The following is a 52,195-nucleotide window of genomic DNA, read 5'->3' as shown; positions in this document are numbered from 1 at the left end:
CGGGGAAACCAGCAGCCGCCGCCTCGAACGCCGAGGCGATCTCGAGCAGCCGCCGGTCCTGGCCGTGCGGGGCGACCATCTGGACGCCGACGGGGAGGCCATCGGGGGTCCGGCCGGCGGGGAGGGAGATGGCGGGACAGCCGGTGACGGTGATGAGGTACGCCGAACGCATCCAGTCCAGGTAGGTCTCCATCGGTCGGCCGTCGATCTCCGTGGGGTACTCCTTATCGGCCGGGAACGGCGGCACCTGTGAGGTCGGGAGCAGCAGCAGGTCGTACTCCTCGAAGAACCGGCGCATCGTGTCGCCGAGCGCGGTCCGCTGCTGGTAGGCGCGCGCCACGTCGGCGCCGGTGAGCCGCTCTCCGGCCCGGATGTTGTCGGCGAGCGACGACTTGAAGCTGTCGGGGTGCCGGCGCAGCAGCTCGCCGTACGTCGCCTGGAAGTGCCACGCTCGCAGAGTGCGGAACGTGTCGTCGGCGTCGTGCAGGTCGGGATGGGCGTCGAAGACGGCTGCGCCGTGGTGCACCATCAGCCGGCCGGCGGTCTCGAGCACGGCCGCGACCTGCGGGTCGACGGTCAGGGCGCCGCCGAGGTCGACGGTGTAGCCCACCCGTAGCCCGGCCAGCGTGCCGGCGAGCGGCGCCGCGAACACCGCCCCCGGCTCGCCCAGCGCGAGCGGCACGCGCGGGTCCGGGCCGGCGATCACCGAGAGCAGGAGGGCGACGTCACCAACGGTGCGAGCCATCGGCCCGCTGACCGACGTGGTCTCCCACTGGTTCGCGGCCGGCCAGGTCGGCACCCGTCCGAGCGAGGGCCGCAGGCCGACGACGCCGCAGAAGGACGCCGGGTTGCGCAGGCTACCGCCCATGTCGCTGCCGTCGGCGAGCGGGACCATCCCCGCCGCGAGGGCGCACGCCGCGCCGCCGCTGGAGCCGCCGGCCGAGCGGCTCGCGTCGACCGGGTTCAGCGTCGTGCCGAAGACCCGGTTGAAGGTGTGAGAGCCGGCTGCGAACTCAGGCACGTTCGTCCTTCCGACCAGCACCGCGCCCGCGTGGCGGATCCGCTCGACGACCAGGTCGTCGGTGTCGGGCACGTGCTCTGCGAAGAGCGGCGAGCCGTACGTCGTGCGCCACCCGGCCACCGCGTGGGTGTCCTTGACGGCGAACGGCAGACCGTGCAGCGGTCCGGTCCTACCACGCCGGGCGAGGTGCTCGTCAGCGGCCGCGGCGCCGGCACGCGCCCGCTCCTCGTCGAGCGACACGATGGCGTTCAGCTCGCCGTTGCGCTCGGCGATCCGGGCCAGGTGGAGCTCGAGCAGCTCGCGGGCGGAGATCTCACGCCGTCGTACGGCCTCGGCCTGGGCGCGGGCGGTGGACTCGACCGTGATGCCGGCTCCGTTCACCGGCGGCGGCCGATCAGCACGCCGAACGCCACCAGGGCGGCGCCGACCGCGACACCGGTGAGGAAGTCGCGCTGCGACGACAGTCCGGCAGGTCTGGCGGGTGCGGTGAACACGCCGGGTTGGGTCGCGGCACCCGACTCGGCGGCGACGGCCGGCGCGGGGGCGGTGCCGGTGAGGACGGCATCGACGTTGCCGAAGAACTCCCCCGCCATCCGGCGCGAGACGCTGGTGAGCATCCGCTGACCGACCCCACCGACCATGCCGCCGACGATCGCGTCGGCGTCGTAGGTGATGGTGGTGGCTCCGTCTCCGGACGACGCGAACCGGACGTCGACGGTCGCCCCGATCGTGCCCGGTGCGCCGGCGCCCTCGAGCTTCATCACCAGCGACTCGTGCGGCTTCAGGTCGCTCAGTGCGCACGACCCGCTGTACGTGCCCTTGATGGCGGCGACCCCGGCGGTGACGGTCATGGCGTAGGCGTTCTCCCCGGTCGCCTCGAGCCGCTCGCAGCCCGGGATGGTGCGCACCAGCACCGCCGGGTCGAGCAGCGCGTCCCACGCCTTCTCGACCGGGGCGTGCAGGGTGTTCTCGCCGGTGAACTTCATGCGCTCTCCTCTGGGCCGGACGACTCGTGCTGCCGTCGGAGGTCGTAGAGCTCCGAGGGCGAGATCGGCATGGCGGTGACAGGGATGCCCTCAGCATCCTCGATGGCGGCCGCGAACACGGCGGCGGACGGGATGACGCCGGCTTCGCCGGCCCCCTTGATGCCGAGCGGGTTGAGCGGCGAGGGTGTCTCGAGGTGGTCGATGTCGATCGACGTCGGCACCTCGGTGACGTAGGGCATCAGGAAGTCCATGAAGGACGCGTTGAGCAGCTGACCCGCGTCGTCGTAGACCATCCGCTCGTAGAGGGCGCCACCCACGCCCTGCGCGACACCACCGTGGATCTGGCCCTCGACGATCATCGGGTTGATCAGGTGCCCGCAGTCGTGGACGACGGCGTACTTGAGGATCGAGATCTCCGCGGTCTCCGGGTCGGTCTCCACGATCACGGCGTGCATGCCGGAGGCGAACGTCGAGCGCTCGGGCGAGTAGAAGTCCCTGCCCTCCAGCCCGGGCTCGTCGTCCTCGGCCACCGGGGGCTTGCCCGGGTCGCCCACCGAGAACTGGGTCGCGGCCTTGGAAGCCTCGTCGAACGCGTACCGCAACGGGTTGGAGAGCACCGCGACGGTGCCGAGGTCGATCTGTGACTCCGTGCCCTTGACCCGCACCACGCCATCGACGATCTCGAGGTCGGCCTCGTCGGCCTCCAGCGCCTCCGCCGCGATCCGCAGCGCCTTCTCGCGTGCTCGCAGCGCCGCGAGGTGGATCGCCGAGCCGCTCATGACGGCCGCGCGCGAGGCGAACGTGCCGACGGCGTACGGCATCCGACGGGTGTCGCCGGTGACGACCTCGACCTTCTCGAAGGGGACGCCGAGGGTGTCGGCCACGATCTGCGCGAACGCCGTCTGGTGGCCCTGCCCCTGAGTGGTGAGCCCGGTAGCGACCTTGACCTTGCCGGAGGTCTCGACGTGCACGTGAGCGCCTTCGTACGGGCCTACGCCGGTCCCCTCGACGTAGCAGGCGAGCCCGATCCCGACCCGGCGTCCCTGGGCCGCCATCTCGGCCCGGAACGCGGGGAACTCGTCCCATCCGACGAGCTGCTTGAGCTTCTCCAGCGACGCCGGGTAGTCGCCCGAGTCGTACTCGAGCTCGCGGCCGTCCTGGAAGATCAGCCCCTGGTCGTAGGGGAACTCGTCGGGCTGGATGAAGTTGACCGACCGCACCTCGGTGCGGTCCTTGCCCAGCGCGGCGGCGATCGCGTCCATGGTGCGCTCCATGACGAAGCAGCCCTGCGGGCGACCGGCGCCGCGGTACGGCGTGACCATCACGGTGTTGGTGTAGATGCTCTCGAAGACGACCCGGTAGTTCGCCGGCTTGTACGGGCCGAGCAGCTGGGTCGAGGTGATGATCGGGACGATCAGCCCGTACGGCGTGTACGCCCCGTGGTCGTGCCAGAACTCCACGTTCAGCCCGAGCACCCTGCCCTTGTCGTCGAACCCGACCTCGACGTGGTGCTCCTGGCCGCGCTCGTGCGCGGAGGAGATGAAGTGCTCGCGGCGGTCCTCGGTGAACTTCACGGGGACGCCGAGGGTGCGGGCCGCCAGCGGCACCAGCAGCTCCTCGGGCCAGGGGTGGTTGATCTTCACGCCGAAGCCGCCGCCGACGTCGGGTGTAACCACGTCGACCTGGCCGAGGTCGAGCTCCAGCTTGGCCGCGACGCAGCCACGGACCCCGGTCGAGGTCTGGGTGGAGGTCCACACCGTCAGCCGGCTGGTGTCGGGATCCCACCGCGCGACCGTGCCTCGACCCTCCATCGGCTGGCAGGCGGAGCGCTCGACGGTCAGGTCGAGGGTGAGGGTGTGGGGAGCCGCCGCGATGGCGGCCCGGGCGTCGCCGTTCTCCTGCTCGAGCCGCGCCCCGACGTTGTCGGCCAGGTCGTCGTGGACGCGCGACTGCGCGGCGCGGGCGGCCGGGATGCCGACGACCGGTTCCAGGAACTCGTAGGAGACCTTGATCCGCCCGACGGCGTCCTCGGCGACGTAGCGGTCCTCGGCGACCACGAACGCGATCGCCTCGCCGACGTAGTTGACCTCCTCGGGAGCCAGCGCGTACTGCGTGCGGCCGTGCACCAGCGCGGGGTGCGGGATCAGCAGCGGCAGCGGCTCGGCCATCGGGCCGGTCAGGTCGTCGTGGGTCCACACCAGGTGGACCCCCTCGACGTCCAGCACGTCCGACACGTCGATGTCGGTGATGCGCGCGTGCGCGTGGGGCGAGCGGAGGACGGCGGCGTGGAGCACCCGCTGGCCGACCAGCACGTCGTCGACATACCGGCCCTGGCCGCGCAGGAACCGCTGGTCCTCGACCCGCGGGACCTTGCTGCCGAACAGCTTCGTCGTCATGCGCTGTCCCCGGTGGTTGAGGTGCGAGCGGAGCGAGCCTCGAGGCTCTCGCGCTCGATCTCCGCCCCCCGCAGCACGGCCTTCACGATGTTCTGGTACCCGGTGCACCGGCACAGGTTTCCGGCGATCATGTCGCGTGCCTCGTCCTCGGTGGGATCGGGCGTCTCGCGCAGGCCCGCGGCGATGGTGGTGAGGAAGCCCGGAGTGCAGAAGCCGCACTGCAGCCCGTGGCAGTCGGCGAAGGCCTGCTGCACCGGCGACAGCGAGCCGTCGGCCTCGGTCAGCCCCTCGACGGTCGTGATGTCGACATCGACCGCCGAGACCGCGAGCATCAGGCAGGAGCGCACCGGGCGGCCGTCGACCAGCACGGTGCAGGCGCCGCAGACGCCGTGCTCGCAACCGACGTGGGTGCCGGTCAGCCCGCAGTCGTGGCGCAGCGCGTCGGACAGCAGCCGCCGGGCCGGCACCCGGACCACGTGGGTCGCGCCGTTCACCCGCAGCTGTACGTCGTGCAGCTCGTCGGAGGTCGGATCGGTCACGCCTTCGTCACCCCTGAGCGGTCGAGGGCGTCGCGGGTCGCGGCCCGCAGCACCCGGCGGGTGAGCACACGGGCCAGGTGGGCGCGGTACGCCGCGGTGGCATGGATGTCGTCGGCGGGCTCGAGCTGCTCGAGCGCGCGTTCGACGGCCTCGTCGTCGCTCGAGCCGGACACGTCGACCACCGTAGGGACGTCGTTCACGGAGAGGTAGCCCAACCTTGCCCCAACCCTCCGGTCTCCCTCGACGCGGACGATGGCGGCGACCCCGACGAGGGCGTAGTCACCGTGCCGCCGGGCGATCTCGGCGAATCCGACTCCCTCCCCCGCTGCGAGCGCGGGGAAGAACGCCTCGGTGGCGATCTCGTCCGCGGCCAGCGTCGACTCCAGCGGGCCGGCGAACAGCTCGTCGGCCGGGATGGTGCGCTCGCCCCGCACCGACGCGACGGTGACCGACCCGCCGAGCACGGCGAGCACCACCGGCATCTCGGCGGCCGCGTCGGCGTGCACGATCGAGCCGACCGTCGTACCGCGGTTGCGGATCGTCGCGTGAGCGACGTGGGCGAGCGCCATCGCCAGCAGCGGCTGACTGGCACGCGCCGCCTCGTCGGCGAGCACGTCGGCGTGCCTGGCGAGCGCGCCGACCCGGACCCCGTCCTCGGTGACCGTGACGTGGTCCAGGTCGGGCAGCCCGTTGATGTCGACGAGCATCGCCGGAGATGCCAGCCGCATCGAGAGCAGCGGCACCAGGCTCTGCCCGCCGGCCAGCACCTTGGCTCCCGATGCGCCGGCCAGAGAGTCGAGCGCTTGGTCGAGGGTCTCTGGCCGGCGATAGGCGAACGGGGCTGGCTTCATCGGGTGTCGGGATTCCCCTTCGAGGCGATGTCGTCGACGCCCTCGTCGTAGTCGGGGTGGCTCAGGTGGCGGGTCACCGTACCGGTGCCGTCACCCGCGCGGCCCTTGACCAGGTGGAAGTAGACGATGACCATGATCGTGCCCAGCGCGATCCCGCCGAGCTCGAAGTCGTCGCCGAAGGTCAACGTCACGCCGCCGATACCGGCGATCAGGCCGCCGGCGAGGCCGACCATGTTGATCGGGTTGCCGAAGTCGACGTGGTTCTCGACCCAGATCTTGGCGCCGACCAGGCCGATCATGCCGTACAGCACCACAGTGATGCCGCCGAGGACGCCACCGGGGGTCGCGTTCACGATCGCGCCGAACTTCGGGCACAGACCGAGCAGGATCGCGACCACGGCCGCCACGTAGTAAGCGGCGGTCGAGTAGACCCGGGTGGCTCCCATGACGCCGATGTTCTCGGCGTACGTCGTGGTCGGGGACCCGCCGAAGGAGGATGCCAGCGCGGTCGCGAGGCCGTCGGCGCCGATCGCGCGCCCCATGTAGGGGTCGAGGTCCTCGCCGGTCATCTCGGCGACCGCCTTCACGTGACCGGTGTTCTCGGCGACCAGCGCGATCACGCCGGGCAGCACCAGCAGGATCGCGGTCAGCGAGAACGACGGCCCGTGGACGACGTCGATGCCGTCGGCCAGCTGGCCGCTCGGCAGTCCGATCCAGGACGCGTCGCCGATGCTGTCCCAGGCCCAGAGCCGGTCGTGCTCGAAGGGCTGGGCGACGCCGTTCTCGTCGAGGTTCTGGCCGGGCAAGGCCGTGTTGATCATGCCGAAGATCGCGTCGAAGACCCACGACAGCAGGTAGCCGAAGATCAGCGCGAGGAACACCGCGATCCGGGACCAGAAGCCGGGAAGCAGCACCGCAGCGCAGACCATGAACGTCGCGGTCAGCAGCGCGACCCACTGGTCCTGCGGCCAGTAGATCCCGGCGACCACGGGCGCGAGGTTGAAGCCGATCAGCATGACGACGGCACCGGTCACGGCCGGCGGGAGGAGCCGGTGGATGAGTCGGGAGCCACCGAAGTGGACGATCACTCCGATCGCCGCGAGGACCAGGCCGCCGACCAGGATCGCGCCGGTGACGTACGACGAGTCGTTGCCCTCGTCGAGTGCGCGGATCGCCGCGACGCTGGCGACGAAGGAGGCGCTCGTGCCGAGGTAGCTCGGCACCTTGTTCGACACGATCAGCAGGAAGAGGATCGTGCAGAGGCCGGAGAACATGATGGCGAGGTTGGGGTCGAGCCCCATCACGATCGGGAAGACGAACGTCGCCCCGAACATGGCGACGACGTGCTGGGCGCCGAGGCCCACGGTCTTGCCCCAGGCAAGCCGTTGATGAGGCGCGACGGCCTCTCCGGGTGCGGGATCGACAACGTCCCACTTGAACATCGACATAGACCCTCCTGGCGGCTCGTGTGACCCCGAGGCTCCACAACGTAGTGGCCTCCATCACACACCCTGAACGGCGACAAATGCCGAAGGAACGCCGATCTGGCTGGCACAGGTTGTCGCGCGCCGCTCCTGTCGAGTCGTGCCCCATTCCGGTCGAGTCGTGCCCTACGCGCGTCGAGTCGGTGGGCCTCGCCGGGATCGTCCGCAAGTTCTTCTCAACTCGCGCTCAAGCACGGTCACGGATCGTGGGGCGCGCTGAATCCACACACGTCCCACGAGGAGATCGACCATGAACAAGACACGCATTGCCTCAGCAGCTGTCGCGGCCGCAGCCGCCGTCTCGCTCAGCGCGGCTGCCGCCCAGGCCAGCACCGTGGAGCGGTTCGACCGGAGCGCCTTCGACTCCGCCCCTGTCGTCACCGCCTCCGGCTACGCGATGTCCGCGCCGACCAGGGGTGAGCTCGGCGGCCACCTCGAGCTGTCGGTGCGGGCCGCCGACGGCTCGGTCCCGGCGGCCGGGGCGTGCGAGAACGCTCGGGTCCGCGCCGTCCTCACCGTGTCGCCGGGCGAGGCGTTCACAATCACGACTCGGGGTGAGCTCTGCGGCCACCCCGTGGACGGTTCGCCGACGCTGAACGCGGCGTTCCGCAACCGACACGTGACCTACTCCGGAACGGCGCACCGGCGGGTCAAGGTCCTCCGCGAGGGACTGATCGCGTTCAACCACAGCTTCCTGGGGGCTCAGGGCTCCGTCGGGATGTCGGTCCGCTGGTGAGTGTGGGGGCGGGCTCCGGCCCGCCCTCACCCACTGATCTCGAGGACCCGGAGCGCTACGGCGACGTCGAGCCGCACGTGGGGGTCGGACGACAGTGGGCCGAGCAGCCGCTCGAGCTTCCCGACCCGGTACCGCATCGTGTTGTAGTGGAAGAACTGCAGCCGTGCGGCCTCGGCCACGTTGAAGTTCGTGTCGAGCAGCACCTGCAGGGTCTCGCGCAGGTCGGCGGCCTCGGGCGTGCGCTCCGCGAGCGGACCGAGCACGTCGTGGGCGAACGCGCGCAGCTCGGCCTGGTCGGGCACGAGCGCGATCAGCCGGTGCAGACCCAGCTGGTCGAAGTACGTCGTGGCGCCGGGACCGCTCACGAGCCGACCCACCTCGACCGCCCGGCGCGCCTGGCTGTAGCAGTCCGGCAGGTCGTCCAGCGCCGATGCCGGCCGGCTCACACCCACGGAGAACGACCGCCGGCCACCGCCCTTGTCACCCGCGACCGAGGCGACCGACCGTTCCACGGCATCGGCGCCGGGACGGCCGGCGTCGGTGTCCTTCACCGGGAGCACCGGAAGCACCGCCACCACCTCGGAGGAGAAGTCCACGCACGGGATGCCGGGATCCACCGCCTGGGTGACCTGTCGCCACGCGGCCGAGAACCGCTCCTGGAAGCGACGGCGGTCGTGGCTCGACGGCGGCGGGGTCGCCGGTTCGACCGGGTCGAGCTGCGCGACCACGACCACACCGGGCCGTTCGAGCGACCAGCCGAAGGACGCGACGTGCTCCTCGACGTACGCCGTGTCGCGTGCTCGGCGCGCGAAGAGCTCGCGCAGGAAGTCGCCCTGGTACTTGTTCTCGACGGCGGTGATCGACTCCTCGCGCGTGATCAGCAGCGCTGCCACGGTCGCGCCACGCTCCAGCGCGTGGACGTCGTCCTCGGCGATCCGCCCCTCACGCCGGACGGAGACCAGCCGCGCCAGATCCGTGCCACCCGCGGCCACCCGCAGCGCGCGCACCTCCCCCTGGCCGACGGGTGAGCCGTCCGGGGCGATCCGCTCGACCCGCACCCGCCCCGTCGGGTCGACGAGGTCGTAGTCCGCGAGCACCGCGCGGTCGGCGTCGTCGAGGTGGGCGGCTCGCTCCCGGCCGTCGGTCGAGGTGACGAGCACGCCGCAGCCGAGCACCCGGCCGACCTCCTCGGCGATCCGGGCGAGGTCTCCCCCCTCCAGCACGATATGCGTCAGCGCGGTGTGCAGCGCGTCGACGCGGGCCAGCGCCGCTGCGGCGTCGCGAGCGGTGCCGGTCCTCCGTGATGCGCTCACCAGTTATCACCATGTGCCCCGGATCGGGGCCCGCCTTGGCAGAACCTCACATCGCGCACCGTACCCACGGCTACTAGCGTCGGGAAGCATGATCCCCGTCGCAGCGCCCCGCCGGGTGCGGGAACGGCTGCACGCGGTCCCGGACGGACCGGTCCCGATCCTGCATCGCAGCCCTCAGGCGATCTACGTCGACGTCGGGGGCTGGTGCGTCGGAGTGCTCGCCCCGAGGGCGGCCCAGGTTCCCTGCGGCCTGCGCGCCACCGGCGTGGCGGACCTCGACGATGTGGTGTCGGGCGATCCTGCGGCGTACGTTTCTTGTGGGACCCTTCACGTCGGCAGCTGCGCGCTGCCGGTCGGCCGGATCGTGGAGACGTACGTACCCCGCGTCCGGCGCGAAGTGGTCCTGAAGAAGGCGACCCCGGTCACCGTTCAGGCCACCCCCCCGGCCACGGTGGCCGGGTTCGCTGCCTCGCACCTCGCGGACCGGCGGATCGACGCCGCGACCGCCGACGACCTGCTCGGTCGTGGCGAGGGGCTGACGCCGCTCGGCGACGACGTGCTGGCCGGCTGGCTCGCACTCCACCGCGCAGCCGGGGTCCCGACCCCGGACGTCGAGGAGGTGGTCCGCGGCGCCACCGAGCGAACGACCCTGCTGTCGGCGACCCTGCTCGACTGCGCCCAGCACGGTGAGGTGCTGCCCGAGTACGCCGCCTGGCTGCGCGCGCTGGGCACCGACGAGGAGCCCGCGCGGGTGCGCGCCCTGCACGCCGTCGGCGCCACCTCCGGCGCCGGGCTCCACCTGGGCGCCACCGTCGCCCTCGACTCCCTGCGGGAGGCCGCATGAGCACCGACCACGTGACCATCCGCACGGGCGCGTACGCCGACTCGGTGGCGCTGCTCCAGGTCAGCCGCGACGTGCAGCGCGTGCCCGGCGTGGCCACCGCCCAGGTCGCGATGGCGACCCCGCTCAACGTCGAGGTGCTCACGGGCCTCGGGTTCGCGGTTCCGCCGGGTACGACCCCGAACGACCTGGTCGTCGCGATCCGGCTCGAGGACGGCGGCGACCTCGACCAGGCGATCGCCGCCGTCGACGTCGGGCTCACACCCACGCGGTCCGCCGGCGCGGCGCGCGAGGCCGAGCCTCGTCGTACGACCGGCTCGGCACTCGCGGACAGCCCCGGGCTGGTGCTGGTTTCGGTACCAGGGGCGAGCGCGTTCGTCGAGGCGATGGACGCGCTCGACGCCGGCTGCGACGTCATGGTCTTCAGCGACAACGTGCCGGTCGCGCAGGAGGTGTCGCTCAAGCGCACCGCCGCCGAGCGCGGCCTGCTGGTCATGGGGCCCGACTGCGGGACCGCAGTGGTCGGCGGGGTCGGCCTCGGCTTCGCGAACGCGACCGTGCCCGGGCCCGTGGGCATCGTCGCCGCGTCCGGAACCGGCTGCCAGCAGGTGCTAGCACTGCTCGACCACGCCGGCGTGGGCGTCACCTCCGCCCTCGGCGTTGGCGGACGCGACCTGTCCGCCGATGTGGGCGGCACCTCGACGATCGAGGCTCTGCGGCGCCTCGACGCCGACGACACCGTCGAGCTCGTGCTGGTCGTCTCCAAGCCGCCGGCCCCGGAGGTGGCGGCCCGGATCGAGGAGTTCGCCGCCACGCTGGCGACCCCCGTCGAGCTCGCCCTGCTCGGACCTGGCCAGCCCGACCTGACGGAAGCCGTCGAACGGATACTCGCCGGCCTCGACGTCCAGGTCCCCGACTGGCCGGTCGTCGGCCATGCCGAACCGGGTGGCGGCGGACCGGTCCGCGGCCTCTTCGTCGGCGGCACCACCTGCCAGGAGGCGCAGCTCGTGGTGGAGAGCCTCGATCCGCGCGACCACACGTTCGTCGACTTCGGTGACGACGCCTACACCCAAGGACGGGCCCACCCGATGATCGATCCGACCCTCCGGCTCGAGGAGGTACGACGGGCCGCCTCCGACCCCGGCACCGGTGCCCTGCTCCTCGACGTCGTGCTCGGTCATGGCGCCGAGCCCGACCCGGCCGCGCTGCTCGCCCCGGCGATCACCGACGCCGCCGTACCGGTCGTGGTCACCGTCGTCGGCACACGGCTCGACCCCCAGGACCGTGACCGGCAGGTGCGCGTGCTCGCCGAGGCCGGCGCCGAGGTCCACCTCTCCAACGCCGCGGCGGCGCGTCGAGCGGTCGAGCTGGCGAGGGGCACCCGATGAGGGCCCCTGACCGCGTCGTCGCCGTCGGCGCCGATCTGCTCGCCGAGGCGGTCGCCGGCCAGGCGGTCGAGGTCGAGCGGGTCGACTGGCGCCCCCCGATGGCCGCGACCGAGGCCGACCTGGCGACCGTGGCTGCCGACCCGCGCCGGCACGACGCGAACCGGCAGGCGGTCGAGGCGATGCTCGCCGTCACCGCCCACCTGGTCGATGTCGCTCCCGCGTCGGAGCTGCTGGGGCTCGAGCGCGGTCAGTTCCTGCACGCCGGTCCGCCCATCGGGTGGGACCGGGCCCCCGGTCCGCTGCGTGGTGCGTTGATGGGCGGCGCTGCGCTCGAAGGGCTCGTCGACGACCCCGAGGACGCGGTCCGGCTGTTCGAGTCCGGTGACGGCGTGAGTCTCGAGCCGTGCCACCACCGCGGAGCGGTCGGGCCGATGGCCGGGGTCGTGACGCCGTCGATGTGGATGTTCGTGCTGGAGGACCTCGCGAGCGGCCGTCGTACCTATTGCTCCCTCAACGAGGGGCTCGGCAAGGTGCTCCGGTACGGCGCCTACGGACCCGAGGTGCTCGAGCGGCTGCGCTGGATGGGCGACGTGCTCGGGCCGCTGCTGCAGACGGCCGTGCGCGCGGTGCGGGACGACACCGGGCCGGTGGACGTCACCGGCATCCTCACCCAGATGCTCCAGATGGGCGACGAGGCCCACAACCGCAACCGGGCCGGCACCCTGATGCTGCTGCGCGACCTGGCCCCCGCCCTGGTGTCCCACGGCGACCGGTCCCAGGCCGCCGAGGCGCTCCGTTTCATCGGCGGCAACGACCACTTCTTCCTCAACCTCGCGATGCCGGCGTGCAAGCTCGCCCTCGACGCAGGTCGCGACATCCCGGGGTCGACGATGGTCGTGGCCATGGCACGCAACGGCACCGACTTCGGCATCCAGGTCTCGGGCACCGGTGACGAGTGGTTCACAGGCCCGGCACAGCTCGCCGACGGACTCTTCCTCGGCGACTTCGGGCCGGACGACGCGAACCCCGACATCGGGGACTCGGCGATCACCGAGACCGCGGGCATCGGCGGTTTCGCCATGGCGACCGCGCCGGCGATCGTCCGGTTCGTTGGCGGCACCGTGCCCGACGCACTGGCCACCACCCGCCGGATGGGCGAGATCACGCTCGCGGCCAACCCGCGCTGGTCGGTGCCGGTCCTCGACTTCACCGGCGTCCCGACCGGCATCGACGTGACCCGCGTCTGCCGGACCGGCATCCTGCCCCAGATCAACACCGGCATGGCCGGCAAGCAGGCCGGCGTCGGGCAGGTCGGAGCCGGCCTGGTCACCCCGCCCGCCGAGATCTTCCCGAAGGCGCTGGCAAGACTGGCCGCCCTAGCCCGTTGATTCGTGCCTCAATTGGGGCCCGAATCAACGGCGGAGGGTGGGGCGGAAGAAGGCCGCCCGGAGGTCCACGTTGCCGGAGGGGCGGAGCGGGGTGGCCTCCTCGAGGTAGGCCTGCCGCGCCTCCCCCTGATGGCTCGGCGGCAGCGAGCCGTCGGACCGGACGACGCGCCACCACGGGACCGGGCCGCCATGGGCGGCCATCACCGAGCCCACCTGACGCGGTCCACCGCCACCGAGCACGGCGCCGACGACCTCGGCGATGGCGCCGTACGTCGAGACCCGGCCACGCGGGATCTGCTCGACGCACTGCAGCACCAGCTCGGCGTACTCCTCGGGGTCGATCCGGCTCACCCGGCCGAACCTATCCGGCCGCGGCGGGTCAGAGCAGCGGCGAGAACGGCCGGCGGCCAGGGACCAGGCGAAGCCCCCGGATCCCGGAGTGCTGCCGGGCGAACGCCAGCTCGCGCCTCAGGTTGCCGAGGCCGTTCGATCCGGCCAGCGGCGCCAGCGCCACGGTCGACAGGGTGCCGACCGCGCGGCCGGACGCGTCGAGGAAGCCGCTGCCCGAGTCGCCCGGGATGCCGGGCGTCACTGTGTAGACGTCCGTCCCCCAGCCGCCGTACGTCGCACCGAGCGACAGTCCGGACTTGGGGGACAGCAGCGTGGTGGGTCGCAGGCTGGACTGCCCCCAGGAGTACACCTGCGAGGTCGAGGGTGCGCCGGCCGCGAGGCCGGTCGGGCCACCCCAGAACGGGACGGTCGGGTTGACGCGACGACGGTCGCGCGCGTCGACGCGCACCAGCGCGAAGTCGTTGGCCGCGCAGGCGTTCGCGGCCCTGGTGCCGATCGAGCGCATCGCGCGCCACGAGCTGTACACCAGCCTCCCGTGACCGAGCGTCGTGCCTCTCGTGACCGCGGTGGCTCCGCTGGCGAACCGCACGCGAGTGCCGAGCTTCAGCGACCGCGACCGACAGCCGTCGGTCTCGGTGGCACCGCCGAGGCCGGCACAGTGCGCGGCGTACCCGACGTACCTGCGGCCCCGCCGGTCGGCGAAGACGAAGTTGCCGGTGCATTGAGCGCCCGACGTGAACATCTGGACGCCCGGCCCGATCGCCGAACCGGGAGCCGGCGTCGCGCCCGTCGCCGGAGCGGTGGTCGCAACCAGCGCCAACCCTGCGAGGAGACCGACGAGACCGGGGCCCGCGCTTCTGGTTCGCATGCCGGAGGTCGGCGCCGGATCAGAGGATCGGCGAGAAGGGCTCGGTGCCGGGAACCAGCTGCAGGCCGGCGATCCCGCCGTGCTGCTGCGCGTAGCCGAGCTCGCTGTGGAGGTCGCCCACCCCGTTGGAACCGACCAGCGGCGCAAGTGCCAGCGTCGACAGCGTGCCCAGTGCGTTGCCCTCGGCGTCCAGGAAGGCAGAACCGGAGTCACCGGGAACGCCGGGGGTCACCGTGTAGACAGGGTGCGACCACCCCTCGCCCTCGACGCCGAGGCTGATGCCGGTCTTCGGCGACAGCTGCTCGATCCCGCCGCGGAGGCTGGAGTTGCCGAAGGAGTAGACGCGGTCACCGGTTGCGCTGCCAGCGGTGCTCACAGCCACCGGACCGCCCCAGAACGGGATGCTCGGGTTGACCTTGGACACGTCGTCCGCGTCGACCTTCACCAACGCGAGGTCGTTGTACGCGCAGGTGTTCTCGTCGGACTCGCCCTGCTGCTGCATGGTCAGCCACGAGCTGTAGGCCAGCGTGCCCTCGCCCACCGCGGTGCCCTCGGTGACCAGCGAGCCACCGCGGGTGAACGTCACCCGGGTTCCCAGCGGGAGCGAGGCCGCGTCGCAGCCGTTGGTGTCGGTGGCCTCGCCCGTGCCGGCGCAGTGCGCGGCGTACCCGACGTAGGTGTTGCCTGCCCCGTCACTGAAGACGAAGTTCGCCGTGCACTGAGCGCCGGCTGTGTACATCTGGACGCCCGGCGTGATCTCGGCGGTGTCGGCCGGCGCCCAGGTGGGCACGTCGGCTGCGGTGGCGGGCGCCGTGAGGCTCAGGGCGGCGACGGCGCCGAGGCCGGCGACTGCGGAGACGGTGCCGGCGATCCGGTGGCTGACGGGGGCGAGACGCATGGGTCCTCCTGGTCGTGCCACCGGGTCGCGGCGGCATCGGTCATGTCAGGAGGACCAACGGCCCGCGTCGCACCGGGTTACGCGTTCCCGGTTCGACGCTCCGTCCCGAGGGACGGCACGAGGCTCAGTACGCCGGCTGCGACGGATCGATCTGGTTGACCCAGGCGGACACGCCGCCACCGACGTGCACCGCGTCGGAGTACCCGGCGCCCTTGAGCACCGCGAGCGCCTCGGCGGAGCGGACGCCGGTCTTGCAGTAGAGGACGACCGGCTTGTCCTGCGGGAGCTGCTCGAAGGCGTGACCGTTGAGGATCTCGCCCTTGGGGATCAGCACCGAGTCCGGGATCTTGTTGATCTCGTACTCGTTCGGCTCCCGCACGTCGACCAAGGTGAAGTCCCGGGTGCCGTCCGCGCGCTCCTTGAGCATCTGCTCGAGGTCGGTCACCGAGATCGTGGCGCCCGCGGCCGCGTCGGCGGCCGCGTCGGACACGGCACCGCAGAAGGTGTCGTAGTCGATCAGGTCGGTGACGGTGGGGTTCTCACCGCACAGCGCGCAGTTGGGGTCCTTGCGGACCTTCAGCTTGCGGTACTCCATCTCGAGCGCGTCGTAGATCATCAGCGAGCCCGCGATCGGGTCCCCGATGCCGGTGATCAGCTTGATCGCCTCAGTGCCCTGGATCGCACCGATGCTCGCGCACAGGACGCCGAGCACGCCGCCCTCGGCGCAGCTCGGCACCATGCCCGGCGGCGGCGGCTCGGGGTACAGGCACCGGTAGCACGGCAGGTCGTCACCGAGCATCGGCGCGAACACCGACGCCTGGCCGTCGAACCGGTAGATCGAGCCCCAGACGTACGGGATGCCCAGGAAGTACGCCGCGTCGTTGACCATGTAGCGCGTCGCGAAGTTGTCGGTGCCGTCGATGATCAGGTCGTAGCCGGCGAACACCTGCTTGACGTTGTCGTTGTCGAGCCGTTCGTTGTGGAGCACCACCTCGACGTACGGGTTGACGCCGGTGATGGAGTCACGCGCCGACTCCGCCTTCGGGCGCCCGATGTCGGACTGGCTGTGGATGACCTGCCGCTGCAGGTTCGACTCGTCGACCTCGTCGAACTCCGCAATCCCGATCGTGCCGACGCCGGCCGCCGCGAGGTAGAGCAGCGCCGGGCTGCCCAGCCCGCCGGCTCCGATCACGAGGACCTTGGCGTTCTTGAGCCGCTTCTGCCCTGCCATCCCCACGTCGGGGATGATCAGGTGGCGGCTGTAGCGGCGTACCTCGTCGAGGGTGAGCTCGGCTGCGGGCTCCACGAGGGGGGCGAAGGACACGGCAACTCCTTGGACGGGCCTTGCTGGACGTTGTCGGGGGGTCTGGCCCGACACCGGGACAACGGTTTCCGGTGCGGGGTTCTTCCCTGCTTGGTTCCATGGTGCCCGACCACCCCAGCCGACCACGCCACGCCCGACATCCGGACGTGGTCCACGCCGGTTGCCGCCAGCCGGCGGGATAGGCTCGGCGAGCCCGGTCCGCGGGCCGGTGCAGTGCCTGCGAAGCAGTGAGGAGAACCCCGTGTCCCCAAGCGGAGACACCCCGGTGGGAACGACCCCCCGGGGCTCGCGGCTGCCGCGCAAGGAGCGTCGCGCGCAGCTGCTCGACTCTGCGCTCGAGGTGTTCGTGGCGCAGGGCTACCACGCAGCGGCGATGGACGACATCGCCGAGCGCGCCGGTGTCTCCAAGCCCGTGCTCTACCAGCACTTCCCCGGCAAGCTGGAGCTCTACCTCGCGCTGCTGGACTCCTCGTGCGACGCGATCATCGACAACTGCCGCAAGGCGCTGAACTCCACCCAGGACAACAAGCAGCGGGTGGCCGCGGCGATGGAGGCGTTCTACGAGTACATCGCCGCCCACGACGGAGCCTTCCGCCTCGTCTTCGAGTCCGACCTGACCAACGAGCCCGCGGTCCGGGCGGCGGTCGACCGCGTCACGGCGGAGTGCGCGGCGATGATCGCCGACGTGATCCACGACGACACGGGGCTGCCCGGCGAGGCGTCGCGACTGCTGGCGGTGTCCCTGGTGGGAATGGCCCAGGTCAGCGCACGGTTCTGGCTGACGGACACGGCCGGGATCAGCCAGCCGGAGGCAGTCGCCCTCGTGTCGGGCCTCGCCTGGCGAGGTATCCGCGGGTACCCGCTGACCGACGAGCACTGACCCACCATTCACCACCCCGAATCACGTGGGTCGAAGACCCACCCCGACGTTGAGGAGTTCCCGATGGAGATCAAGATCGGTGTGCAGCAGGCAACCCGCGAGCTGACCCTGGAGAGCGGCGACACCGCCGAGGCGGTCGAGAAGCTCGTGAACGAGGCGCTGTCCGGGGGTCAGGTGCTCGTCCTCACCGACATCAAGGGCCGTCGGGTGCTCGTCCCGTCCGACCGGCTGGCGTACGTCGAGATCGGCGGAGGGGTCAGCGGGCAGGTCGGCTTCCGCTCCTGACGCCAGGACGGGCCCGGTCCGGCCGGGCTATCCTCGACACATGTCGGGGGGCAGAGGGGGGATCGGCGCGCTACGGGCTGTCGTCGGTGGCGTAGTGCTGGTGGCAGCCGGGTGCCAGCTCGTGGGAACCGACGGGAGCGCCCGTCCGCGGCCGGCGGCGGCAGCCGGTGCGGCTGACCACGTCCTCGCGATCTCGGTCGACGGCCTCAACCCCGATGCTCTCACCCAGCTCGGCCACGACGAGCTGCCCAACCTCTGGCGGCTCCTCGACGAGGGGAAGAGCACCCTCAACGCCCGTACGTCGCTCGAGAAGACCGTGACGCTGCCCAACCACACCGGCATGGTGACCGGCCGTCGGGTCGCGGCCGACCGGGGCGGCCATGGCGTCGCGATCAACGATCCCACCACTGCCACGGTTCACGAGCTGGCGGGCCATCACGTGGCCTCGATCTTCGAGGTCGCCCACGAGGCGGGTCTCGACACCGCGGTCTACGCCGGCAAGGACAAGTTCGCCCTCTTCGAGAGCTCCTGGCCGAGCGAGATCGAGACCTTCCTGGTGGAGCCCGACGTCGCCGGCTTGGTCGCGGCCGCCCGTGCCGACCTCGTCGCCGACCAGACCGAGCTGATCTTCCTGCACCTGCGGTCGCCTGACTCCGCCGGCCACGACCACGGCTTCATGGGCTCCGAGTACCTCGACGCGGTGCGCAGCGTCGACGCGGAGATCGGCCGCCTCCTGGACGCCGTGGACGCCCATCCGGAGGTCGCCGACAGCCTCGCGATCGTCCTCACCGCTGACCACGGCGGTCTCGGGGGGAACCACAGCAACCCCACGAGGCTCGAGAACTTCCGGATCCCGTTCGCGGCGTGGGGTGCCGGTACGTCGCCCGGGGACCTGTACGAGCGCAACTCCGACTTCCTCGACCCCGGGACGACTCAGCCGACGTACGGGCCGACGCGCCAGCCTGTCCGCAACGCGAACCTCGCCAACCTGAGCCTCGACCTGCTGGGCCTCGGGCCGGTCCCGGACAGCGGGATCGACCCCGATCAGACCCTCGACGTCGACTGACGACCCGCCGACGGGCCTCGTTGCGCATGGCGCGTCGTCGCGCCATGCTCGAATGACGGGGGTCGAGGAATCTCGACCCCTCTGCGCTGCGGCGCAGTCGAGAAAGGCGGAACCGTGGTCGGAACCATCATCGTCACCCTCATCGGCGGAACGATCATCGGACTGCTGGGCAAGTTCGTCGCGCCTGGCGATCGTGACAACATCCCGCTCTGGCTCACCATCCTCTGCGGCATCGGCGGCATGCTGATCGGCAGCTACCTGTACGCCGCGCTGTTCGACTGCGACGACATGACCAACTGCACCAACGGCGTCGACTGGTGGCGCCACCTGTGGCAGGTCGTCGTGGCCGCGATCCTGGTCGTCGTGGCGGCCGCCGTCACCGGCCGAGCCAAGAAGGCCTGACCCGCACCGAGCTCGGTCGTCGACGCCCGGCCCACGATCCCGTGAGGTCAGGCGTCGAGGCCGAGCTTCGTCATCCGCTCGGCGTGCAGCTCGGTGATCCGGGCGAACATCCGTCCGATCGCCGCCAGGTCCAGCGCAGGCCGGTCCACGCCGCCGGCCAGCAGCGCCGAGAGCGCGTCGCGCTCCCCCGCCACCCGTTGCGCCTGGGTCAGCGCCTCGCCCATCAGCCGGCGACCCCAGAGCGCCAGCCGTCCCGACAGCCGGGGGTTCTCGGCGATCGCCGCCTGCACCCGGTCGATCACGAACGCCGAGTGGCCGGAGTCGGCCAGCGATGCGATCACGACGTCGCGGGTGCGCGGGTCGAGGTACGCCGCGATCTCCCGGTAGAAGTCGGCGGCGAGCCCGTCGCCGACATAGGCCTTGACGAGGCCCTCGTACCAGTCCGAGGGCGCGGTGTGCTCGTGGAACTGGTCGAGCGCGGTCTGGAACGGCGCCATCGCGGCGTAGGGGTCGGCGCCGAGCTCCTCGATCCGCGACTGCAGCAGCTCCACGTGCGCGAACTCGTGGCACGCCATCCTCGCCACCGCCAGCTTGTCGGACAGCGTCGGCGCGAGCTTGGCGTCCTCCGCGAGCCGCTCGAACGCGGAGATCTCGCCGTAGGCGATCGCCGCGAGCAGGTCCACGACCGCCTCGCGGTAGGCGGCGTCCTCGAGGACTCCAACATCCGACGATTCAGGCATGCATGCAGCGTACCGATAGCATGTGTGGCAGGAACGACACCTGCACTCCGCATCGGAGTCGTTCGTCGCCGACCGAAACGGCGACCCGGATGTGCGCGGCTGAGCGTGTGAATCAGCCGCAGGCTGACTGATGCTGACCATGCTCACCGAAAGCGAACAGAACACTGACTACCTTCCGTGAACTCGGGGTGCTCCCCGAGATTTGTGACTCCCTCGAGCGCGCCGGCATCACCACGCCGTTCGCGATCCAGGAGATGACCCTCTCCGTCGCCCTCCTGGGCACCGACCTGATCGGACAGGCCCGGACCGGCACCGGCAAGACGCTGGCGTTCGGCATCCCGGTCCTCCAGCGGTCCGTGGCCCCCAAGGACCCCGACTACAGCGAGCTGCCCCAGGGCAAGCCGCAGGCACTGATCGTCGCGCCGACCCGCGAGCTCGCGCTCCAGGTCTCCGGCGACCTCGCGCTCGCCGGCGCTGATCGTGGCATGCGGGTCCTCACCGTGTACGGCGGCGTCGGCTACGACACCCAGCTCGACGCGCTCAAGGAGGGCGTCGACATCGTCGTCGGCACCCCGGGTCGGCTGATCGACCTCGCTGACCGTCGCGCCCTCGACCTGTCTCACGTGCACGCTCTGGTGCTCGACGAGGCCGACGAGATGCTCGACCTCGGCTTCCTTCCCGACGTCGTCAAGCTGATCTCGAAGACGCCGGAGACCCGCCAGACCATGCTCTTCTCCGCCACCATGCCGGCGGCGATCGTCGCGCTGGCGCGCACCCACATGCGGCACCCCATGAACATCCGCGCGGAGTCGTCGTACGAGAACGCGACGGTCCCGGCCACGGCCCAGTTCATCTACCAGGTCCACGACCTCGACAAGCCCGAGATCATCGGCAAGGTGCTGCAGGCCGAGGCGGCCGGCAAGATGATCGTCTTCACCCGCACCAAACGCCAGGCGCAGCGGGTCGCGGAGGATCTGCAGGAGCGGGGCTTCAAGGCCTCGCCGCTGCATGGCGACATGGCGCAGATCGCACGCGAGAAGGCGCTGACCCGGTTCCGCGAGGACAAGATCCAGGCGCTGGTGTGCACCGACGTCGCCGCTCGTGGGATCGACGTCGCCGGCGTCTCGCACGTGATCAACTACTCCTGCCCCGAGGACGACAAGGCGTACGTGCACCGGATCGGCCGCACCGGGCGCGCCGGCGCGACGGGCACTGCGATCACGTTCGTGGACTGGGCGGACGTGCATCGCTGGAAGATGATCAACAAGACCCTCGACCTGCCGTTCGACGAACCGGTCGAGACCTATTCGACGTCCGAGCACCTCCTGCACGACCAGGGCATCGCACCGGAGACCAAGTCCCGGCTCGTCGCCCCGCCGCCGCCGGAGAAGAAGGAGCGGTCCGACCGCGGTGAGCGTGCCGCCGACCGGCCGGCCCGCAATCGGAACCGGAACCGCAACCGCACGCGGGGCGGCCAGCCCGTGACCGGCGACGGCGAGACCGCCGGCCCCGGGGAGCAGCCTGCCCCGAACGGCGAGCGCTCGCCGGGCGGCGCTACTCCCTCAACGGGCTCCGGGCAGCGCCGCAACCGCCGGCGTCGGCGTACCCGCTCCTCGGGGGCGGCACCCGCCGCCGACTGACTGCGTCGAGGAGGTCGTTGATGGCGCGGACCTGCTTCGTCCACATCGGTGCCAGCAAGACCGGAACGTCGGCGCTCCAGCGGGGGCTGTTCGACTCCGTCGAGCAGCTGGCCGAGCAGAGCGTGGGCGTCCCCTTCGTGGGACGCCGACCGCACGTCGACCGGCTGCTGCGGCCGCTGGGCTGGCGCACGGCCAGGGGCTTCGCCGCGGACCCGAACCCGGCCCGGCTGCGGCCGGCGGGCACCGCACTGAAGCGTACGGCGGGCGAGCGGCTCCTGGTCACCTGCGAGGACATGTGCGAGGCCGACACCCACCGGATCGAGCTGTGGGCTGAGCTGTTCGACGCCCAGGGTCTGCAGCCACGGGTGGTGCTCTCGGTCCGCAACCTGGCGTCGGTGATCCCCTCCGAGTGGCAGCAGTTCCTGAAGCACCGGCTGCCGCTCGCGTACCCCGACTTCCTCGAGCGGGTGCGCGAGCACGACGGGCGATGGGCCGATCACTTCTGGCAGCGCCAGGACGCGATCGCGATCTGTCGCCGCTGGGGCGACGTGATCGGGCTCGACAACATCGACGTCGTCGTCACTCCGCCGCGCTCCCGCGACCCGCACGCGCTCTACGGGCTGTTCGGGCAGGTCATCGGATTCGATCCCGACCGACTGGCGTGGCCCGAGCGCGACGTCAACGCCTCGTGGGGGTACGTCGAGGCCGAGGTGTACCGCCGCGTCAACCTGACCCTGGGCGACCGACTCCCCCACTACGAGAAGGCCTACCAGCCGACGGTGCGCTGGCCCTTCGTGAAGGGCGTGCTGCCACGCCGCGCGAGCGCCCGGATCCCGCTGCCGCCCGAGCACCTGTCGTGGGTCGTCGAGGTGGCCGAGCAGCAGGTTGAGTGGCTCAGCACCCACGTCCGGGTGCACGGCGAGGTGGCGGACCTGGTCCCTGGGGCCGACGCCGCGGCGCCGCTGCCGGAGCTGTCGGAGGCCGACGTGGCCGACGCGGCGGTCGAGACGCTGGCGAACTTCGCGGTGCAGACCTACCGCGAGCTGCGTCGACCGCGGGCCCGATGACTGACGGCGGAGTCAGCCGGTCACGACCACCGGCGTCCCGAGGTCGGCGAAGCGCCACATGACCCTGGCGTCCGACCGCTTCTGCCGGATGCAGCCGTGCGACGTCGCCGTGCCGAGCTCGTCGACCCCCTGGACCTTCTGGCCGTCCTTCACCGGGATGTCGTGGAACCCGATCGCGGCCCCGGTGTCGCCCTGCGTGAAACGGACGAAGTACTTCATGGTCCCCGAGTCGTCGATGCCGATCGCGCTCATGGAGCGGGAGTAGACCTGGAAGGTGCCGGGCTCGAGGTTGTCGTAGACGCTTCCCGACACCAGGTGCGTGTGCCGGACCCGACCGTTCTCGCCGACCAGCCACACGCGCTGCTGCGCCTCGCTGTAGACGACGCGACGACCCGAACCGGAGTCGGCGGGCAGCAGGTCCTCCGCGCGGATCCGTCGCCGCTCGCCCGGGGTCGACGCGTTGCGGATGTCGACTCCGATCGCGGCATCGACCGCCTCGGCCCCGAGCACCTCGACCGAACCGGGTGCGTTGGCCGCGGGCCGCTCGCGCGGCGGAGGCGAGGTGGCCGAGGACGGGAAGAGCCCGAATCCGGCGAGCATCGCGACGGCGGTCACGACGACCGCGGAGGTGGCAGCGCCGATCCGCCCGTAGCGCGGTCGGACGTCGCGGCGGTGCGTCCCCATCGATCAGCCACCCTCCCGCTTCAGGCCAGCCCGCTTCAGCAAGGACGCCGCGACCTCGCGGTAGGCCGCTGCGCCCTTGCTGCTGCGGCTGGTGGCGAGGATCGAGCGGCCGCGGGCCGGCGCCTCGGCGAACTTGATCGTCTTCGGGATGGGCGGCTCGATCACCTCGAGGTCGTAGGTGTCGGAGATCGTCTCGAGCACGGTCCGGGCATGGATGGTGCGTCCGTCGTACAGGGTCGGCAGCACGCCCCAGACCTCGAGTCCGCGGTTGGTGAAGCGGCGGACGTCGTGGACGGTGTCGAGAAGCTGCCCCACCCCGCGGTGCGAGAGGGTCTCGCACTGCAGCGGGATGAGCACGCCGTCAGCGGCCGTCAGCGCCGCCACGGTCAGCACTCCCAGCGAGGGTGGACAGTCGAGCAGCACCCAGTCGTAGTCGAGGTCGTCGGCCAGCTCGAGTGCCGTCTTGACGGCGTGCTCGCGGCCGGTGCGCGTCAACAGGTCGGCCTCCGCGCGGGCCAGCTCGATCGTGGACGGGAGCAGGTCGACGCCCTCGTCGGTCTGCAGGATGACCTCGGTCGGCGAGAGCCCCTTGGTCAGTACGTGGTGGACCGACACCTCCAGGTCCTCGGGGTCGATGCCCAGCGAGAACGTGAGGCACGCCTGCGGGTCCAGGTCGACGAGCAGGACCCGCTCTCCGAGCTCGGCCAGCGCCGCACCGATCGAGGCGACCGAGGTCGTCTTGGCGACGCCGCCCTTCTGGTTGGCGACCGCGAGCGTGATGGTCATGGTGCGTCCCATCATGCCGTAGCGAGTTGCCGGATTCGTGATGGCGACGGTTGGGTTGGGGCATGTCGTCACCCGGAACCGCCCTCGTCACCGGCGCCACCGCCGGGATCGGCCTCGAGTTCGCCCGGCAGCTCGCCGGACGAGGACATGACCTGGTGCTGGTGGCGCGCGACTCCGCGCGCCTCGAGCAGGTGGCCGAGGAGCTGCGCGGCACCGGGCCGAGCGGGCAACGGAACGTCGAGGTGCTCTCAGCCGATCTCGGCGACCGCGACCAGCTGGCGGCGGTCGAGGCCAGGGTCGCCGACCGTGACAAGCCGGTCGACCTCGTCGTGAACAACGCCGGTTTCGGGCTCAAGAGCCGCTTCCTCGACAACGACGTCGAGGACGAGCAGCGGCTGCTCGACGTTCTCGTGGTCGCCGTGATGCGACTCTCGCACGCGGCCCTTCATGCTCAGGCGGAGCGCGGTCGCGGCGGTGTCATCAACGTGTCGAGCGTCGCGGCGTTCCTCCCGCGCGGCACGTATGCCGCCGCGAAGGCGTGGGTCAACCAGTTCGGGAGGTGGGCGGCGGCCGAGTACCGCCCCCGGGGCGTGACCGTGACGACCCTGTGCCCCGGCTTCACCAAGACCGAGTTCCACCAGCGGATGGGTGTACGACGCGGCACCGGCTTCCTGTGGATGGAGCCCGACTTCGTGGTCGGCCGTGCGCTCGCCGACTTCGACCGGGGACGGGTGATCTCCGTCCCCGGCGCGCAGTACCGCGCGATCGTCGGCGCGACCCGGCTGATCCCGTCGCGGGCGCTGCAGACGTACCAGTCGATCGGCCGTCGTTGAGCCGTGGGCTGATGGCCGCCGTTTGGACACAAACGGAGAACCTGTCCGGAAGGGCGGGCAGCTGAGCGCGGTCAGACCGGCCCGGCCACAGTGGGGCCCGCCGACTCGGCCCACGATTGGGCAGATACGGCGGTACGGCACGGCGTGTCGTCGCCGTTTGTGTCCAAACGGCAGCCCCTACACGCCCACCCGTACGGCCGGGGCGCACACCACCCTGCGCCACACACACACTCCTCAGCCCTCCCCGGCCACGAACGCGCGCACCGAGTCCGCGACCAGCTGCACCGCGATGGCCGAGAGCAGCAGGCCGGCGATCCGGGTCACCAGCAGCACGCCGGACTCGCGGATCAGGCGGAGGATCGGGAGCGAGTAGCGCATCGCACTCCACAGGCTGAGGTGCACGAGGATCACGCCGAGAGCGACCGCGACGAACTCGGCCGCGCTCGAGATCGACTTCACGAAGAGCATCACCGCCACGATCGCGCCCGGGCCGGCCAGGAGCGGCGTGCCGAGTGGTACGAGCGCCACGTTCGTCCCGGCGGCGGCGGTCGGCTCCTGCTCGTTCCCGGTCAGCAGTTCCAGTGCCACGAGCAGGAGCAGCAGCCCACCTGCGCCCTGCAGCGCCGGCAGCGTGATGTGGAGGTAGTCGAGGATCTGCTGCCCGAAGAACGCGAACAGGCTGATCACGAGGAACGACACCGCCACCGCCTGCCACGCCGCGCGACGGGACGCGGACGGCGACCTGCCGCCGGTCAGCGACAGGAAGATCGGCACCGTGCCGACCGGGTCCATGATCACGAAGAGCGTCACGAAGACCTCGACCAGCAGCACTGTGTCGACCACGCTGCTCATCGCGGCATCCCCAGCACGACCGGCAGCCTAGTGCTCCGCATCGAGCGCGACTGCCGACCCCGACGCCTCGCTGGACCGATTCCGCGACACGATGGTCCGGCACGCGGGCCACCGGAGGTCCGGCCCGCCGATGGTTGACTGGACGCATGACGGACGGCTGGGGCCGGGTCGAGCGGCCCGATGCCGAGATCTGGTATCTCGACACGGCCGGTGACCTTCCGGTCGTCGTGCTGCTGCACGGGCTGGCCGGCTACGCACTCGAGTGGGGCGCGACGATCGCCGCCCTGCGCACCGACCACCGCGTGATCTCGATCGAGCAGCGCGGACACGGGAGCAGCACGCGCCGACCGGCGGACGTCTCCTTGACGGCGTACGTCGAGGACGTGGTCGCCGTGCTCGACGACCTCGACGTGCGGCAGGCGCCGGTGGTCGGGCAGTCGATGGGCGGACACGTCGCGATGCTGCTCGCCGCCCGCCACCCGCAGCGCGTCAGCAGGCTGGTGATGGTCGAGGCCGGTCTCGGAGGTGGCGACCCCGGTGATCTCGAGGGTCTCGCCGCGTGGTTGCGGGGTTGGCCGGTGCCGTTCGCCGACCGCGACGCCTTCCTGGCCTTCTTCGGTGGCAGCCGCAGCGTGGCGGAGGGATGGGCCGACGGGCTCGAGGAAAGGGTCGACGGCTTGTGGCCGCAGTGGGACGCGGACGTGATGGTGCGCGCGATCTCGGAGGTGGCCGACCACGAGTACCTCGACGAGTGGTCGGCGGTCCACGCGCCGACGCTCCTCGTGCGCGGCGAGCACGGGTCCGTCCCGGAACGCCAGGTCGAGAGCATGTGCGCCCTGCGTCCGGCTACCGAGCTCGCGGTGGTGGCGGGAGCGGGCCACGACCTGCATCTCGAGGCGCCGGAGGCACTGAGTCCGCTGCTGACACGGTTCTTGTCGGGCTAGCCGGAGCAGGTCCTCACCAGGCGGGCGCCGGTCCCGCGAACGGCAGCTCCACCAGGTGTGGCCCCGAACCGGACACGTCCTTGAGGAGCCACTCGTCGGTGAGCAGGAGCATTGCCGATGCGGGGAGCAGGACCACCCAGAGCCACCGGCCCTCGGCCTCGCCCGCGAGGACGGACCGGTCCAGGTCGCCCCCGGCGGCGCTCGTCGACACCGGCCACAGTGGCACCGACTGGGAGCGGATCCGGACCCGCAGCGTGGGTGTGCCACGCCCGAACTCCGCGCCCGGGTCCGACCCGGCCAGGCCGGCGCAGCGGCCGCCCAGCCCGACGCCGGCCTCCTCGGCGACGACGAGCACGTCGACCGGGCCGTCGAGCTCCGATGCCCCACTGCACGCGGTCACGGTGGCGATCGCGCCGCGGTCACCGCTCACGACGCCGAAGTCCGACACCCGCCAGCCGCTGCCGAGCGGCCAGGGCAGGTACGTCGGGAAGTCGTCAGCCAGCCGGAGCTGGGCCGTGAACGCGTCGTACGACGGCTCGCGCGGTCTCCACAACGGAGTCACCTCGCCGTGGACCGGGCACTCGCCGAGCCGGCCGTCGTGCCCACGAGCCAGTGGCTCTCGGTCACGAGGACACCAGGCCGCGAGCAGCATGCCTCCACGGTCGTGACCGGTGCACGCGCCGTCAAGCGTTCCAGCGCAGCATCACCGGGGTGTCGCGCTCGTAGCCCAGCACCGAGACCGTCGCCGTGTCGAGCCGGAACCCGCGCCCCTCGACGACTGGGAGTCCCAGCCACCGGGCGGTGAGCGCGCGCAGCGCATGCCCGTGGCCGAAGACGAGGAAGCGCTGCGACCCACGGAGCCGGGCGAGCACCCGATCGAGCCGGAGGGTGATGTCGGCGGCGGTCTCGCCGCCCGGCGTCGGGTGGGTCCAGACCGTCCAGCCGGGCACCGTCTCGCGGATCTCGGTCGTGGTGATCCCCTCGTAGTCGCCGTACCCCCACTCGACGAGGTCGGGCACGACCTCCGCGCCCAGGTGCCCGGTGAGCTCCGCGGTCCGGCGGGCCCGCTGCAGCGGACTCGTGAGCACGTGGTCGAACCGGGTGCCCTCCAGCCGGGGAGCGAGCGCCCGGGCCGCCTCCTCGCCGACCGGCGTCAGCGGCAGGTCGGTGGTCGAGGTGTGCCGGTGGTCGCGACTCCACTCGGTCTCGCCGTGGCGCACCAGCCAGACCTCGGTGGCGTCGGTCATCGCGGCGACCTGAGCCGGGCGCGCCACCGCCGTGTTCTCGTCTGCGTTTCGACGGAACGCGCTCCAGGTGGTGAGGCCGACTCCGCGCTCTCCTGGGCCGCGTGGCGTGCCCGCTGCCGGACGTCGTCCTCATGCTCGACGAAGCGGGCGAGTGCCCGGATCGCCACCGCCGACACCTCGGCCTCCGTGAGCTCGGCGAGGTCCCGTCCCGGCGTTGGCTCCGCAGCCGGCACGAGGTCCATCAGGTTGCCGACGACGTGAGGCTCGCGCTCCACGATCTCCGCGACCATCCGGTGGGCCCGTTCCAGGACCCACGGATAGGCCACCGCCGGGAGCACGATCCTCTCCGGGTCCGACGAACGCAGGATCCGCTCGGCGAACCAGTTCTTGAGGAGGCGCTCGGTGGGCTTTGCCAGGCCGTCTCGGTTCAGCTCACCGCTGACCCGGCGCATGACCTCCGCCTCTGCCAGACCCAACGACTCGTTGCGGCGCGCGGCCCGGGCGTCCATGCCGGTCCCATCAACGCCGGTGACGGAACACACCTGCGTCCAGAGCGACGAGGCAGACCCGCCGGACGGAGGAAGCACGACCAGGTGCGCCCGATCGGAGGGGATACCCACGCTCCAGCGGTCGAGGATCGAAGGCACGTCCTGCACCCGCCAGAAGTTCATCGACGGGTCTTCCCGGATCTTCTCGATGAACTCGTCGAGCCGTTGGGAGTGCCCGTGCTTGGTCCGCTGCTGCCACTCCGCAGGGATCTGGCGCACCAGGTCGCGTGCAGTGAGCATCACGTGGACTTCGTCTGCGGTCGCTTCGAGGTCGCGCAGCGCCCGTGCCGCGCGCTCCGGTCCCGCAGCGCTGAACAGTTCATGGCTGATCAGCGCATCACCCTCGAAGGCGTCGATCCGCTGGAGCAGCCGGGTCCACGCGTTGCGGCCCGCCGGTGGCAGGTGGTCGAGCTGGTTGCCCCCGCGCACGACGCAGGACGCCCAGTAGTGCGTGTTGATTCCTCGTCCAGGGAGCAACAGGCCCTGCTCGCGCAGCTCGGGTTTGTTGGCCCACCACACGGACTGGAGAAACGTCGTGCCCGACTTGGGGGTCCCGACGTGGATGAAGACTCGGGTGGCCATGGCTGTGCCAGCCTACTGGTGGCCCGGCCAGTTCCTGTCCTCGCGCGGGATCGGACGGCCGGGCTGATCGCCACCGCGCGCCTCGAGGTAATTGTTCTTCGGCACCATCACCTTGCGTCGGAAGATGCACACGACCGTGCCGTCCTGGTTGTAGCCGATCGTCTCCACGTGCACGACCCCGCGATCGTCCTTGCTGGTCGACTCCCACTTGTCCAGGACGGTCGTCTCGCCGTACAGCGTGTCGCCGTGGAACGTGGGTGCGACGTGTCGCAGCGACTCGATCTCGAGGTTCGCGATCGCCTTCCCGGAGACGTCGGGGACCGACATGCCGAGCAGGATCGAGTAGACGTAGTTGCCCACCACCACATTCCTACCGAACTGTGTCGTCTCCTCGGCGTAGTGCTCGTCGAGGTGGAGCGGGTGATGGTTCATGGTCAGCAGGCAGAACATGTGGTCGTCGAACTCGGTGACGGTCTTGCCCGGCCAGTGGCGGTACGTCGCCCCGACCTCGAACTCCTCGTAGCTTCGGCCGAACTGCATGGGGCCATTCAACCGGCCGGTGGGGGCAGGTCGCGACCCCCGAGGCGGCTGCGGGAGTATGACGTCGGCCACGGCGTCTACTCGACGGGTACGTCAGTCCGGGCGGGGCGTGCCGTCGAGAAGCCGCCTGACGGCTGATCGTGACGCCAGGAGCGCGACGACGAGCAGCGTGACGGGGATGAACCCGCCCAGGCTGACCGAACCGGCGAATGCGACGTCGATCAGCCACAGCACCACCAGCTTGCTCCCCGCTGCGACCACCCAGAGCATCAGCGCAGAGGTCGTCCTCGCCAGCCGGGTGGTCGCCCCGCGAAGCCGGGCCAGCACAGCACCCTTGAGGAGTAGCACCAGCTCCAGCGTGACCTTCAGCAGCACGGCCGTCAGCAACGAGAGTGTGAAGGTCTCGCTGATCACAGCCGGCAGGTACTGGATGGCGAGGTTCAGGACGACCACATAGACGAACAGGTCGATGACGTCGGCCGGGTGATCGACCAACCACGCCCGCACGGGGCCGCGCTCGGGACGAGCCCCGCCGCCCGCTTGCGCCCCAGCTGGCCCCCTCACCTGACTGGATCCTGCCCGGTCCGCCTGTGGTGGGGGCGCCGTCTCACAGAGCAGGTCCGCGATGTCGTCAGAACTGAGCGCCAGCGGCTCAGCTCTGAGCGATCACGCTCCCCCGCCGCCGGCCTTGCGTCGGTGCATCTTCGGGGCTGCGCTTCCGTCCACCTCGGAACCGTGCGCCTTCTCCTTCACCGGCCGGTCCTGACGGACGCCCTTCTCGGACGAGCCCTTGCGCTCCAGGGCCTCGCGCATCTTCGCCTTCAGGTCCTCGTTCGCCACGCTGTCCTCCTCGAGATCTGGATCTCCACCCTGCCACGGACTGGGTGCTGGGGCGACCTGAATATGCGCCACCCCGACCGAGCCCACCCGGCCGCGACGGCGTGTGGCGTCCGCTCCTCGTCAGCCGGGCTTGACCGCGATCCGGCCTGTCGCCATCGGCAGCAGGAGCAGTTCGTCCTTGATGGACGACAGGTACTCCTCAGTGGCCTTGCGGGCACCCTCCCAGTGACCATAGTCGTCGAGGATCAGGACCCCGCCCGGCACCAGACGAGGGTAGAGGTGCTCGAGCTCGTGGCGCGTCGAGGCGTACCAGTCCGTGTCGAGTCTGAGGATGGCGATCTGTTCCGGCGCCTCCGTGGGAATCGTGTCTTCGACCAGCCCCTTCACCATGTGCACCCGCTGCTCGGGATAGTTCGTCTCCGCCATGCCCTCGATGACGTCATCAAGGCCGGCGACGGCCCACACCGGGTGGCTCGTGTCGTGCCGCTGCATGAGGTCCGCGGCGGTCGACCCGTCACGAGTGCGTCGGTCGTGAGACGTCGGGGGTGGCATCCCCTCGAACGTGTCGAAGAGGTAGAGGTCACGCTCGGTGTCTCCGGCCGCCTCGAGGGCCCACGCCACCGCCTGCATCGACCCACCCCGCCACACACCACACTCGACGATGTCACCCGGCAGCTGAGCAGCGACCGCGTAGCGGACGGACTGGATCAATGCGAAGAGCTTGATCGGTGAGGTCATGGTTCGGGGCCTCACCTTTCGGATCAGCTCGATCGCGTCCTTGTCGAAGTGCGCCGGCACTCTCTCGGCGCGAGCCGCATCCGGGCCTGGCCCTTGATCCGTCCTCGCCGCGTCGGCCTTGCGTGCCTCGGTCTTGCTCGCCCCGGCCTTGCGTGGCCCGGTCTTGCGTGCCCCGGCCGTGCCCGCCTCGGCCAAGGCGAGATCGGACTGGCGTCGGTGCAGCTGATAGCCCGTGAGGTCCCCCAGCAGCGCGTTGATACGTGACTTGAGGTGACTGCCCTGTCTGCTCATCGTCCCACCCTAATCTTGGCCGAATCAGCGCGCCGCGCGACCCTGGCGGTGGACACGGACCGCCACCCTCAGCCCTCAACGAGGGCGCGTGACCAGGCGCTTGGTCCTGCGGGCGACGCGACGCATCAGTGCCGACGCGCGGCGTGAGCGAGCGGTCGGAGAAGGAATGGGGGCCGCGTCTGGGCTGCCTGCCTTCGCCAACTCCTGCGCGGGAGCGCTGGTGCGCGCCACTGTGAGCTGGTGGCTGCGGACCATGACGTCGGCCAGCGCCTGGACGGCGACGCGCGCGACGCTGTCGGCGTCGACGTCGAGGTCGACCTCGGCGCCGCTCGCGACCGGGACCAGGTCCTCCGGCTCACCCAGGAGGTCGTGCCCGGCCGTACGCAGCTCCTCGACCATCACCCGCGACAGCGCGTCTACCCATGCAAAGTGTTCCGCGGGCAGGCTCAGCCTCCGTGTCGGCTCCTGCCGACGCAGAGCGCCGTTGATCAGCAACGGACGGACGACTGCGCGGTACTCCGTACGCACGTCGGCAAGCCGGTCACCGAGTGCGGCGTTGACCAGACGTAGCGTCTCGACCTGCTCGTAGCCGAGTGACATGTTCGAACGCTCCCTGTCGATCTCCAGGGTCCCGATGTCGAAGCCGACGAGATCGCCGAAGAGTCGAAAGATCCCATTCGGGTCCCGGGTGTGTGAGGGCACTGCGATGACATGGAGTCGTCCGGGTGACAGGCCCTGGCTCCACCGCGTCGCTATGTCCGGGAGGTACTGACGTAGCCAGAACGGCGCGGCTTCCGGCCGATGAGCGCGCACGGCCGTCACGAAGTCGCCGTAGGGCGTCGTCAGCTTGGACTTGACCAGCTGCTGCCACTCCGACGGGATCTGCAGGGACCAGTCGCGGGCGGTGAGGACCGTGTGAACCTCGAAGTCCTCCGAGAGCGCGGTGAGCAGCTCCGCGGCGGGCTCCTCGGGTACCTCCGCGAGGTCCTCCAAGGTGACCAGCAGCCGGTCCCCGGGTTCCTTGCGGAGCGAACGCACGAGCCGCCGGAGTCCCTTGCGGCCCGTCTCCCGATCACCGGCCTGGAGCGCGAGCAGCGGCTCCAGCACCTTCGCCACATGGTGCGGTCGGGACATGAAGGGGTGGTTGACTCCCTGCTGGAGCAGGGCTGGGCGAGAGGCTCTCAGCGCGCTCTGCAACGCGCTGGTGCCAGATTTACGTGTCCCGACGTGTAGGTACAGGGGACGCGGGTTCACGTTGGCGGATTCTGTCACAAGCCCAGTACCGCGCGGCTAGTCGCGTGCACACGGCACTAAAGCGTCCCAGGCACGTGAGCGTCGGTGTCGGCCGTACGACGCAGCTGTCCGAGGAGCGCGGCACACAGGTCGTACGACGCTTCCAGCAGCTCGGCGTCGGTGACGCTCTCGGGGCTCACCGCCCGCGGATCCGGCTCGAGCGCCGTCAGGTCGTCAAGGGAGCCGACCACGTCGTGGCCGGCCGAGCGTAGCCACTCGACCGAGGCCATCGTCCGTTCCCGCACCTGCCGCCAGCGGTCGTCGTCCAGCCGGATCGGCGCGCCGCCGCGCGGCACCAGCAGCTCGTGCGAGACGTAGCGCCGCAACCAGCGGTACGGCTCCTGCCAGGTGGCGTCGTCGTGGTCGATCGCTTCCCGAAGCCGGGGTCCGAGGTCCTGAAGCAGACGTGCGCTGACCACGCCGACCGACTCATTGGGCCGAGCGGCGTCCAGGTCGGCGACACCGTCAGGTATGCCGATCACGCTGGCGAATCGCTCCCACAGCTCGGTCGGGCGGCCTCGTTCCGCCGGGAGCGTCACCACATGGATCCGCTCAGGCGGCAGGGCCCACCGTTGCAGCACCTCCGCCGGGTCCAGTGTCCACCAGCACCACCGCTGACCCGGATCGGCTAGTCCATCGACGAACTCGCCGAGCGAGCCGCCGTGGCCGAGCTTCAGCTTCTCCTGCCAGGCCGCCGGCACCACGCCCAGCAGGTCACGGGCGGTGAACACCACGTGCACCTCGGCGTCACCGAAGGCCTCGAGGACTTTCGAGGCACCGGCCGCGTCGGCCATCGTGAACCACTCGTTGCTGTAGACGGCCGTGCCTGGGTGTGCCTCGACCTGCGCCAGCATCCGTTGCCACACCCGCGCGCCGCGCGGCCGCGGTCGCGGCGTTCTTGCCCAGGTCGCAGCGACGTTGTGGTGGAACATGGTCGTGCCGGGGAGCAGAACACCGGCTTCAGCGAGGCGGTCCCGGCTGGACCACAACACCGTCTGCAGGTACGTGGTTCCGCACTTGGGACCGCCGATGTGCAGGAAGACCCGCTCAGCCATGGCGGAGTCGCCTCAGGGCGTGGACGGGACGCGCCACTGCTCGTCGCACCGCGCGTCGTCCTGCGCTGGGTCGGCTGACGGCATCGATCAACTCACCCCAGCGAGCCACGATGTGCTCCATCTGGTACTCGCGGGAGTCGTCCATCGCCTGCTCCCCCATGCGCCGACGCAGCTCGTCATCGTTCAGCAGCTTGTCGAGGGCAGCGGTGACTCCCGGGATGTCCCCGTCGTCGACGAGCACACCGTTGCGCCCCGTGGTGACGATCTCCGCAGGTCCACGTGGACAGTCCATGGTGACGATCGGCGTGCCCTGGCTCATCGCCTCGACGAGGACCATCGGGAACCCCTCGGCCCTCGACGTCATCAGGAATGCGTCTGCATGCGCCAGGACCTGCTTGAAGTCCTTCGTGTACCCCATCAAGCGGACCACGTCCTGCAGCCCTGCCGCGGCCACGTGCTCCCGGAGCTCACGCTCCAGAGGTCCGGATCCGTAGATGTGCAGCTGCCAGTCCGGGTGCGACACCGCCAGCGGACGCCATGCCTCGATGGCACGGTCGAAGCCCTTGCGATGCTCGAGGCGACCTGCCCCGACGACGACGCGGGCGCGGCGGGCTGGACGTTCGACCGGCGCGACCCAGCCCGACGAGTTCCTGAGGACCTCGATACGTGGGGCCTGCCCACCCAGCCGCGAGAGGTAGTCCTTGCGATCCTCCTCGGTGAGCGTGACCCAGGCATCGAGCTGCGGAACAACCTCGTCGAGGAGCCGTCCCATGCGGGCATTCTCATAGCGGGTCGGGAAGTTGAGATGGTCCCACCCGATGAGCCCGACGTTCGGCCTCGTCATCGCTACCGCGGCCCAGTGGAGCGAAGGTCGGGTGGAGATGACGACATCGGCATCCGTCGTGGCCAGCCGGCGCTGAAGTCGTTGTTCGATCAGCGCGTTCACCTTCGGTTCCCGACTGAGCACCGGGTCCGCGGCGGGCATGGCGGACAAGACGGCTCCTCGACTCGCACGGTTCTGGTTGCGTCGACGTACCCCCGCTCGCGTGGCGTCGAAGAGGGTGCTCACCTTCACACCCTCGTCGATGGGGAACGTGCTCGTCGGATTCGACCGGAGAATGCTGAGGATCTCGACCTCGTGAGTTCTTGACAGTGCGTTCGCCACATTGATCACGACACGGGCGATCCCGCCGATCCCATTGACGTTGAAGGTCAGGAACGTCACACGGGGAGGTCGGCCGGGGAGCAGGTTCATGGGGGTTCCTCGTCAGCTGGGTGCTCGCGGAAACCATAACCACACCGCGGCCGTCCTCATCGCGCGGCGTAGTCCTCCAGCATCCGGCGGCCGATGATCATCTTCTGGATGTCCGTGGTGCCTTCGCCGATCAGCATGAAGGCCGCCTCACGGTAGAGCCGCTCGATCTCGTACTCCCTGGAGTACCCGTAGCCGCCGTGGATCCGGAACGACGCCTCGACGACCTCGTTGCAGTACTCGCTGGCCACCATCTTCGCCATGCCCGCCTCGACGTCGTTGCGCTCACCGGAGTCCTTCTGCCGGGCGGCGCGGACCATCATGGAGTGGGCGGTCTCGACCTTGGTGGCCATCTCGGCGATCCGGAACAGGATCGCCTGGTGCTGCGCGATCGGCTTGCCGAACGTCTCACGCTGCTGCGCGTATGCGACGCCGAGCTCGAAGGCGCGGTTGGCGATGCCGCACGCGCGCGCAGCGACATTGACGCGACCGACCTCCACGCCGTCCATCATCTGGTAGAAGCCCTGGCCGGGCGCGTCTCCGAGTACCTGACCAGCTCCGATCCGGTGCCGGTCGAACACCATCTCCGTGGTGTCGATGCCCTTGTACCCCATCTTGTCGATCTTGCCGGGCACGGTCAGGCCCGGGGCCACCTCGCCGAAGCCGGGCTCCTTGTCGACGAGGAACGTGGTCAGGTTCTTGTAGACCGAGGCGGCCCCTTCGTCGGTCCTGGCCAGCACCGCCACCAGGTTCGACGAACCTCCGTTGGTCAGCCACATCTTCTGGCCGGTGATCTCGTAGCCGTCGCCCTCGCCGTCCGAGACGCGCGTTGCCTTGGTCTTGACCGCGGCGACGTCGGAGCCGAGTCCCGGCTCGGACATCGAGAACGCGCCCCGGACCTCGCCGGTGGCCAGCCGCGGGAGGTACTTCTGCTTCTGCTCCTCGGTGCCGTGGCGCATCAGCATGTAGGCGACGATGAAGTGAGTGTTGATCACGCCTGACACGCTCATCCAGCCGCGGGCGATCTCCTCGACGCACAGGGCGTAGGTGAGCAGCGACTCGCCCAGCCCGTCGTACTCCTCGGGGATCATCAGCCCGAAGATGCCGAGCTCCTTGAGGCCCTCGACGATCTCGGTGGGGTACTCGTCCGCGTGCTCGAGCTCGGTCGCGACCGGGAGGATCTTCTCCTCGACGAACGTACGGACCGCCTTGAGGATCTCCTGCTGGTCCTCGGTGAGGCCCTCGGTCTGGCACAAGCGGCCCATGGCAGTTCCCTTCGTGTGTCGGCGCGCCATCAGGCTACTGTCGGGCACGGCACGTCGACGCCTTCGTCCGGTGTGAGACTACGCACTGCGCGCGGTCTGCCGGGAGCACGGTGCCTGGCCCGGACGACCGTTGCTCTCAGTGCCGAAGCCGGGTGCTCGGGTGCATCAGAACCCGCCAGAACTTGAGCGCATCGCCGTCGTCAGTGTGATAATGGCGATCCCCCCGGCTGTCCGGAGCCAGCCTCCGGCTTCTTGAGACGGATGATACCCATGCCCGTGTCCCCCCTCCGCACCATGCGTCGCTCTGTCCGCACCGCCGCTCTCGTCGTGATCGCGGGGGTGCTCCTGCTCCCCCTCGGTGCGTCGCAGGCGCAGCCCGACCAGTCCACCGTGCCCGGCAAGAAGTTCGCTGCCTACGAGTACTGGTGGTATCCGATCTCCCACGTCGACCACTTCAACGAGGGCCTGCCCAAGTACTACGAAACGTACGGGACAGGGGGCGCCGAGGCCGACGTGCGCACTCAGAACGGCATGTTCACGATCATGAGCGATCGCCAGGGCAGCACCGGCGCCATCCTCCGTCGACACGCGCACGACCGCGGACGTTGGGAGATCCGACTTCGAGGCAAGCGGATCGAGACGGGCAACGCCGACTTCACGGTCGTCGCCGAACTGATCCCGGCCGGTAGTGCCGCGCAGCACTGTGGGGCCCGCAACATCGGGTTGGCCAGCTACCGGCCCACCGGCTCCACGATGCGGTTCTATGCGAGGACGCTCCCCGACAACGCGTTCACCAAGGCGCGACACAAGGTCAACCTTTCCAACGATTACTGGCACACCTACGGCGTCGAGGTGACTCCGCGGCGGATCTCCTGGTTCGTCGACGGCAAGGTGCGGGCCACGGAGCGCCGGGATGCCGCGCTGTCCGGAGTGCCGCTGGCGCTTCGTCTGGAGCTGAAGGCGGTTCCGAACACGACCATGAACCTGAGCCGGCTGCAGGTCGACACGGTCCGGTACTTCTCGCTGAAGAGCCCGAACCGGAAGTCGATCAAGGCCCCCAGGCTGAAGCGGGGGACGTACGCCGGCGCCTGCTGATCCGCGCTCGGCGTCGAACCGGGTCCGGGCCACGCGACCCCGGTCCTGGCGCCGGTGCGGTGTCACGCGGCCGCCGCTACGGCCTCACCTCTGTCGCGCGGCACGGCGCTGGGTGAGCTGATCCACGAGGAACTCGAGGCCGTCAAGGGCGGCCTCCAGTTGTTGGTCGGCCTCGACCTCGTCCGGCTCTCGCCCCTCGACGGGAGTACACCGCAGATCCTCGAGATCCCCCACCACGCGCGGGCCCAGGAGCCGGAGACGCTCGATGTCCTGGTCACCCCGAGCTGCGACCCAGTCGGCCCGATAGCCCAGCCGGGTGTCTCCTGCCCGGTTCGCCAGACCGCGCTTGGCCAGCAGCTGCTTGACCACGCGCTCGTACTGGCCCGGATCCAACGGCTTCTCCCGAGCCGCGAGCCGCTCGTTCAGCTGGCGGAGAACGAGGAGGGCCGCGAGCCCGAGCGAAGGGTTGGACGGCACCTCCAAGTCGATGTCCGTGGAGTCGATGCCCAGCACGGACGCGAAACGCTCCCACAGCACAGACGGGGGGGCACCCGGCGGCGGCACGGTGACCAGGGCCACGTTCTCCCGGCCCGCAGCGTCCTGCCAGACCCGGGTGATCCGCGGTGCGTCCTGACGGAACCAGAAGGAGCGACCGGGACCTCGGGACGTGCGGTCCTCGTCCCGCACCCCCGTGAGGTAGTCCGCCCAGGTCCGGGTCCCTTGGTTCTGGACCTGCTCCTGCCACATCGCGGGGATCGTGCGGGCCAGGTCCCGTACCGAGATGACCACCTCCACCCGGGCAGGCGCTAGGTCAGCGAGGATCTGCCGGGCCTTCCCTGGTCCCCGCGGGCCGAGAAACTCCATGGACAGCACGACCGTCCCGGGCCAGGCATCGATGTCGGCCATCAGGCTCCGCCACGGGCCGTCCTCCGCGAGCGGAGGCTGCTGCTCCCCGTCGCCGTGCGCGATGACGTCCCTCACCGCCTGCACCTGACGACGCCAGGGACTGGGGAACAGCACACCGTGGCTCCGCAGGGCGCGGCGGTTGTGGTGCAGCACCTGCTGAATGAAGCTGGTACCCGACTTCATCAGACCCACGTGCACGACCACCCGCTCAGCCATGGCGCCCGTTCGGGTCCACCGCCGGTTCCTCGAGCCGGGCCGCCGCGAGACGCATCACTTCTCCTTCGAGCTCCTCGACGACCCGGGTGAGGGCGGGGGCCTGCCGCCGATGCTCCGGCACCCCGCTCTCGAGCTCGTCGACCCGCTCAACCAGCTCGGCGATCGCCTGCACCCGGATCAACCGCCAGCGGAGCAGTGCGAGGGCCGCCTCCTGGGCCCTCACAGGCTGTCCCGACGGTAGGCGCGCAATGCCTGGGTGAGCAGCTCGGTGTCCTGGTGGTCGGCCGGGACGAGCAGCTCGGTGACGAGGTCGTGCAGCGCGGCCACCCGCTCCTGGAGCCGGCGTCCCTCCTGCAGCTGCTTCTCGAGCACGTCGAGCCGCTCGCTGAGCGCGTCGATGAGCGGCCGGCTGCGGCGGCCCGCGACGTCCACGACGACCGAGCCGCGCAGCGCCGGCGGCGTCGCCGCCACCGTGGCCCGCCCGGCGGCAGGCGGCGTGCGAGCCTCCCTCAGCTCGAGCAGGAGCTCGACGATCGCGCGGACGGCGACGTCGAGCAGCTCCTCGGCCGGCACCTCGCTCGGCATCCTGGCGTCCTCGGCGCGGGTGGCGCTGAGGTCGTCGAGATCGCCGTGGACCGACCACCCGGAGCGCCGGATGGTGGCGACCGCGTCGCGCGCGCGTTGCTCTGCCTCGGCGAGCTGGGCGTCGGTGATCCCCATCGGCTCGTCGTCGAGCGGTGCGAGCACCCGGTGCGCGAGCGTGTCGCGCAACCACCGACTCTGCTCCCGCGCGCCGCGGATGGGTCCGAGATCCTGTTCGTTCACGATGCGCAGTACCTCCGCTGCTGCGATGCCGAGCGATTCGTTCGCGAGTGGGACGTCGAGGTCGACGGCCACGTCCTGGAGGGAGCACGCCTCGGCGAAGCGGTCCCAGAGCACCCGGGGTGGCGCCCCCCGTCGGGGGGCGGTGACGATGTGGACCTGCTCCGGTGGCAGGTCCGCCCCCCAGCGCTGGGCGACCGAGGCGGGGTCCATGGTGCGCCAGCCCCACTCTGCCCGGGGTCCCTTCGACTCCGGAGGCGGCCGCCACTCCTCGAGCGGCACGGTCAACGCGAACTTGAGGCGCTCCTGCCACGCCGACGGCACCGCTCGACCGAGGTCGCGGCAGGTGATGACGACGTGGACCTCGCACCCGTCGAGGCTCGCGATCGCCTGAGCCGCCTGCCGCCGCCTCGCCGCTGAGAACAGCTCGTAGCTGATGATCGCGCTGTGACCCGGGAACGCCCGGACCTCCTCGACCAGTCGGTCCCAGGCCCGCGACGCCCGCTCGGGGAGCTTGGCCAGCCGTCGGTCCTCCCGAACCACGAACCCCGCGTGCACGAGATCACCGTGGGTGCGCCCCGCGACGAGAACGCCTTGGTCGGCCAGCCGCTGCTGGTTGTGCCGCAGGACGCGCTGCAGGTAGGTCGTGCCCGACTTCGGGCTCCCGACGTGGAGATAGACGCGCTGGGTCATGTGGAGTCCCCACGGAATGGGGGGATGGAGGAGCGCGGCGGCAGAGGCCCGCGATTGCGTGGGGTGCTCATGCCCACTCCGCGACCAGGTGCCACGACGGTCGGTGTCGGCCGAGGTCGGGGGCCGGGCGTGTCGCCCGGTCCGCGAGGACCACTCGCCCACCGGCTTCCTCTACCCGACGGCGTACGTCGTCGGGGTCGACGAGGAAACGCAGCGGATAGAGCCGCTGCGGGTTGTCGCGCTCGGGGTCGGGCTCGTCGGTGAACTCGAGGTAGGCCCGGCCCCCTTCACGCAGCACCATTCCCATCAGCCGCCAGAACGCCTCGAGTCCCCGGGCCTGGAATGAACCGAGCACGAACCGGGCGAGGAACACGCGCGGCGGCCGCGGTCGACGCAGCTGCAGCGCCCCGAGCGTCATGACGTCCCGCAGGTCGTACAGGTTGCTCACGCCGAAGTGGAGCGGCAGGCCATCGGCGCGGGTGCGACGGTTCGCCGCCCCGAACGAGTGCCGCGCGAAGTCGAAGGCGTTGACCCGGTGGCCACGCATCCCGAGGGCGACGGCATCGGAGCCGTTGCCGGCTCCGACCTCCAGCACGCTCACCGGCTCGGCGTGGTCGGCCATCACACGCTCCGCCAGCTCCGATGCCGGCGCGAGCTCCTGGTGGTGGTTCCACCACGCCTCCCACCCGCGCCGGGCCGTCATCATGTTGCCGAACCAGCCATCGAACCGGGCGATGGTGCCCTTGTCCGGCTCGTGCCGGAAGGAGGGGTCCGGGACCCGCCAGCCGGGACCGTACGACGCCGCGAGCAGCACGTCGGGCTGGGCAGGCGCGGGAAGCTCAAGCCCCTCGAACTCGATCGTCGCCAGGGGCAGGATCGCCTCTCGCGGGATCGGCTCGCGCAGTGTCGCGGTCTCGTGAAGCACGCCGTCGACGTAGAAGCAGGCGTACACGTCGATCCCGAGCGGCGCGCCGTCCGGTCCGGGGAACAGGACTGTGACGAAGCTGCCGGACTTCAAGGTCGTGGCGAGCCCGCGCCGCGCGAAGGCTCGCTGGATGTCGTAGATCTCCCGGTTGATCTCCGCCGGGGTCCCTTTCTCACTCAGGTACAGCAGATCGGAGTCGGAGTCGTGCCCGATCGCCTTGCCGGCACGTGCAGCGCCGAGCAGCGTGCCGAACGCCAACCACGCGTCGATGCCGCAGTCCTCGTGCAGGATCTGGATCACCTGTCGGGTGCGCTCCCCCAGCTCCCGGGTGACCTCCGCACCGCGGCTGGCGAAGGGCCGCTGCATGATGCCCCACTTGTCGATCACGACCGGACGACCCTCGGAGTCGACCAACCGGATCTGCCCCTCACCGGAGCCGAACCGGACCCGGCCGACGTCGATCGTCCGGGGCTCGCTGCCGTCAGCGGGCCCCACCTCGCGCAGCGTGATGTCGGCGTACCCGTCGAGCCAGCGCCGCAGCGCGCGCGGCCAGCGCACCAGGTGCCGAGCGCGGTTGGTGCCGTCGAGCGTGAACGACCAGACGGGTTCTCCGTCGAACAGGACGTCGAAGGCCCCGGCCGTCCGCGACGGTACGGTGATGCCGTCCTGGTCGGCGCGAACCTTCACTGCCACCCTTCCCGCACCTCCCGGCCCGTCGGTGCTCCTGCCGTGCTCGCGCACAGCCTGCCACGTCCGACCACGACCGGACCGGACAGGTCAGGGGACGCGCACCCTCACCCGGAGCACGGCGTGGTCGGTCATGAGCTTCACCAGCGGGGTGCGGTCCTCGCGGTAGCGGGAGAAGGCCACGTCCTTGCTGCCGTAGATCCAGTCGACCCGCAGCTTGCCGCTCGGGGGGTAGCACCGGCCGCCGGAGTAGCTGCCGCCGCGCGGCGCGACCAGGCCGAGCTTGCCGGTGATCTCGCAGAACGCTCGCTGACGCTCGTTGAAGTCGCCGAGGAGGAACACCGGCTGGCCCCTGCCCACGACCCGCTTGAGCCGCTTGATCTCGCGTCGGACGGCCGTGTTGCGCTGCGACTGGTGGTCCTGAGGCGCGTTGTGGATGTTCATCACCCAGATCTTGCGGCCGGTCGCGCGGTGCTGGAGCTGCACGAGAGGCATGTACCGGGTCTGGGCGATGAACGGGATCGGCACCAGGTCCTGGGCGACCCGACGCCACACGTCCCTGCGCCAGGCGATCGTGGTCTGCAGGCCGCGGCCGCCCTGGCTGTCCCCGGGCCACACGGCGTACCGCGAGCCGGCGCCCTGGGTGAACCACCCGAGCTGGTCGCGCTGGAGCTCCTGGAAGCCGACGATGCCGGCTCGGACGGACCGCAGGTGGTCGATGCTCCACTCCGACCGGATCCGCGCCGGGCTGAACTCGCCGGCATCCTTGCGCGGCGAGGTGTGGTTGCTGCCGAGCACGTTGAAGGAGACCAGAGTGAAGCCGAACCCGTCCGAGGACGTGGCCGCGCCGCGCGGACTCGGGCGCGTGCCGGTCGGCCCGAGCTCACCGGTCTCGTCGGTCCCCCAGCACGACGGTGTCGAGGAGGCGTCGGCCAGCCCGCACCCGAACAGCCAGCCGAGCTCGAGCTGGGACCACTGCCGGTCCTCGAACATGGGGACCGGGTCGTTCGTCCGCTCCGTGTCGCCCAGCTGTCCGAACCGGCCGGTGCCCCAGCACCACAGCCGGCGGTCGGTGTCGAGGGCGCACGAGAAGTTCACGCCGGTGTCGACGGCCGACCAGAGACGTTCTCCCGGCAACGGTTGCGGGGTCGGCGACCCGCCGAAGCCGTTGCTGCCCCCGAGCTGCCCACCCTCGTTGCCGCCCCAGCAGAGGAGCGCGCCACTGACCTTGAGACCGCAGGTGTGCGTCCAGGCGGGCTGCACTGTCACCCAGTCCGAGGCGTCGCCCACCCGGGCCGGGTTGATCCGGACCGTGTCCGTGCCGTCGCCGAGCTGACCCTTGATGTTGCGCCCCCAGCAGTACGCCGCTCCGGCCTGCGTGACACCGCACGTGTGCCACCCGCCCGCGGCTATCTCGCTCCAGACCAGGCCGCGCCTCACCCTGACCGGGAGGTACTGGTCCTTCTGGGAGCCGGCACCCAGCTGGCCGTAGTCGTTGTCCCCCCAGCACCAGGCGGACCCGTCGGCCCGCGTCGCGCAGGTGTGGACCCACCCGCTGGCCACTGACACCCAGTCACTCGCCGTCCCGACCCGGACCGGCTTGGTCTTGTCCTGCCGACCCCCGGTTCCCAGCTGACCGCGGTAGTTGAGGCCCCAGCACCACAGCGTCCCGTTCTCGCGGACGCCGCAGGTGTGCATCCCGCCGGCGGACACCTGGGTCCAGTCGGTGGCTGCACCGACCTGTCGTGGCGTCGGTCCACCCGTGTGGTCACCCGTGCCGAGCTGCCCGTAGAAGTTGGCACCCCAGCACCAGACGGTGCCGTTGCCGCGGAGCTGGCAGGTGTGCCGACCGCCCGAGCTGACCTCGGACCTGGCGCCGGCTACGACGGTCACGGTCAGCGATCCGGGCATCTTGCGCGCGACGTCAGCCGAGGTCGAGTTGCGCACGGTGTAGCCGACCTCGAAGGTCCCGGTCTGGGCCGGGGTACCGCTCAGCACGCCGCGGGCGGTGAGCCGCAGGCCCGACGGCAAGGCCGACGTCGCCGCGAACCGCAGCGCGGCCCTGGCCTGGTCGGCCACCTTGACCCGCACCCGCTGGTTCATCAGGAGTCCGGCCTGACCCTCGACCTGCTGACCGGTGAGGGGCTTGGGCCACAACGCGAGCCGGGTGCCGTGGCGGGTTGCGAGCGTCGCGAGGCGTGCCGAGCCGGCCGCAGCGCTGTAGCGCCGGTGGATCTGCTGTGCCGTGCGGAACCGGGTCGGGCCCAGGTCGCAGGCGACGTCGCCGCGGGTGCAGACGGACACCAAGGGGGCGTGCCAGTCGGGGTCGGGAACCGCTGGCGTCGGCCGCCACGATCGACGCGCACTCACACCTTCGGCAGCTCGGGGGGCGGCCGGGTCGCCGATGATCCGACCACGCGACCCTGACACGCGCGCGGGATCGCCGACCAGCACCACGGCGACCGTCCGGGGCGGGAGCGAGGCATCGGCCTGGTTCAGGTAGCGGTGCACCGCCTCCGCCCCCTGGGAGTGCCCCACGAGGTACACGAGCTGGTCCGGACACGCGGCCACGGCGGCAGCGATCGTGCTCCCGATGCTCGTGACCAGGCCGGGGACGGAGGAGCGCCAGGTCTTCCAGGCCGCCCGGGTCACCGCCCTCTCGGCGGGCGTACGCGGCGTGCCCCGGCCCCGCAGCGCTGTCGGCGGCAGGGTGTCGGCCGCGACGACCGCGGTCGTCACCGACCGGCCCACCGCCTCGGCCGCGGCGACCACGGGCTCGACGTACGCCGTCAGCGTCGGACCGGGGCTGGTGCTCCCTCCGGGCACTTGGCGTGCGCCGGGAACGGCGACGAGCACCGCGTCGGCGCACTCCGGCACCGCGCCGACCGTCTCGGCCCCGGGCCGCTCACGGTCGCCGGCGCCCCAGCCGCCGGGCAGCACGACGAGGATCGACCCGGCCACAGCAACCACCACGGCCACCGCGAGGGCGGTCACGAGGGTGCGCGGAACGGGGGGGACGGGGGGAAGCAGACGGCGCACGGGTACGCCCCTTCATTGCTCTGGGTCGGCTCTGTGAGTCACATTGGTCACACAAGTCCCAGAGATGGTAACCCGGCACACCGGTCTCCGCCCCCGAATCGGCCCGATCCCGCTCACGCGGTCACGGACCCGGGAGAGGTCACGGCATCAGCGAGCGGTGCCGGCCTGCCGCACGGGCAGGCCCAGCTCCTCCTTGATCAACGCGTAGGGGTCGACGCCGCGGGAGCGTGCCGACCGGAGCGTGGCCGTGGACGACGACGGCGGAGGCGGGTTGTTGAACAGGTAGTCGACCCACCGGGCGTAGACGCCTTCGGCTCCATCGCGCCGGATCTGGAAACCCTGCTCGTCGCTCAGCTTCGCCAAACCGGACCAGTTCTCCGAGCCCTGCCAGGAGATCCGGGTGCTGCGGTCGTTCCCGTACCAGCCGCTGACCGCCAGCACCTTCGAGTGGAGGTAGCGGTCGTAGACGCCGTCACCCGTCCAGTCGTTCACGATCTGCTGGATCGGGACCCGGCCACGCGTGGTGTGTCGCAGGATACCCAGCGCCCGCTTGCCCATGAGGGCGTAGACGATCCGGATGTTGCAGCCGGCCTCCCACTTGCGACGCAGGATCTTGGCGATCTCGACGCCCCGGTCGTTGATGATCGCGTCCTGCGCGATCCGGATCCGGGTCCGACCGTTGATGCCGGTTCCGCCACGTGCGCCCCTGCACGTGATCCGCTTCAAGTCCCTCATCACGCGGTCGCCCTTGGCGTTCTTGCCACTCCACGGGTAGACGTAGCCCACGAGGTCCCTGCCGCGGAACGCCCGATACGCCCGGGCCACAGGCTTGTCACGGGCTGACTCGTTGAATGCGTTGACGAAGCCCCGGTAGATCGGCTTGCTGCCGACCGACGTGTAGAGGTCGTTCCACTGGTCCCTCACAGCGACCTCGGTGGCGTTGGCCGAGGTCGACATCACGACCCGAGGAGCGCGCCCGACCTTGGAGAAGATGAAGATCTTGGAGTGGGCGATGCCGCGCCTGCCGCGGCACGAGCGATCGCACGCGCGTGCCCAGCTCCGGTACCGCTTGCCCACGCGGGCCCCCTTGGGTCGCTTGGCGCGCAACGCGCGACGGAGCTGCCCGTAGTCCCGGTTGCCCTCGGCCTTGCCCTGCGCCATCAGCAACCGCACGCTCACACCGCGCCGGTGGGCGCGGATCAGCTTGTCGACGAAGCTGGGGCTCGCGACGTTCCAGCTGATGATGCGGATGAACTGCCTGCGCCGCGTGCTTCCGATGCTCCGGATGATGTGGTTGAGCAGCTTGCGGCGGTCGGCGCGGCGCGGGTCGGTGTGGATGACGCCGCTCCTCGGTGAGTACGGTCGCCGCTTGCTCTGCTCGGCCACGGGCTGGGCGGAGATGAGCGCCTGCCCGGCCTGCGTGGACTGGACGGCTGGCGCCGCGATGGCGCCCGCCGTGGCCCGCACGGTGGGCACGGCAGTCTCCGCCCGCGGCGCGGCGGACGCCGGCACACTCGCCAGGGTGACGGTCACCGCCAGCGCTGTGGTGGCTGCCACCGGTCCCAGGAAACGGCGTAGTTCTTTCACGTTCTGGCTGATCCCCACATCAATCCCATCGTCTCGTCGGGCAGGGCGCAGGTCCGAGCGCATCCAGCGCTGCAGCGGCCCCCGTTCGATCACTCACCCGCAGGCGCGCACCGCCCGGCGGTACTGGTCGCTCTCCTGCAGCGACGTACCGACGTCGTTCACGACGGCGCCCTTGGCGCCGTAGTAGCGGTCCCCGTACACGATCAACACCTGTCCCGAGTCGCACCTGGTGGCCTCTGCGTCCACCCAGGCGTCTCCATCGACACAGCCCTTGTAGCTGCCCGGGATCGCTTGACCGTCGACCCACACCTCAGCACACGCCGGGCCATCGGGCACGTCGGACTGAGAGGGGCTCACGCTGGCCTCGGGAGTCGACGTCGACCCCACGGCGGCCTGGTCGTCCGGGGTCTCCTCGCCGCAGCCACCCAGCCAGACGCCGAGGAGGCTGCAGAGCAGGAGCACTCCAGCACGACTCATGCAACTACGGTAACAAAGGCCACGCCGATCACAGCGATTCAGACGACACCCCAGAATCGTTCCGGGATCGACACCATCGGCTGGTTCCGCATCGCGTTGTGCTGCCGACGGCCGTGGGCCCGGAAGTGGCCCCCCTCGCCCTCGCGGACGATGTCCGAGAGCACCTGCGGCCGGGTCCGGTAGGGCGCCACCGCGGCGGGGTCGACGCCGTGCGTGATCTCGTCGAGCAGGTCGACCAGGTCGTCGCCTGCGAACTGCCAGGTGGTGGCGGCGGCTCGCCCCTCGCTGTCCGCCAGCGTCTTGCGGTGGTCACCGGTCACGCGCAGGTGATCCCGTTCAGCGAACTTCAGGTGGAACAGGTAGAGGTCCGGGTCGATCTCGAACGGGATCGTCATGCCGTGCGACCCCGCCACCCACGGCGCCGTCGTGCGTTTCAGGGCGGGCTTGCACATGAGCGGGATGAACTTCGCCCATCGACGTTGCCCCAGAACAGGTCGGTCCGGGTCGAGGCTCGGCTCGCGCTGCGGGTCGTGCACCACGTTGAGCGCCTGGGCACCGAGCACCGGCACGTCGGGCCGCTTCGCCAGCAGGTCGACCAGGCCCTCATGCCGGTCAGGATCGGCGACGAGGAACTCGTCGGCGTCAGCGAACAGCACGGCGTCGTAGGCCTCGAGGAGGCCGGCCGCGATCCGGCTCACCATCCGCATCCGGGTCTGCTCGAAATGCTTGTTGCCCCACGAGGGGATCCGGATCACCGAGCACGGCAGGTCCTCGGTGGACCCGTCGCTCGTGTTGTCGTCGATGACGTAGAGATGGTCCGTGCCGCACTCCCGGCCGTAGTGGGCTAGCCACCGTGGCAGCATCACCCGCTCGTCGCGGACCATGGTCATCGCGGCGAGCCGCGGCTCCGGATCGCTGCTCCGCCGGGTGGAGCGGAACCTCACCGCAGGCTCAGCCGGGCGAACAACGCGGCGTGGTCGGTGATGTAAGGCACCGGGGCGGCGCGCGTGACGTCCCAGGAGTTCACACTGAATGCCTCCGAGGCGAAGATCCAGTCCACCCGCATCGGCTGCGGCGGCGGGAAGCAGTAGCCGCCGCCGACCGCGCTCTGGAGCGTGGTCGCGGTGAAGTCGCAGAGGGCTTCCTGCTTCTCGTTGAAGTCCCCGGTGACGATGATCGGGATGCCGGTCGCCTCGAGCTCACGGACCTTCGCGATCTCGATCGCCTCGGCACGCTCGCGCTCGGCCTCCATGCCGTTGGGGGAGTTGTGGATGTTCATGACCCAGATCTCGGCACCGGTCGAGACGTGAGCGAGCTTGACCACGGGCGCGGGACGCTGCTGGCCGCTGAACGGGATCGTGACGGTGTGCGCCTCCACCAGGCTCCAGACGCCGGTGTCCCACGCGACGGTGGTGGGGATCCCGGCCGAGCCGACGGCGGTACCGGGGTAGACGCCATACCCGGGAGCGTTGTTGGTGAAGACGGCGAGCTGGTCGCGCTGGATCTCTGAGAACCCGATGATGCTGGCGCCGCGCGCGAGGAGCATCTGGGTCGCGCTGTGGGCCCGGCTCGTGCCCGGGGCGAAGCCACCCTTGCCGCCCTTGGTGTGGTTGCTGCCGAGGATGTTGAGCATCGCGACGCCGAAGTCGGGGATCGAGGGCGGGGCCTGCTGGGCCTTCTCCGCGCGCTTGGCGAGGTCCAGCCGCTTCTTCTTCTTCGGCTCGGGTGCGGGCTCGATGCGCACCGCCTCGACCACCCGATAGCGCGCCGGAGCCGCTGCCTCCGGCTCGCTCGCCGGAGGATCTGACGACGACGACGTGCCCTCGGCGACCTCCCCCGGGTCGGATGACTTCGCCGAGACCGGGTCGGCCTTCAGCGCTGCCGAACCCTGGCCGATCGCACCTCCGGAGAGCACACCCACTCCCAGGACCGCCAGCACGAGCGCGACACCCAGCAACGCGACGGACAGGGGCTTCGAGGGTGTCGTGAGCCGCAGGCCCTCAGAGTCTAGATGGCGCGGCTGAGGGCGCCGAGGGCTGCGGGGCATGCAGCCATGGTAGTCACCTCGGCGCGCGCCCGCTGACGGGTCCTGGAGGTGCTGTGACCGCTAGCGTTGGACGCGTGAGCACCGCTCCCGTCCGCGTGTACGCCGCCCGCCTGGTCGGCCTGCCGATCTTCGACCCCCAGGGGGACCAGGTCGGCAAGGTTCGCGACCTCGTGGTCGCGGTGCGCTCGGAGGTGAATCAGCCGCGGGTGCTCGGCATGGTGGCCGAGGTCTTCGGACGCCGCCGGATCTTCGTGCCGATGACCCGGGTCACCAACATCGACAGCGGTCAGGTCTACACGACCGGGCTGCTCAACATGCGCCGGTTCGAGCAACGACCGACCGAGACCCTCGTGATCGGGCAGATGCTCGAGCGGCAGGTGACCATCCCCGGCTCGGGAGTCCGGGGAACCGTCTACGACGTTGGGATGGAGCAGGCGCGCAACCGGGACTGGGTGCTCTCCCGGGTAGCGGTGCAGGAGCCCGGGCGCTTCCGCCGTCGTGGCCAGACCCACGTCGTGGAGTGGAGCGAGGTCGAGGGGCTCACGCGCCGTGACGAGACGCAGGGCGCGACCCTGCTGATCGCGCAGCTGTCCGACATGAAGCCGGCCGACGCTGCACAGGTGCTGCACGACCTGCCCCGCGAGCGTCGCGCGGCAGTCGTGGCCGACATGGACGACGAGCGGCTCGCCGACGTCCTGGAGGAGCTGCCCGAGGAGGACCAGGTCGAGATCCTCAATCACCTCGACGCCGAGCGGGCGGCCGACGTGCTGGAGGAGATGTCACCCGACGACGCGGCCGACCTGATCGCCGACCTCGCACCGGAGACCGCGGCGACGCTCCTGGAGCTGATGGAGTCGGAGGACGCCGAGGACGTCAAGCGGCTGATGTCGTACGCCGAGGAGACGGCCGGCGGCATGATGACTCCGGAGCCGGTGATCCTGGGGCCGCAGGCGACCGTCGCGGACGCGCTCGCCCACATCCGCAACCCCGACCTGCCGGTGTCGCTGGCCGCGATGGTCTACGTGTGCCGCCAGCCGCTGGAGACCCCGACCGGGCGGCTGCTCGGCTGCGCCCACGTGCAGCGGCTGCTGCGCGAGCCGCCCTCGTCGCTGGCGGCCGCGGCGATCGACACCAGCCTGGACGCGCTGCGCCCCGAAGCGACGATCGACGAGGTCGCAGCCCACCTCGCGACGTACAACCTCGTCGCCTGCCCCGTCGTCGACGAGGCGGGCCGGCTGCTCGGCGCGGTCACGGTCGACGACCTGCTCGACCACATGCTCCCGGAGAACTGGCGCGACCACGAGCCCGGCGGGACGGTGACCCATGGCTGAGCGTCGAGCGCGTCTGGACACCCCCCAGGACGTCCGGCGTCCGCTGGTGCGGCGCCCCACGTACGACGCGGACGCGTTCGGCTCGTTCGCCGAGCGGTTCGCGCGGTTCATGGGGACAGCCCGGTTCCTGCTGTACATGACCGGGTTCGTGGCGATCTGGCTGCTGTGGAACTGGCTGGCGCCGGAGGACGTCGCCTGGGATCTCTACCCGTTCATCTTCCTCACGCTGATGCTGAGCCTCCAGGCGTCGTACGCCGCGCCGTTGATCCTGCTCGCACAGAACCGGCAGGAGGACCGCGACCGGGTGATCGCCGAGCGCGACCGGCAGGCCAACGCGCGGGCGCACGCCGACATGGAGTTCCTCGCCCGGGAGGTCGCCTCGCTGCGGATGGCGATCGGCGAGGTGGCGACCCGCGACTACATCCGCTCGGAGCTGCGAGCGTTGCTGTCCGAGCTCGACGAGCGCGCCGCCAAGGCGGACCCGGGCCGGCCCGACTCCGCGCGCGACCCGGACGCAGCCGGAGAGGCCGAGACCACTCCAGACGGCTGAGGGCCACCCGCGGGTCGGTCCGGCAGCCGCCTGCCAACTACCCTGGGTCTCATCATGAGTACCTCCCTCGTCGACCGCGTCAACGCTGCACTCGGCACCGTCCAGGATCCCGAGATCAAGCGCCCGATCACCGACCTCGGCATGGTCGAGTCGGTCGAGGTGTCCGACGACGGCCTGGTCCGGTTGACCGTGCTGCTGACCGTCGCCGGCTGCCCCCTCAAGGACACCATCAACCGCGACGTGACGACCGCGGTCGGCGCCGTCGACGGCGTCACCGGGGTGGAGCTCCAGCTCGGCGTGATGAGCGCGGAGCAGCGCGCCGGCCTCCAGGAGACGCTGCGGGGCGGCCAGGCGCAGCGCGAGATCCAGTTCGCCCAGCCCGGCTCGCTCACGCAGGTCTTCGCGATCGCCAGCGGCAAGGGTGGCGTCGGCAAGTCGTCGGTGACGGTCAACCTGGCGCTGGCGATGGCGGCGCAGGGCCGCAAGGTGGGGCTCGTGGACGCCGACATCTACGGACACAGCGTGCCGGCGATGCTCGGCGTCGCGGACCAGCGCCCGACCCAGGTCGAAGAGATGATCATGCCGGTGCCGACCGCCTCAGGCGTCTCGGTGATCTCGATCGGCATGCTCAAGCCGCGGCGCGACCAGGTGGTCGCCTGGCGCGGCCCGATGCTCGACCGGGCACTCGTGCAGATGCTCGCGGACGTGTACTGGGGCGACCTCGACGTCCTCCTGCTCGACCTTCCGCCCGGCACCGGCGACATGGCCATCTCGCTGGGCCAGCACCTGCCGGGGGCCGAGGTCCTCGTCGTGACCACCCCGCAGGAAGCGGCTGCCGAGGTGGCCGAGCGGGCGGGCACGATGGCGTCGATGATGCACCAGCGGGTCGTCGGCGTGCTGGAGAACATGAGCTACCTCCCGTGCCCGCACTGTGCCGAGCAGGGCACCGAGCACCGGATCGAGGTCTTCGGCACCGGCGGCGGGGAGCGCGTGGCCGCCACGCTCTCGAAGCGCTTCGGGTACGACGTGCCGGTGCTCGGCCAGGTACCGCTCGACCTGTCGCTGCGCGAGGGCGGCGACGTCGGCAAGCCGATCGTCGAGTCCGACCCGACGGCGCCGGCGGCGATCGTCCTGCGGTCGGTCGCCGAGCGACTCGCCGGGCGCGGTCGCGGTCTGGCCGGACGCCAGCTCGGGCTCACGCCCAGCAGTCAGCTCTGAGCCGGTAGGTTCTCTGCCGTGTTCGGGGTGGGGCTGCCGGAGTTCACGGTCATCGCACTGGTCGCGGTGATCGTCTTCGGCCCGGACAAGCTGCCGGAGTTCGCACGCCAGGCCGGCCGGTTCCTGCACCGGTTGAAGGTGTTCGCCACCGGCGCCCGGGACGAGCTGCGCAACGAGCTCGGTCCCGAGTTCAAGGACCTCGAGCTCCGCGACCTCGACCCGCGCTCCATCGTGCGCAAGCACGTCATGGAGGCCATGGAGGAGGCCGAGGCCGAGGCGGCCGCCGCCAAGCGGCGCGGGTCCCGCCCGCTGAGCAGCGGCGAGGCCCCGCCCTTCGACGTCGAGGCGACCTAACCCCATCGCGGCGTGTGCCTGAGAGTGCGCTCTG

Annotated in this window: 52 protein-coding genes; 17 read left to right on the top strand and 35 right to left on the bottom strand. The window is 70.8% G+C overall.

All coding sequences use genetic code 11. The annotated features are described in order from the left end of the window. The 6 genes from VFZ39_RS02630 to VFZ39_RS02605 all read right to left on the bottom strand — a co-directional run. The coding region (locus VFZ39_RS02630) for an amidase (RefSeq protein ID WP_330864172.1) at positions 1–1,402 on the bottom strand (1,402 nt) is incomplete at its 3' end. Continuing rightward, positions 1,399–2,007, bottom strand: coding sequence for an SRPBCC family protein (locus VFZ39_RS02625; protein ID WP_330864171.1), 609 nt, complete (start codon positions 2,005–2,007; stop codon positions 1,399–1,401). The genes VFZ39_RS02630 and VFZ39_RS02625, both read right to left, overlap by 4 nt. Next, the gene (gene cutA / locus VFZ39_RS02620) at positions 2,004–4,403 is read right to left on the bottom strand and encodes an aerobic carbon-monoxide dehydrogenase large subunit (protein WP_330864170.1); all 2,400 of its coding nucleotides are present in this window, start codon (positions 4,401–4,403) and stop codon (positions 2,004–2,006) included. Before cutA ends, VFZ39_RS02625 begins: the two co-directional genes overlap by 4 nt. Next, entirely contained in the window at positions 4,400–4,942 is a 543-nt protein-coding gene (locus VFZ39_RS02615; protein ID WP_330864169.1) for a (2Fe-2S)-binding protein, read from the bottom strand. Before VFZ39_RS02615 ends, cutA begins: the two co-directional genes overlap by 4 nt. After that, positions 4,939–5,793: an FAD binding domain-containing protein gene (locus VFZ39_RS02610; RefSeq protein WP_330864168.1), complete on the bottom strand. Its 855-nt coding sequence runs from the start codon at positions 5,791–5,793 to the stop codon at positions 4,939–4,941. Before VFZ39_RS02610 ends, VFZ39_RS02615 begins: the two co-directional genes overlap by 4 nt. Beyond that, a complete protein-coding gene (locus tag VFZ39_RS02605) occupies positions 5,790–7,241 on the bottom strand; it encodes a uracil-xanthine permease family protein (protein ID WP_330864167.1) in 1,452 nt (483 codons plus the stop codon). Before VFZ39_RS02605 ends, VFZ39_RS02610 begins: the two co-directional genes overlap by 4 nt. 286 nt (positions 7,242–7,527) lie before the next feature. Between VFZ39_RS02605 and VFZ39_RS02600 the strand changes: the two genes are divergently transcribed. Further along, complete coding sequence (locus VFZ39_RS02600; protein ID WP_330864166.1) at positions 7,528–8,013, top strand: hypothetical protein; 486 nt, start codon at positions 7,528–7,530, stop codon at positions 8,011–8,013. A 26-nt stretch (positions 8,014–8,039) separates the two neighbouring features. On the opposite strand, the gene VFZ39_RS02595 is transcribed toward VFZ39_RS02600, so the two are convergent. After that, on the bottom strand, positions 8,040–9,326 hold the full coding sequence (locus VFZ39_RS02595; protein ID WP_330864165.1) for a PucR family transcriptional regulator: 1,287 nt from the start codon (positions 9,324–9,326) through the stop codon (positions 8,040–8,042). Positions 9,327–9,414: 88 nt separating this feature from the next. Between VFZ39_RS02595 and VFZ39_RS02590 the strand changes: the two genes are divergently transcribed. Genes VFZ39_RS02590 through VFZ39_RS02580 form a run of 3 tightly spaced genes read left to right on the top strand, consistent with a single transcriptional unit; the run spans position 9,415 to position 12,943 of the window. Beyond that, positions 9,415–10,170, top strand: coding sequence for a DUF2877 domain-containing protein (locus VFZ39_RS02590; RefSeq protein ID WP_330864164.1), 756 nt, complete (start codon positions 9,415–9,417; stop codon positions 10,168–10,170). Beyond that, positions 10,167–11,555, top strand: coding sequence for an FdrA family protein (locus VFZ39_RS02585; RefSeq protein WP_330864163.1), 1,389 nt, complete (start codon positions 10,167–10,169; stop codon positions 11,553–11,555). The genes VFZ39_RS02590 and VFZ39_RS02585 overlap by 4 nt, the downstream gene beginning before the upstream one ends. Then, positions 11,552–12,943, top strand: coding sequence for a DUF1116 domain-containing protein (locus VFZ39_RS02580; protein WP_330864162.1), 1,392 nt, complete (start codon positions 11,552–11,554; stop codon positions 12,941–12,943). Before VFZ39_RS02585 ends, VFZ39_RS02580 begins: the two co-directional genes overlap by 4 nt. A gap of 24 nt (positions 12,944–12,967) precedes the next feature. Here the strand turns inward: VFZ39_RS02580 and VFZ39_RS02575 are convergent, their stop codons facing one another. The 4 genes from VFZ39_RS02575 to moeZ all read right to left on the bottom strand — a co-directional run bounded on the left by VFZ39_RS02575 (position 12,968) and on the right by moeZ (position 16,384). Then, positions 12,968–13,294, bottom strand: a complete 327-nt coding sequence (locus tag VFZ39_RS02575) for an MGMT family protein (protein ID WP_330864161.1) — start codon at positions 13,292–13,294, stop codon at positions 12,968–12,970. Between the two features lie 28 nt (positions 13,295–13,322). After that, positions 13,323–14,162: a hypothetical protein gene (locus VFZ39_RS02570; RefSeq protein WP_330864160.1), complete on the bottom strand. Its 840-nt coding sequence runs from the start codon at positions 14,160–14,162 to the stop codon at positions 13,323–13,325. Between the two features lie 19 nt (positions 14,163–14,181). Next, positions 14,182–15,060, bottom strand: a complete 879-nt coding sequence (locus VFZ39_RS02565) for a hypothetical protein (protein ID WP_330864159.1) — start codon at positions 15,058–15,060, stop codon at positions 14,182–14,184. 124 nt (positions 15,061–15,184) lie between these two features. Continuing rightward, positions 15,185–16,384, bottom strand: coding sequence for an adenylyltransferase/sulfurtransferase MoeZ (gene moeZ, locus VFZ39_RS02560; protein ID WP_330864158.1), 1,200 nt, complete (start codon positions 16,382–16,384; stop codon positions 15,185–15,187). Positions 16,385–16,625: 241 nt separating this feature from the next. Here moeZ and VFZ39_RS02555 point away from each other — a divergent pair, with 241 nt between their 5' ends. The 4 genes from VFZ39_RS02555 (at position 16,626) to VFZ39_RS02540 (ending at position 19,017) form a co-directional block, all read left to right on the top strand. Further along, positions 16,626–17,264 (top strand): TetR/AcrR family transcriptional regulator, encoded by a 639-nt coding sequence (locus VFZ39_RS02555; RefSeq protein ID WP_330864157.1) that lies wholly within the window; start codon positions 16,626–16,628, stop codon positions 17,262–17,264. Between the two features lie 63 nt (positions 17,265–17,327). Next, on the top strand, positions 17,328–17,549 hold the full coding sequence (locus tag VFZ39_RS02550; protein ID WP_330864156.1) for a DUF3107 domain-containing protein: 222 nt from the start codon (positions 17,328–17,330) through the stop codon (positions 17,547–17,549). A 40-nt stretch (positions 17,550–17,589) separates the two neighbouring features. Beyond that, entirely contained in the window at positions 17,590–18,615 is a 1,026-nt protein-coding gene (locus VFZ39_RS02545) for an alkaline phosphatase family protein (protein WP_330864155.1), read from the top strand. A gap of 114 nt (positions 18,616–18,729) precedes the next feature. Beyond that, positions 18,730–19,017 (top strand): hypothetical protein, encoded by a 288-nt coding sequence (locus tag VFZ39_RS02540; RefSeq protein ID WP_330864154.1) that lies wholly within the window; start codon positions 18,730–18,732, stop codon positions 19,015–19,017. A 47-nt stretch (positions 19,018–19,064) separates the two neighbouring features. Here VFZ39_RS02540 and VFZ39_RS02535 read toward each other — a convergent pair whose 3' ends face one another. Further along, positions 19,065–19,757, bottom strand: a complete 693-nt coding sequence (locus VFZ39_RS02535) for a ferritin-like fold-containing protein (RefSeq protein ID WP_330864153.1) — start codon at positions 19,755–19,757, stop codon at positions 19,065–19,067. A 188-nt stretch (positions 19,758–19,945) separates the two neighbouring features. Between VFZ39_RS02535 and VFZ39_RS02530 the strand changes: the two genes are divergently transcribed. Both VFZ39_RS02530 and VFZ39_RS02525 read left to right on the top strand, forming a co-directional pair. After that, positions 19,946–21,397, top strand: coding sequence for a DEAD/DEAH box helicase (locus VFZ39_RS02530; RefSeq protein ID WP_330864152.1), 1,452 nt, complete (start codon positions 19,946–19,948; stop codon positions 21,395–21,397). 20 nt (positions 21,398–21,417) lie between these two features. Beyond that, positions 21,418–22,464 (top strand): hypothetical protein, encoded by a 1,047-nt coding sequence (locus tag VFZ39_RS02525; protein ID WP_330864151.1) that lies wholly within the window; start codon positions 21,418–21,420, stop codon positions 22,462–22,464. Between the two features lie 12 nt (positions 22,465–22,476). On the opposite strand, the gene VFZ39_RS02520 is transcribed toward VFZ39_RS02525, so the two are convergent. Both VFZ39_RS02520 and VFZ39_RS02515 read right to left on the bottom strand, forming a co-directional pair. After that, the gene (locus tag VFZ39_RS02520) at positions 22,477–23,148 is read right to left on the bottom strand and encodes a L,D-transpeptidase (protein WP_330864150.1); all 672 of its coding nucleotides are present in this window, start codon (positions 23,146–23,148) and stop codon (positions 22,477–22,479) included. A 3-nt stretch (positions 23,149–23,151) separates the two neighbouring features. After that, positions 23,152–23,934: a ParA family protein gene (locus tag VFZ39_RS02515; protein ID WP_330864149.1), complete on the bottom strand. Its 783-nt coding sequence runs from the start codon at positions 23,932–23,934 to the stop codon at positions 23,152–23,154. A gap of 62 nt (positions 23,935–23,996) precedes the next feature. Here VFZ39_RS02515 and VFZ39_RS02510 point away from each other — a divergent pair, with 62 nt between their 5' ends. Continuing rightward, positions 23,997–24,767: an SDR family NAD(P)-dependent oxidoreductase gene (locus VFZ39_RS02510; protein WP_330864148.1), complete on the top strand. Its 771-nt coding sequence runs from the start codon at positions 23,997–23,999 to the stop codon at positions 24,765–24,767. Between the two features lie 234 nt (positions 24,768–25,001). Here the strand turns inward: VFZ39_RS02510 and VFZ39_RS02505 are convergent, their stop codons facing one another. Further along, positions 25,002–25,619, bottom strand: a complete 618-nt coding sequence (locus VFZ39_RS02505; protein WP_330864147.1) for a MarC family protein — start codon at positions 25,617–25,619, stop codon at positions 25,002–25,004. Between the two features lie 146 nt (positions 25,620–25,765). Here VFZ39_RS02505 and VFZ39_RS02500 point away from each other — a divergent pair, with 146 nt between their 5' ends. Then, positions 25,766–26,563: an alpha/beta fold hydrolase gene (locus tag VFZ39_RS02500; RefSeq protein ID WP_330864146.1), complete on the top strand. Its 798-nt coding sequence runs from the start codon at positions 25,766–25,768 to the stop codon at positions 26,561–26,563. Between the two features lie 13 nt (positions 26,564–26,576). Here the strand turns inward: VFZ39_RS02500 and VFZ39_RS02495 are convergent, their stop codons facing one another. From VFZ39_RS02495 to VFZ39_RS02445, 11 genes are all read right to left on the bottom strand, one after another. Then, positions 26,577–27,215, bottom strand: a complete 639-nt coding sequence (locus tag VFZ39_RS02495) for a DUF6758 family protein (RefSeq protein ID WP_330864145.1) — start codon at positions 27,213–27,215, stop codon at positions 26,577–26,579. A 31-nt stretch (positions 27,216–27,246) separates the two neighbouring features. Further along, positions 27,247–27,810, bottom strand: a complete 564-nt coding sequence (locus VFZ39_RS02490) for a histidine phosphatase family protein (RefSeq protein ID WP_330864144.1) — start codon at positions 27,808–27,810, stop codon at positions 27,247–27,249. Next, on the bottom strand, positions 27,807–28,940 hold the full coding sequence (locus VFZ39_RS02485) for a hypothetical protein (RefSeq protein ID WP_330864143.1): 1,134 nt from the start codon (positions 28,938–28,940) through the stop codon (positions 27,807–27,809). The genes VFZ39_RS02490 and VFZ39_RS02485 overlap by 4 nt, the downstream gene beginning before the upstream one ends. A 12-nt stretch (positions 28,941–28,952) precedes the next feature. Beyond that, on the bottom strand, positions 28,953–29,480 hold the full coding sequence (locus tag VFZ39_RS02480; protein ID WP_330864142.1) for a MaoC family dehydratase: 528 nt from the start codon (positions 29,478–29,480) through the stop codon (positions 28,953–28,955). A gap of 93 nt (positions 29,481–29,573) precedes the next feature. Then, on the bottom strand, positions 29,574–29,987 hold the full coding sequence (locus VFZ39_RS02475) for a hypothetical protein (protein ID WP_330864141.1): 414 nt from the start codon (positions 29,985–29,987) through the stop codon (positions 29,574–29,576). A gap of 159 nt (positions 29,988–30,146) precedes the next feature. Next, the gene (locus VFZ39_RS02470) at positions 30,147–30,320 is read right to left on the bottom strand and encodes a DUF5302 family protein (RefSeq protein ID WP_330864140.1); all 174 of its coding nucleotides are present in this window, start codon (positions 30,318–30,320) and stop codon (positions 30,147–30,149) included. 120 nt (positions 30,321–30,440) lie between these two features. Beyond that, positions 30,441–31,349 (bottom strand): TylF/MycF/NovP-related O-methyltransferase, encoded by a 909-nt coding sequence (locus VFZ39_RS02465; RefSeq protein WP_330864139.1) that lies wholly within the window; start codon positions 31,347–31,349, stop codon positions 30,441–30,443. Positions 31,350–31,424: 75 nt separating this feature from the next. Continuing rightward, the gene (locus VFZ39_RS02460; protein ID WP_330864138.1) at positions 31,425–32,483 is read right to left on the bottom strand and encodes a hypothetical protein; all 1,059 of its coding nucleotides are present in this window, start codon (positions 32,481–32,483) and stop codon (positions 31,425–31,427) included. A 176-nt stretch (positions 32,484–32,659) separates the two neighbouring features. Beyond that, positions 32,660–33,697 (bottom strand): hypothetical protein, encoded by a 1,038-nt coding sequence (locus tag VFZ39_RS02455; RefSeq protein ID WP_330864137.1) that lies wholly within the window; start codon positions 33,695–33,697, stop codon positions 32,660–32,662. Next, entirely contained in the window at positions 33,690–34,952 is a 1,263-nt protein-coding gene (locus VFZ39_RS02450) for a glycosyltransferase family 4 protein (protein ID WP_330864136.1), read from the bottom strand. Before VFZ39_RS02450 ends, VFZ39_RS02455 begins: the two co-directional genes overlap by 8 nt. A 56-nt stretch (positions 34,953–35,008) precedes the next feature. Then, a complete protein-coding gene (locus VFZ39_RS02445) occupies positions 35,009–36,214 on the bottom strand; it encodes an acyl-CoA dehydrogenase family protein (protein WP_330864135.1) in 1,206 nt (401 codons plus the stop codon). Positions 36,215–36,484: 270 nt separating this feature from the next. Between VFZ39_RS02445 and VFZ39_RS02440 the strand changes: the two genes are divergently transcribed. Continuing rightward, positions 36,485–37,309: a hypothetical protein gene (locus tag VFZ39_RS02440; RefSeq protein WP_330864134.1), complete on the top strand. Its 825-nt coding sequence runs from the start codon at positions 36,485–36,487 to the stop codon at positions 37,307–37,309. An 84-nt stretch (positions 37,310–37,393) separates the two neighbouring features. On the opposite strand, the gene VFZ39_RS02435 is transcribed toward VFZ39_RS02440, so the two are convergent. From VFZ39_RS02435 to VFZ39_RS02395, 9 genes are all read right to left on the bottom strand, one after another. Next, positions 37,394–38,431, bottom strand: coding sequence for a hypothetical protein (locus VFZ39_RS02435; RefSeq protein ID WP_330864133.1), 1,038 nt, complete (start codon positions 38,429–38,431; stop codon positions 37,394–37,396). Then, on the bottom strand, positions 38,424–38,654 hold the full coding sequence (locus tag VFZ39_RS02430) for a hypothetical protein (protein WP_330864132.1): 231 nt from the start codon (positions 38,652–38,654) through the stop codon (positions 38,424–38,426). Before VFZ39_RS02430 ends, VFZ39_RS02435 begins: the two co-directional genes overlap by 8 nt. After that, a complete protein-coding gene (locus VFZ39_RS02425) occupies positions 38,651–39,946 on the bottom strand; it encodes a DUF6752 domain-containing protein (protein WP_330864131.1) in 1,296 nt (431 codons plus the stop codon). The genes VFZ39_RS02430 and VFZ39_RS02425 overlap by 4 nt, the downstream gene beginning before the upstream one ends. A gap of 67 nt (positions 39,947–40,013) precedes the next feature. Beyond that, positions 40,014–41,564: a class I SAM-dependent methyltransferase gene (locus VFZ39_RS02420; protein WP_330864130.1), complete on the bottom strand. Its 1,551-nt coding sequence runs from the start codon at positions 41,562–41,564 to the stop codon at positions 40,014–40,016. Positions 41,565–41,648: 84 nt separating this feature from the next. Continuing rightward, the gene (locus tag VFZ39_RS02415; protein ID WP_330864129.1) at positions 41,649–44,552 is read right to left on the bottom strand and encodes a cutinase family protein; all 2,904 of its coding nucleotides are present in this window, start codon (positions 44,550–44,552) and stop codon (positions 41,649–41,651) included. 192 nt (positions 44,553–44,744) lie between these two features. Then, the gene (locus tag VFZ39_RS02410) at positions 44,745–46,154 is read right to left on the bottom strand and encodes a phospholipase D-like domain-containing protein (protein WP_330864128.1); all 1,410 of its coding nucleotides are present in this window, start codon (positions 46,152–46,154) and stop codon (positions 44,745–44,747) included. 123 nt (positions 46,155–46,277) lie between these two features. Next, a complete protein-coding gene (locus VFZ39_RS02405; RefSeq protein ID WP_330864127.1) occupies positions 46,278–46,661 on the bottom strand; it encodes a hypothetical protein in 384 nt (127 codons plus the stop codon). A gap of 38 nt (positions 46,662–46,699) precedes the next feature. Then, positions 46,700–47,605, bottom strand: a complete 906-nt coding sequence (locus VFZ39_RS02400; protein ID WP_330864126.1) for a glycosyltransferase family 2 protein — start codon at positions 47,603–47,605, stop codon at positions 46,700–46,702. Next, positions 47,602–48,708 carry an endonuclease/exonuclease/phosphatase family protein gene (locus VFZ39_RS02395; RefSeq protein WP_330864125.1) on the bottom strand — a complete coding sequence of 369 codons (1,107 nt, stop codon included), beginning with the start codon at positions 48,706–48,708 and terminating at the stop codon, positions 47,602–47,604. Before VFZ39_RS02395 ends, VFZ39_RS02400 begins: the two co-directional genes overlap by 4 nt. A gap of 74 nt (positions 48,709–48,782) precedes the next feature. Between VFZ39_RS02395 and VFZ39_RS02390 the strand changes: the two genes are divergently transcribed. The 4 genes from VFZ39_RS02390 to VFZ39_RS02375 are packed head-to-tail and all read left to right on the top strand — an operon-like array spanning position 48,783 to position 52,161. Continuing rightward, the gene (locus VFZ39_RS02390; RefSeq protein ID WP_330864124.1) at positions 48,783–50,039 is read left to right on the top strand and encodes a magnesium transporter MgtE N-terminal domain-containing protein; all 1,257 of its coding nucleotides are present in this window, start codon (positions 48,783–48,785) and stop codon (positions 50,037–50,039) included. Then, on the top strand, positions 50,032–50,589 hold the full coding sequence (locus tag VFZ39_RS02385) for a DUF1003 domain-containing protein (RefSeq protein WP_330864123.1): 558 nt from the start codon (positions 50,032–50,034) through the stop codon (positions 50,587–50,589). Before VFZ39_RS02390 ends, VFZ39_RS02385 begins: the two co-directional genes overlap by 8 nt. A 54-nt stretch (positions 50,590–50,643) precedes the next feature. Next, complete coding sequence (locus VFZ39_RS02380; protein WP_330864122.1) at positions 50,644–51,807, top strand: Mrp/NBP35 family ATP-binding protein; 1,164 nt, start codon at positions 50,644–50,646, stop codon at positions 51,805–51,807. 18 nt (positions 51,808–51,825) lie between these two features. Beyond that, complete coding sequence (locus VFZ39_RS02375; RefSeq protein ID WP_330864121.1) at positions 51,826–52,161, top strand: sec-independent translocase; 336 nt, start codon at positions 51,826–51,828, stop codon at positions 52,159–52,161. The last annotated feature ends 34 nt before the right edge of the window (positions 52,162–52,195 follow it).

Origin of the sequence: Nocardioides sp. (genome assembly GCF_036374615.1) — a bacterium.
GTDB lineage: Bacteria > Actinomycetota > Actinomycetes > Propionibacteriales > Nocardioidaceae > Nocardioides.
Note: the sequence above shows the minus strand (reverse complement) of the source record. Positions and strands in the feature narration are given on the sequence as shown.

Coding starts and splice junctions, on each gene's coding strand:
- VFZ39_RS02625 (WP_330864171.1), bottom strand. CDS start 2,007: ATGAAGTTCACCGGCGAGAACACCCTGCACGCCCCGGTCGAGAAGGCG.
- cutA (WP_330864170.1), bottom strand. CDS start 4,403: ATGACGACGAAGCTGTTCGGCAGCAAGGTCCCGCGGGTCGAGGACCAG.
- VFZ39_RS02610 (WP_330864168.1), bottom strand. CDS start 5,793: ATGAAGCCAGCCCCGTTCGCCTATCGCCGGCCAGAGACCCTCGACCAA.
- VFZ39_RS02605 (WP_330864167.1), bottom strand. CDS start 7,241: ATGTCGATGTTCAAGTGGGACGTTGTCGATCCCGCACCCGGAGAGGCC.
- VFZ39_RS02600 (WP_330864166.1), top strand. CDS start 7,528: ATGAACAAGACACGCATTGCCTCAGCAGCTGTCGCGGCCGCAGCCGCC.
- VFZ39_RS02590 (WP_330864164.1), top strand. CDS start 9,415: ATGATCCCCGTCGCAGCGCCCCGCCGGGTGCGGGAACGGCTGCACGCG.
- VFZ39_RS02585 (WP_330864163.1), top strand. CDS start 10,167: ATGAGCACCGACCACGTGACCATCCGCACGGGCGCGTACGCCGACTCG.
- VFZ39_RS02580 (WP_330864162.1), top strand. CDS start 11,552: ATGAGGGCCCCTGACCGCGTCGTCGCCGTCGGCGCCGATCTGCTCGCC.
- VFZ39_RS02570 (WP_330864160.1), bottom strand. CDS start 14,162: ATGCGAACCAGAAGCGCGGGCCCCGGTCTCGTCGGTCTCCTCGCAGGG.
- VFZ39_RS02565 (WP_330864159.1), bottom strand. CDS start 15,060: ATGCGTCTCGCCCCCGTCAGCCACCGGATCGCCGGCACCGTCTCCGCA.
- VFZ39_RS02550 (WP_330864156.1), top strand. CDS start 17,328: ATGGAGATCAAGATCGGTGTGCAGCAGGCAACCCGCGAGCTGACCCTG.
- VFZ39_RS02545 (WP_330864155.1), top strand. CDS start 17,590: ATGTCGGGGGGCAGAGGGGGGATCGGCGCGCTACGGGCTGTCGTCGGT.
- VFZ39_RS02535 (WP_330864153.1), bottom strand. CDS start 19,757: ATGCCTGAATCGTCGGATGTTGGAGTCCTCGAGGACGCCGCCTACCGC.
- VFZ39_RS02525 (WP_330864151.1), top strand. CDS start 21,418: ATGGCGCGGACCTGCTTCGTCCACATCGGTGCCAGCAAGACCGGAACG.
- VFZ39_RS02520 (WP_330864150.1), bottom strand. CDS start 23,148: ATGGGGACGCACCGCCGCGACGTCCGACCGCGCTACGGGCGGATCGGC.
- VFZ39_RS02515 (WP_330864149.1), bottom strand. CDS start 23,934: ATGACCATCACGCTCGCGGTCGCCAACCAGAAGGGCGGCGTCGCCAAG.
- VFZ39_RS02510 (WP_330864148.1), top strand. CDS start 23,997: ATGTCGTCACCCGGAACCGCCCTCGTCACCGGCGCCACCGCCGGGATC.
- VFZ39_RS02505 (WP_330864147.1), bottom strand. CDS start 25,619: ATGAGCAGCGTGGTCGACACAGTGCTGCTGGTCGAGGTCTTCGTGACG.
- VFZ39_RS02500 (WP_330864146.1), top strand. CDS start 25,766: ATGACGGACGGCTGGGGCCGGGTCGAGCGGCCCGATGCCGAGATCTGG.
- VFZ39_RS02495 (WP_330864145.1), bottom strand. CDS start 27,215: ATGCTGCTCGCGGCCTGGTGTCCTCGTGACCGAGAGCCACTGGCTCGT.
- VFZ39_RS02490 (WP_330864144.1), bottom strand. CDS start 27,810: ATGACCGACGCCACCGAGGTCTGGCTGGTGCGCCACGGCGAGACCGAG.
- VFZ39_RS02485 (WP_330864143.1), bottom strand. CDS start 28,940: ATGGCCACCCGAGTCTTCATCCACGTCGGGACCCCCAAGTCGGGCACG.
- VFZ39_RS02480 (WP_330864142.1), bottom strand. CDS start 29,480: ATGCAGTTCGGCCGAAGCTACGAGGAGTTCGAGGTCGGGGCGACGTAC.
- VFZ39_RS02465 (WP_330864139.1), bottom strand. CDS start 31,349: ATGAGCAGACAGGGCAGTCACCTCAAGTCACGTATCAACGCGCTGCTG.
- VFZ39_RS02460 (WP_330864138.1), bottom strand. CDS start 32,483: ATGTCCCGACCGCACCATGTGGCGAAGGTGCTGGAGCCGCTGCTCGCG.
- VFZ39_RS02455 (WP_330864137.1), bottom strand. CDS start 33,697: ATGGCTGAGCGGGTCTTCCTGCACATCGGCGGTCCCAAGTGCGGAACC.
- VFZ39_RS02450 (WP_330864136.1), bottom strand. CDS start 34,952: ATGAACCTGCTCCCCGGCCGACCTCCCCGTGTGACGTTCCTGACCTTC.
- VFZ39_RS02445 (WP_330864135.1), bottom strand. CDS start 36,214: ATGGGCCGCTTGTGCCAGACCGAGGGCCTCACCGAGGACCAGCAGGAG.
- VFZ39_RS02440 (WP_330864134.1), top strand. CDS start 36,485: ATGCCCGTGTCCCCCCTCCGCACCATGCGTCGCTCTGTCCGCACCGCC.
- VFZ39_RS02435 (WP_330864133.1), bottom strand. CDS start 38,431: ATGGCTGAGCGGGTGGTCGTGCACGTGGGTCTGATGAAGTCGGGTACC.
- VFZ39_RS02425 (WP_330864131.1), bottom strand. CDS start 39,946: ATGACCCAGCGCGTCTATCTCCACGTCGGGAGCCCGAAGTCGGGCACG.
- VFZ39_RS02405 (WP_330864127.1), bottom strand. CDS start 46,661: ATGAGTCGTGCTGGAGTGCTCCTGCTCTGCAGCCTCCTCGGCGTCTGG.
- VFZ39_RS02395 (WP_330864125.1), bottom strand. CDS start 48,708: ATGCCCCGCAGCCCTCGGCGCCCTCAGCCGCGCCATCTAGACTCTGAG.
- VFZ39_RS02385 (WP_330864123.1), top strand. CDS start 50,032: ATGGCTGAGCGTCGAGCGCGTCTGGACACCCCCCAGGACGTCCGGCGT.
- VFZ39_RS02380 (WP_330864122.1), top strand. CDS start 50,644: ATGAGTACCTCCCTCGTCGACCGCGTCAACGCTGCACTCGGCACCGTC.